The sequence below is a fragment of the Pedobacter sp. KBW06 genome (assembly GCF_003852525.1).
Taxonomy (GTDB): domain Bacteria; phylum Bacteroidota; class Bacteroidia; order Sphingobacteriales; family Sphingobacteriaceae; genus Pedobacter.
Genome location: NZ_QAJL01000002.1, coordinates 574,629 through 632,299 on the forward strand (window position 1 = coordinate 574,629; position 57,671 = coordinate 632,299).

44 protein-coding genes, 1 tRNA gene and 1 pseudogene (1 of these 46 only partly in view) are annotated in these 57,671 nt (G+C 43.0%); 16 read left to right on the top strand and 30 right to left on the bottom strand.

Annotated features, from left to right (window positions below; all coding sequences use genetic code 11):
* The 3 genes and pseudogenes from DBR43_RS12570 to DBR43_RS12580 all read right to left on the bottom strand — a co-directional run.
* Positions 1 to 96: pseudogene (locus tag DBR43_RS12570) on the bottom strand (30S ribosomal protein S12); the annotation flags it as partial.
* 446 nt (positions 97 to 542) lie between these two features.
* Entirely contained in the window at positions 543 to 1,682 is a 1,140-nt protein-coding gene (locus DBR43_RS12575; RefSeq protein WP_124581302.1) for an acyloxyacyl hydrolase, read from the bottom strand.
* Positions 1,683 to 1,713: 31 nt separating this feature from the next.
* Complete coding sequence (locus DBR43_RS12580; RefSeq protein ID WP_124581304.1) at positions 1,714 to 1,935, bottom strand: VF530 family DNA-binding protein; 222 nt, start codon at positions 1,933 to 1,935, stop codon at positions 1,714 to 1,716.
* A 74-nt stretch (positions 1,936 to 2,009) separates the two neighbouring features.
* On the opposite strand from DBR43_RS12580, the gene DBR43_RS12585 reads away from it, so the two are divergent.
* From DBR43_RS12585 to DBR43_RS12595, 3 genes are all read left to right on the top strand, one after another.
* The gene (locus DBR43_RS12585; RefSeq protein ID WP_124581306.1) at positions 2,010 to 2,651 is read left to right on the top strand and encodes a hypothetical protein; all 642 of its coding nucleotides are present in this window, start codon (positions 2,010 to 2,012) and stop codon (positions 2,649 to 2,651) included.
* Positions 2,652 to 2,668: 17 nt separating this feature from the next.
* Entirely contained in the window at positions 2,669 to 3,799 is a 1,131-nt protein-coding gene (locus DBR43_RS12590) for a PQQ-dependent sugar dehydrogenase (protein ID WP_124581308.1), read from the top strand.
* A 72-nt stretch (positions 3,800 to 3,871) separates the two neighbouring features.
* A complete protein-coding gene (locus DBR43_RS12595; RefSeq protein ID WP_124581309.1) occupies positions 3,872 to 5,140 on the top strand; it encodes a mechanosensitive ion channel family protein in 1,269 nt (422 codons plus the stop codon).
* 53 nt (positions 5,141 to 5,193) lie between these two features.
* Here DBR43_RS12595 and DBR43_RS12600 read toward each other — a convergent pair whose 3' ends face one another.
* The 3 genes from DBR43_RS12600 to DBR43_RS12610 form a co-directional block, all read right to left on the bottom strand.
* Complete coding sequence (locus DBR43_RS12600) at positions 5,194 to 7,146, bottom strand: M1 family metallopeptidase (protein ID WP_124581311.1); 1,953 nt, start codon at positions 7,144 to 7,146, stop codon at positions 5,194 to 5,196.
* Between the two features lie 77 nt (positions 7,147 to 7,223).
* The gene (locus DBR43_RS12605) at positions 7,224 to 7,961 is read right to left on the bottom strand and encodes a hypothetical protein (RefSeq protein WP_124581313.1); all 738 of its coding nucleotides are present in this window, start codon (positions 7,959 to 7,961) and stop codon (positions 7,224 to 7,226) included.
* Positions 7,962 to 8,027: 66 nt separating this feature from the next.
* Positions 8,028 to 8,402, bottom strand: coding sequence for an ArsC family reductase (locus DBR43_RS12610; protein WP_233602959.1), 375 nt, complete (start codon positions 8,400 to 8,402; stop codon positions 8,028 to 8,030).
* Between the two features lie 179 nt (positions 8,403 to 8,581).
* On the opposite strand from DBR43_RS12610, the gene DBR43_RS12615 reads away from it, so the two are divergent.
* Genes DBR43_RS12615 through DBR43_RS12625 form a run of 3 tightly spaced genes read left to right on the top strand, consistent with a single transcriptional unit; the run spans position 8,582 to position 14,538 of the window.
* Positions 8,582 to 12,064 carry a response regulator gene (locus DBR43_RS12615; RefSeq protein WP_124581315.1) on the top strand — a complete coding sequence of 1,161 codons (3,483 nt, stop codon included), beginning with the start codon at positions 8,582 to 8,584 and terminating at the stop codon, positions 12,062 to 12,064.
* Position 12,065: 1 nt separating this feature from the next.
* On the top strand, positions 12,066 to 12,890 hold the full coding sequence (locus DBR43_RS12620; RefSeq protein WP_124581317.1) for a CheR family methyltransferase: 825 nt from the start codon (positions 12,066 to 12,068) through the stop codon (positions 12,888 to 12,890).
* A gap of 46 nt (positions 12,891 to 12,936) precedes the next feature.
* Positions 12,937 to 14,538, top strand: coding sequence for a response regulator (locus DBR43_RS12625; RefSeq protein ID WP_124581319.1), 1,602 nt, complete (start codon positions 12,937 to 12,939; stop codon positions 14,536 to 14,538).
* Here DBR43_RS12625 and pth read toward each other — a convergent pair.
* From pth to DBR43_RS12645, 4 genes are all read right to left on the bottom strand, one after another.
* Positions 14,528 to 15,088 carry an aminoacyl-tRNA hydrolase gene (pth, locus tag DBR43_RS12630; RefSeq protein ID WP_124581321.1) on the bottom strand — a complete coding sequence of 187 codons (561 nt, stop codon included), beginning with the start codon at positions 15,086 to 15,088 and terminating at the stop codon, positions 14,528 to 14,530. The genes DBR43_RS12625 and pth overlap by 11 nt on opposite strands.
* Before the next feature lie 109 nt (positions 15,089 to 15,197).
* Positions 15,198 to 15,776, bottom strand: a complete 579-nt coding sequence (locus DBR43_RS12635; RefSeq protein ID WP_124581323.1) for a 50S ribosomal protein L25/general stress protein Ctc — start codon at positions 15,774 to 15,776, stop codon at positions 15,198 to 15,200.
* A 32-nt stretch (positions 15,777 to 15,808) separates the two neighbouring features.
* Entirely contained in the window at positions 15,809 to 16,750 is a 942-nt protein-coding gene (locus tag DBR43_RS12640; protein ID WP_124581325.1) for a ribose-phosphate pyrophosphokinase, read from the bottom strand.
* Between the two features lie 71 nt (positions 16,751 to 16,821).
* Positions 16,822 to 16,892 (bottom strand) — tRNA-Gln (locus DBR43_RS12645).
* Positions 16,893 to 17,307: 415 nt separating this feature from the next.
* On the opposite strand from DBR43_RS12645, the gene DBR43_RS12650 reads away from it, so the two are divergent.
* Positions 17,308 to 20,337, top strand: coding sequence for a DUF2723 domain-containing protein (locus DBR43_RS12650; RefSeq protein WP_124581327.1), 3,030 nt, complete (start codon positions 17,308 to 17,310; stop codon positions 20,335 to 20,337).
* A 67-nt stretch (positions 20,338 to 20,404) separates the two neighbouring features.
* On the opposite strand, the gene DBR43_RS12655 is transcribed toward DBR43_RS12650, so the two are convergent.
* The 15 genes from DBR43_RS12655 to DBR43_RS12725 form a co-directional block, all read right to left on the bottom strand.
* Positions 20,405 to 21,595: a serine hydrolase domain-containing protein gene (locus DBR43_RS12655; RefSeq protein WP_158622492.1), complete on the bottom strand. Its 1,191-nt coding sequence runs from the start codon at positions 21,593 to 21,595 to the stop codon at positions 20,405 to 20,407.
* Between the two features lie 81 nt (positions 21,596 to 21,676).
* Entirely contained in the window at positions 21,677 to 22,639 is a 963-nt protein-coding gene (locus tag DBR43_RS12660; RefSeq protein ID WP_124581331.1) for an acetyl-CoA carboxylase carboxyltransferase subunit alpha, read from the bottom strand.
* Positions 22,640 to 22,667: 28 nt separating this feature from the next.
* Positions 22,668 to 24,203 carry a S10 family peptidase gene (locus tag DBR43_RS12665; protein ID WP_124581333.1) on the bottom strand — a complete coding sequence of 512 codons (1,536 nt, stop codon included), beginning with the start codon at positions 24,201 to 24,203 and terminating at the stop codon, positions 22,668 to 22,670.
* 81 nt (positions 24,204 to 24,284) lie between these two features.
* Positions 24,285 to 26,891 carry an alpha-amylase family glycosyl hydrolase gene (locus DBR43_RS12670; RefSeq protein WP_124581335.1) on the bottom strand — a complete coding sequence of 869 codons (2,607 nt, stop codon included), beginning with the start codon at positions 26,889 to 26,891 and terminating at the stop codon, positions 24,285 to 24,287.
* Positions 26,892 to 26,914: 23 nt separating this feature from the next.
* Complete coding sequence (locus DBR43_RS12675; RefSeq protein WP_124581337.1) at positions 26,915 to 28,258, bottom strand: MFS transporter; 1,344 nt, start codon at positions 28,256 to 28,258, stop codon at positions 26,915 to 26,917.
* Positions 28,259 to 28,270: 12 nt separating this feature from the next.
* A complete protein-coding gene (locus DBR43_RS12680) occupies positions 28,271 to 30,007 on the bottom strand; it encodes an alpha-amylase family glycosyl hydrolase (protein ID WP_124581339.1) in 1,737 nt (578 codons plus the stop codon).
* A complete protein-coding gene (locus DBR43_RS12685; RefSeq protein ID WP_124581341.1) occupies positions 30,004 to 32,319 on the bottom strand; it encodes a glycoside hydrolase family 65 protein in 2,316 nt (771 codons plus the stop codon). The genes DBR43_RS12680 and DBR43_RS12685 overlap by 4 nt, the downstream gene beginning before the upstream one ends.
* A 46-nt stretch (positions 32,320 to 32,365) precedes the next feature.
* A complete protein-coding gene (pgmB, locus tag DBR43_RS12690) occupies positions 32,366 to 33,049 on the bottom strand; it encodes a beta-phosphoglucomutase (RefSeq protein WP_124581343.1) in 684 nt (227 codons plus the stop codon).
* On the bottom strand, positions 33,050 to 34,897 hold the full coding sequence (locus DBR43_RS12695; protein ID WP_124581345.1) for a glycoside hydrolase family 13 protein: 1,848 nt from the start codon (positions 34,895 to 34,897) through the stop codon (positions 33,050 to 33,052). It abuts the gene before it with no gap.
* A 56-nt stretch (positions 34,898 to 34,953) separates the two neighbouring features.
* Complete coding sequence (locus DBR43_RS12700) at positions 34,954 to 36,096, bottom strand: SusE domain-containing protein (RefSeq protein ID WP_124581347.1); 1,143 nt, start codon at positions 36,094 to 36,096, stop codon at positions 34,954 to 34,956.
* Positions 36,097 to 36,105: 9 nt separating this feature from the next.
* Positions 36,106 to 36,888, bottom strand: coding sequence for a hypothetical protein (locus tag DBR43_RS12705; protein ID WP_124581349.1), 783 nt, complete (start codon positions 36,886 to 36,888; stop codon positions 36,106 to 36,108).
* A gap of 11 nt (positions 36,889 to 36,899) precedes the next feature.
* On the bottom strand, positions 36,900 to 37,415 hold the full coding sequence (locus DBR43_RS12710) for a DUF5004 domain-containing protein (RefSeq protein WP_124581351.1): 516 nt from the start codon (positions 37,413 to 37,415) through the stop codon (positions 36,900 to 36,902).
* A 12-nt stretch (positions 37,416 to 37,427) separates the two neighbouring features.
* A complete protein-coding gene (locus tag DBR43_RS12715; protein ID WP_124581353.1) occupies positions 37,428 to 38,843 on the bottom strand; it encodes a RagB/SusD family nutrient uptake outer membrane protein in 1,416 nt (471 codons plus the stop codon).
* 20 nt (positions 38,844 to 38,863) lie between these two features.
* Complete coding sequence (locus DBR43_RS12720; RefSeq protein WP_124581355.1) at positions 38,864 to 41,980, bottom strand: SusC/RagA family TonB-linked outer membrane protein; 3,117 nt, start codon at positions 41,978 to 41,980, stop codon at positions 38,864 to 38,866.
* A 531-nt stretch (positions 41,981 to 42,511) separates the two neighbouring features.
* On the bottom strand, positions 42,512 to 43,525 hold the full coding sequence (locus tag DBR43_RS12725; protein ID WP_124581357.1) for a LacI family DNA-binding transcriptional regulator: 1,014 nt from the start codon (positions 43,523 to 43,525) through the stop codon (positions 42,512 to 42,514).
* Positions 43,526 to 43,710: 185 nt separating this feature from the next.
* Between DBR43_RS12725 and DBR43_RS12730 the strand changes: the two genes are divergently transcribed.
* Positions 43,711 to 44,853: a fatty acid desaturase family protein gene (locus tag DBR43_RS12730; RefSeq protein ID WP_124581359.1), complete on the top strand. Its 1,143-nt coding sequence runs from the start codon at positions 43,711 to 43,713 to the stop codon at positions 44,851 to 44,853.
* On the opposite strand, the gene DBR43_RS12735 is transcribed toward DBR43_RS12730, so the two are convergent.
* The 3 genes from DBR43_RS12735 to DBR43_RS12745 form a co-directional block, all read right to left on the bottom strand.
* Positions 44,832 to 45,212: a hypothetical protein gene (locus DBR43_RS12735; protein WP_124581361.1), complete on the bottom strand. Its 381-nt coding sequence runs from the start codon at positions 45,210 to 45,212 to the stop codon at positions 44,832 to 44,834. The two genes, DBR43_RS12730 and DBR43_RS12735, sit on opposite strands and share 22 nt — an antisense overlap.
* A 64-nt stretch (positions 45,213 to 45,276) precedes the next feature.
* Positions 45,277 to 45,957 carry a GDSL-type esterase/lipase family protein gene (locus DBR43_RS12740; RefSeq protein WP_124581363.1) on the bottom strand — a complete coding sequence of 227 codons (681 nt, stop codon included), beginning with the start codon at positions 45,955 to 45,957 and terminating at the stop codon, positions 45,277 to 45,279.
* A gap of 73 nt (positions 45,958 to 46,030) precedes the next feature.
* Positions 46,031 to 46,942 carry a glycerophosphodiester phosphodiesterase family protein gene (locus tag DBR43_RS12745; protein ID WP_233602960.1) on the bottom strand — a complete coding sequence of 304 codons (912 nt, stop codon included), beginning with the start codon at positions 46,940 to 46,942 and terminating at the stop codon, positions 46,031 to 46,033.
* Positions 46,943 to 47,097: 155 nt separating this feature from the next.
* On the opposite strand from DBR43_RS12745, the gene DBR43_RS12750 reads away from it, so the two are divergent.
* From DBR43_RS12750 to xrtN, 7 genes are all read left to right on the top strand, one after another.
* Positions 47,098 to 47,862 (top strand): DeoR/GlpR family DNA-binding transcription regulator, encoded by a 765-nt coding sequence (locus DBR43_RS12750; RefSeq protein ID WP_124581365.1) that lies wholly within the window; start codon positions 47,098 to 47,100, stop codon positions 47,860 to 47,862.
* A gap of 74 nt (positions 47,863 to 47,936) precedes the next feature.
* Positions 47,937 to 48,578: a DUF47 domain-containing protein gene (locus tag DBR43_RS12755; RefSeq protein ID WP_124581367.1), complete on the top strand. Its 642-nt coding sequence runs from the start codon at positions 47,937 to 47,939 to the stop codon at positions 48,576 to 48,578.
* Positions 48,579 to 48,667: 89 nt separating this feature from the next.
* Complete coding sequence (locus tag DBR43_RS12760) at positions 48,668 to 49,288, top strand: hypothetical protein (protein ID WP_124581369.1); 621 nt, start codon at positions 48,668 to 48,670, stop codon at positions 49,286 to 49,288.
* Positions 49,285 to 49,587 (top strand): winged helix-turn-helix domain-containing protein, encoded by a 303-nt coding sequence (locus DBR43_RS12765; protein ID WP_124581371.1) that lies wholly within the window; start codon positions 49,285 to 49,287, stop codon positions 49,585 to 49,587. Before DBR43_RS12760 ends, DBR43_RS12765 begins: the two co-directional genes overlap by 4 nt.
* A 51-nt stretch (positions 49,588 to 49,638) precedes the next feature.
* Entirely contained in the window at positions 49,639 to 51,006 is a 1,368-nt protein-coding gene (creD, locus tag DBR43_RS12770) for a cell envelope integrity protein CreD (protein ID WP_124581373.1), read from the top strand.
* Positions 51,007 to 51,009: 3 nt separating this feature from the next.
* Positions 51,010 to 53,526, top strand: a complete 2,517-nt coding sequence (locus DBR43_RS12775; RefSeq protein WP_124581375.1) for an XrtN system VIT domain-containing protein — start codon at positions 51,010 to 51,012, stop codon at positions 53,524 to 53,526.
* Positions 53,517 to 54,848, top strand: coding sequence for an exosortase N (gene xrtN, locus DBR43_RS12780; RefSeq protein ID WP_124581377.1), 1,332 nt, complete (start codon positions 53,517 to 53,519; stop codon positions 54,846 to 54,848). Before DBR43_RS12775 ends, xrtN begins: the two co-directional genes overlap by 10 nt.
* Here xrtN and DBR43_RS12785 read toward each other — a convergent pair.
* Positions 54,819 to 56,264: a M28 family peptidase gene (locus tag DBR43_RS12785; protein WP_124581379.1), complete on the bottom strand. Its 1,446-nt coding sequence runs from the start codon at positions 56,262 to 56,264 to the stop codon at positions 54,819 to 54,821. The two genes, xrtN and DBR43_RS12785, sit on opposite strands and share 30 nt — an antisense overlap.
* 89 nt (positions 56,265 to 56,353) lie before the next feature.
* Entirely contained in the window at positions 56,354 to 57,325 is a 972-nt protein-coding gene (locus DBR43_RS12790) for a polyprenyl synthetase family protein (RefSeq protein ID WP_074612060.1), read from the bottom strand.
* A 72-nt stretch (positions 57,326 to 57,397) separates the two neighbouring features.
* Here DBR43_RS12790 and DBR43_RS12795 point away from each other — a divergent pair, with 72 nt between their 5' ends.
* Positions 57,398 to 57,671, top strand: partial view of an alpha/beta hydrolase gene (locus DBR43_RS12795; RefSeq protein ID WP_124581381.1) — the 5' portion only. It continues 719 nt past the right edge of the window; only the first 274 of its 993 coding nucleotides appear in the window; its start codon is at positions 57,398 to 57,400; its stop codon lies beyond the right edge, outside the window.

The window sequence follows — 57,671 nt, forward strand, 5'->3', positions numbered from 1 at the left end:
ACCTCTTCGCTGTGGACAGCTGTCCAACGCTGGAGACTTACTCTTGAACTCCAGTGCTACTCTACCTTTTCTAACTAATTGTTGAATGGTTGGCATTGTTCTTTTTTTGTTTTCTATTAATATTTAAAAACTTTACCCCTATAATAAGGGACTGCAAAGGTAAGACAATACATTTTATAAATCAAGGGGTTAACATAAAAATAATTCGGTGGAAACCTGACATCAGACAGGGCAGATCAGCAATCCCGGATAATCACAGCCTCCTTCGGGAATCCTCCGCGCAATGACTGTTCCGGAGAGGCCGCTGACTGGCAGGACAATGTAAAACGACAATTCAGAAAGAGCCCGAAAAATGTTCCGGATGAAACCCGGATAGAACAGGGACAAAATCCGGGTTTGATCCCTGTTCTATCCGGCCTTGATGCTGAGCTTATCTCCCTCTTTTCCGAAACAGTTTTCAACCCCTTTTTTTCCATCTCCCGCAAAACAGCTCCACACAGAAAATGATTCACTTAAGTAGCTGGCAGATTTTTATTTTGCCGTTATGGACTGACCAATATCCCCAGCCCTAAATAATCCGCTTCGGTTTTATGGAGGTAAACCTTTGTCTGAACAGCAGCCCGGTTCATCACATAATACTTCAACCCCGCCGTCCAGTAAGTTTTAACCTCTTCCGCAGATTTAGAAAAATTATTAAAATGCAGATAATAACCATATTTCGCCATCACCGCCAGCCGGTCCATCCAAAAATCAGGGCCAATGGCCAGTCCCAGCCTCCAGCGGTCTAATGAAGTTGCCAATGACTGGTAAGTCTGAGGAGTATATTGGTAAACGGTATGGTAATAAACCGCATCGATCCCTGAGCTACAGCCCAGCAACTCATTTAACTGATAATTATACCCTGCATAAAGGCCCGTTTTATACAAGCCATCACGACTTCTCGCTACCCCCCTGCAACCAATGTTAACTCCAAAGTCAAACTGGTGCCGGTTAGCTTCCAAACGTTCCTTTCTCGCTGTTGTATCCCGTTTTGGCTGCGCCGAAGAATGCAGAAGCTGTAGTATCCCAAAGCTTACACTGCTGATATTTAAACCATAATTAGGTGTTCTTATCGCAGCATTGGAAAAATGCAGTACATCCATTCCCGCAGATAAGCGGGTATAAGGCGCAACTTTAGCCGCGACTTTCAGCGCCATCCTCGAAGCAAAATTAAGGTGGCTTCCAATCAATATATTCCGGTTTGTGAAATAAGTTTGTCCAAGATACCCGATCCCCAGACCCGGTGCCGCCCATAATTCGGCATACCTGGATTTTAGCAGGCTGAAATTCAATGCAGTCACCATGGCATAAGCATCTCCAAACAAATTAGGCCTTGGGTCTGAAGCCAGCATGACCTTTTCCATGTTCTTATAATTAAACACAAAGTCAATGCTGTTTAAACGAAGCATGCGCATCCATGGCCTCGGACAATCGCTCTTCTGAAGATGATAGGTAAATTCTCCACCGGGAGCAGAGCCACGCAGCTTATTTCCGGCAGTAAAAAGCGCTAAAGAAACCTGTGGAGAAAACTCAAGACTATTCCGGTGGTCCGACTGCTGTCGTCCATAGCCATGGTTCGCCAATATCAGAAAGCTAAAAAATAATATGGCGCAACAACAACGAACACCCCCTATGTAGTTCATTACATAGCATATATAAGAAAAATAAATTTATTTAATGGAAGGTATTCAAATAAAGTTTTTCTACTTTTTTCCTTGCCCAATCCGTCTTACGTAAAAACTTCAAACTGGACTTCAGGCTGGGATTATTCTGAAAGCAGTCGATGCGAATCAATGTACCCAATTCCGGCCAGCCATAATGCCATACCAGTTGTTTAACAATAAACTCCAGTGTTTTACCATGCAATGGGTTATTTGGCTGTTCTGCTTCCGTCATCCGACAAAATTAAAAAGAATTTCCGGCTCTAATGATTAAATTTGTTGTAATCAGTTTTATTTAATCCATAACAGATGCAATTTAAATTAGGAGATTTTGTTCGTTTTGTAGACGAAAACATAGAAGGGTACATCACCAGAATCATAGATAAAGACACCATAGGCGTAACAGATTCCAATGATTTTGAAATTCCTGTTCAGGCCACAAAAGTGACCCTGGTTCATGGAGAAATTCCCGACAACGACGTGGTTTCGAACCGTCCGGCAGTAGTCGTACCTGAAGCACAATTTATTAAAGAAGGAATTTATCTGGGCCTGATCACCGATCAGCACAGCAGTTCCGTAGCCCATTTCCACCTGGTTAATGAAAGCTCCTTCCAGCTCCTGGCCAGCCTGACTACAGAAAAAGGCGACCATTACAAAGGAGAATTTGCGGCAATAGTCCCGGCACATTCGACAAAGAAAATCTATTCTGCCCAACTCGGAGACATTCAGATCTGGCCGAAATTTAAACTGGAGATCTTATTTCATACCCCGGCAAATGTAGAGCCTAAAGATGCCATCATCTATCGTGAACGCATCAAAGGAAAAGATCTTTCCGTGGCTAAAGAAGAAATCGCCCTGCTCAAACAAAAAGGCTGGCTCATTCGTCTTGATGCTGCCGAAGCCTTAATTGACGCTGACAAACTTAAAGAAAGCTTTTTTAAAGCACGATAACACTTAAACCCAACGTAATGAAAAATCTATCCCCCCTTTTCGCGATTCTCTTTTGTATTCCCCTGATGGCGGTCACCTGTAACCGCCCAATGGAAAAAGCCGATGAACCCCGGCTTAAAGACATCAAATTACCTGATGGATTCAAAATAGCGGTTTATGCTAAAGTTGACAATGCCCGTTCTATGGCGCTTGGCAGCAATGGAACCGTATTCGTAGGCAATCGTGATGGCGATAAAGTCTATGCACTGGTAGATGCGGATAAGGATGGGGTAGCAGAAAAAACATACGTTATTGCCCAGGGATTAAAAGACATGCCTAATGGAATTGCCTTTAAAGATGGCAGTTTATATGTGGCTGAGGTGAGCAAAATCTGGCGCTTTGATCAGATAGAAGACCACCTGGCCAATCCGCCAAAACCGGTATTGCTGTACGACAAACTACCAAAGGATACACACCATGGATGGAAATATCTGGGTTTTGGCCCCGACGGGAAGCTTTACTTTCCGATTGGTGCCCCCTGCAATATTTGCGACAATACGGATAAAGACAAGAGGTATGCCTCCATCCTGCGGATGAACCCCGACGGAACAGGTCTGGAAATTTTTGCCAATGGGGTAAGAAATTCTGTTGGTTTCGACTGGAATCCCCTGACCAAAGATTTATGGTTCACCGACAATGGAAGGGACATGCTTGGCGAAGACATCCCCGGAGATGAACTGAACCGTGCCGATAAACCCGGCATGCATTTCGGCTATCCCTTTGTCCATGCCGGAGACATCTTAGATCCGGAATTTGGAAAAGGAAAAGACCCTAAAAATTTTACTGCCCCTCAGAGAAAACTCGATGCACATGTGGCTGCATTGGGCATGAAATTCTATACAGGCGATATGTTTCCGAAAACCTATAAAAATCAGATCTTAATCCCGGAACACGGTTCATGGAACCGCAAAGTCCCATCGGGGTACCGCCTGATGCTGGTTAAACTGGATGGCAATAAAGTATTGAGTTATGAACCATTTGCCACAGGCTGGCTAAAAGGAGGAAAAGCCTGGGGAAGACCGGTAGACATCCTGCAGTTACCTGATGGATCTATCCTCGTCTCCGACGACTTTGCCAATCTGGTTTATAGAATCTCTTATAAAGGCTAATATTTTAGATCAGAATATTGTCTTTCCAATTATTTTTTTGTAATCTGTTGCACTTAGTTAAAATAACGATAAATGAGCGCAACAGATTACGATTTTGACTTTCAGAACATCGGCAAAAAAACACATGACCTCCTGATCAAATGGGGAGTTTCCGAAAGCATTGCCGACTATATTAACCTGCTCGGACTATCACTGGTCCTCGCCATTGCAGTCTACCTGCTGCATTACGTACTCAGGCGACTGTTAAGGATTACCTTAATCCGGATCACCAAACGCACCAAGATTGATTTCTTCCATCATTTACTGGAAAACCGTTTTTCTCATTTTGTAGCACTCAGCACTGCTGTTACACTGGTAAAAAGTTCTATTCCGGTAGTATTTTATTCTTTTCCAAGCCTGATCGCCCCCTTAAACAAACTGACAGAAGTATACCTGGTCATCATTATCATTTGGCTGATCATCTCTCTGATTCGCTCCGGTGCAGACTCCCTGAGAAAAAAATCTGCCTTCAAATCAAAGCCGATTGAAAGCTATATGCAGGTGATCAGAATCATCCTCTTTTTTATAGGGGCTGTGATCATCTTCTCCAACCTGACCGGAAAATCTCCACTTACTTTCTTTACGGCCATGGGTGCAATCTCGGCAGTGCTGCTGCTGATGTTCAAAGATACCATTATGGGTTTTGTGGCCAGCATACAGGTAAGTACCAATGATACGGTCCGCATCGGCGACTGGATTACGATGGCAAAATATGGTGCCGACGGCGATGTCGTAGAAATTAACCTGACCACAGTAAAAGTGCAGAACTTCGATAAAACCATTACCACCATCCCAACCTATTCCTTAATTTCGGATTCTTTCCAAAACTGGCGCGGCATGACCCAATCCGGAGGAAGAAGGATTAAAAGGGCCATCTTCATCAGACAATCCACCATTCGTTTTCTTACCTATGAAGAAGTGGAACAATTCAGAAGAATCCAATCCCTGACCTCTTATATTGATCACCGTCAAAAAGACATTGACAAACATAACGAACGTATTGGGGCAGACAAAAGCTTACTGATTAACGGAAGAAACCTAACCAATGCAGGACTGTACAGAAAATATATCGACAACTACATTTCAAACCATACCGGTTTACATAAAAAGATGACGATGATGGTCAGACAACTGGCCCCAACGCCAAGCGGACTACCACTGGAGATCTATGCTTTTACAGGCACCACTAAATGGGTAGATTACGAATACATCATGGCAGATATATTTGACCACCTGCTGGCCTCTGCCAGTTATTTCGACCTGAAGGTCCATGAAATGGACATCATCGCACCTGGTCAATAAAAAAATCCCCTTGTGCAGATGCACAAGGGGATTTTTTTTATTCGATTTGAAAATTATTTGGTCCAGCTGTTGTTTGCAGCATTGCTGTCAGGAAGGACTTGATTCGGATCCAGTGTCACTGAAATGACTTCCTCTGTAGTCGGATAATTAACCGTCCACTTCGTATTGCGCATCCAGACATCTACCGGAAGTTTAATGATGTCTGTCTTTCCGCTTTTTGTTTTCACTTCAATAATCACCGGCATCGGCATTTTCTCCAGGTTCGCCACAACGATGTCATAACCTGTTCTTTCACCATTTTTTGTCAGCTCCTTAACCTCTGCAATGGCCTGGTCTGTTTTCCAGTTTTCCATAAACCAGCCTCTCCAGAACCAGGAAAGATCCTCTCCTGCCCCATTCTCCATTGCACGGAAAAAGTCGAAAGGGCTCGGGTGTTTATAAGCCCAGTTTTCAATATATTTCTTAAAGGCATAATCAAAACGATCCGCACCTAAAACCTGATTTCTTAATACGTTTAATCCCCATGATGGTTTATAATAGAGGTTGACGCCAATATTGGCTTCCTTCATTGCATCAGGACTTAACATCACGTATTCCAGGGCATCGTTACTTAAATATTTAGCAACCCCCTGCATGTTCTCCGGTTTGCCGCTATATTCGCCGTTGTTGAATGCGGCTTTAGACAAGCCATTGATAAACGTGTTAAAGCCTTCATCCATCCAGCCGAATTTACGCTCATTACTCCCTACAATCATCGGGAACCAGGTATGACCAAATTCATGATCAATTACCCCCCAGGCACTTCCGTTTTTCGCTTTCCAACCGCAAAAAACAATTCCCGGATATTCCATACCACCTACATTACTGGCTACATTTACCGCCATTGGATAAGGGTATTCAAACCATTTATTGGAATAATATTCTATAGAAGATTTCACATACTCTACTCCTCTGCCATAACCATCTTTACCATTGCTCTCCACCGGATGTGCAGAAACTGCGAGCGACTTCTTCCCACTTGGCAGGTTAATCCTTGCGGCATCCAAAACAAATGCTTTTGAGGAAGCCCAGGCCACATCCCTGGTGTTTTTAATTTTAAACTTCCAGGTCAGGGTTCCTTTTGCAGGGCGGGATTTCGGGTCTGTTACTTCCGACTCAGATCGGATGGCAATCGTTTTATCGCTCAGCTTAGCGGCATTCCAGCGCGCCAGCTGCTCTGCAGTAAATACCTCCTGTGGGTTTAACAGTTCCCCTGAGCCCATCACAATGTGACTGGCAGGTGCGGTAACCGAAAAGTCTACATCTCCGTATTCGCAATAAAATTCACCTGCACCCCAATACGGTAACGTGTTCCATCCCAGGATATCGTCATAAACACTCATCCTTGGAAACCATTGTGCAATGGCAAAGATCTCTCCGTTTTTGGTTACCAGGTGCCCCATGCGGTCCGAACCATTGATAGGGATCACAAATGAAAAGTTCATTTTAATCGTGATCGTCTCTCCGTTTGCCGCCAAAGGCTCATTCAAACGGATCTGCATCCTGGTATCTTCCGTCAGGGAGGTAAATTTTACAGGTTTCGCTTTTTGAGAAACACTTAAGCCCTCAATTTTATATCCCCCTTCTACTTTCTCTCCTCTTGCACCGTACCTGCTGCCGGCAGCAATCAGTGAATTTCCTCTTGAATGCTCCGCAAACAGGTTCTGGTCAAGCTGCAACCATAGAAACGGCAGTTTATCGGGACTATTATTTTTATAGGTAATGGTTACCGTTCCCGTAACACTGTTTTTTGCTTCATCCAGGTTTGCGGTAATGTGATAATCTGCACGGTTCTGCCAGTATTTAGCGCCGGGATATCCATTTGCGGACCGGTATTCATTGCCATTTTGCGTATAAAAAAGGGGGTTGAATGCAACATGGGGATCATAGTTCCCTGTGGTCTGTTGCCCCATGGAACTGAAACCGAATGCGCATAACAAGACCAATAGTAAGGTGGGCTTATTCATGATGTTTAGTTGTTGGTTTTAGATTCGAACTAAAGGTATAAAATGAAATGTTATACCTGACCATTGTAACGGTTTTATTAGTTCGCCTTCAATTTAGGCATTGGATAGACCTTTCGCTGTCCGGCAGGGAGTTTAAGCCAGCTATGATAAGCCTTAACAATATAATAGGTATAGTTAAAAGGGCGTTCGTCTTTGATCAGGGCTTCTGTTGGCCGGTATATGGCCATAAAGTCCTTGAGGTCCTCACCCTTGAGCTTCACGAGTTTGGTAATGCTCTCCTCGTTAAAATTCTCCCTGATTTCCGTTTCATAGACATCCCTTTCTTCCAGTCTTCTTTCTTTCTCCCGCTCCCGCTTCATTTTGCCATAGCCCAGGTTAAACATCATCCCTCCGGCCCGGTCATTATTTCCTTTGCCCCTGAGTCCGTCTGCTCCAAACCGCTTTGATTCTTTGGCATTCGGGTCCCGGTACAATACGGAAGGATTTACTTTTGCACTTAAAATCTCCACCTCTTTTAAGGTTTTCGAATTTCCGGGCAGGAAAATGGTCTTTGGCTTCAGGTCAATCAGAAAAAGCGTATCGGTATGATAACCAACAAAAGAAAACTCCAGCAGGTCACCTACTTTTGCGGCCAGTGTAAACTGTCCGGCAGCCTTTGTTCTTGAAAGCTCCTTACTGTTCAGGTTCCTTACAATCACATCCTGAATAGGAAAAGTTTTATTATCGTAATCATACACCGTACCAGACACAGAAGTTTGTGCCCAGACTCCGAAAGGGGCAATACAGATGAACAACAAGAATAAATACTTAGACATATCCAAATGTAACGCTGTTTTTACGCCTTGATTATATTTTAACAAAATTTAACAACAGCATGTCGGTTACTTCAAAAGACTTTGGTAACTGTCTTCCTCAAAACCGATGAGTACCGCTTTCTGATCAAGCTCAACAACAGGCCTCTTGATCGCACTGGTATGCTGCAGCAAAACCTGAACTGCCGAAGCCTGATCAACAACCGCAGCCTGTTGTTCCGGACTTAGTTTTTTCCAGGTGGTTCCTTTTTTATTCAGCACCTTTTCCCAGCCAAAAACTGCACACCACTCATTCAGTTTTTCGGCCGTAATGCCACTCTTCTTGAAGTCGTGGAACTCCGGATTAAATCCATTCTCTGCCAACCAGGTCCTGGCTTTCTTTACTGTATTGCAATTTGGTATTCCGTATATGATCATATCGGCAAAAATAAAATTTATTATCATTAATATTGTTGTTGATTTTATCTCTCTCTGTGGGGGGCGACTTGAAATTGAAAAAGACATAGCCAAAAACGAGGTTCAGGACAGGATAGTACTGAATTTCGGACCTTTTTGTGCAAAACTTTAATTTCAATCTAATTCACAATTTCAGATAAGTTCTTAACATCTAATTGTTCAAGTCTATGTTTAAGCTAACTTTTAAACAACAAGTATTAACAGGTTTCACTGTTTCCTTATTGTTTGTCCTGGTATCGGCCATCACCTCCTACTTCAGTGTGGAGAAACTGACCGATGATACAAAATGGCAAGGCCATACCTATGAGGTCATTGACCTGATCAAGAATGTAGAAACCCAGGTTCTGAATTCAGAAAGTGCTTTACGTGGCTTCATCTTATCGCAGAAAAGTTTGTACCTGAAGCCCTACAATAGAAATGCGCCCCTGATACTCGAGACGGTGCAGGATTTAAAGAAACTGATCAGTGACAATCCGGAACAGGAAGAAAGGGCCGATTCTTTGGATTCCTATGCGCATAAAAAAGTAGCGGAAATGCAGGAAGTGATCCGTATTTACGACAGTAAGGGACAGGCAGCAGCTACCGACCGCGTACTAAACGGAGGCGGACAACATTATAAGGACCAGATGCTGCTCATCAGTAAAAAGATGATTGAGGCTGAATTCCGCCTGCTGGCAGAACGGAAATCGAATACCGCGAGCAGCAGTCAGAGGAGCACCTGGATCATTTTACTAAGTTCTTTAATCATATTCTGTCTGATTCTTTTTCTCTTTACTTACATCCGGAGAACCTTCGACCAGCAGAAATTAACAGAAGCCCGGATCAGGGAGTCCAATCTCCAGCTGGAAGAGCTCTCTGTTGAAAATGAACAGAAAAACTGGTTGTTGTCAGGTGCGACAACGGTGAATGATGCCATGCGCGGAGAACAGGAGATTGAAGAGCTATCGGTCAATATCATTACGAGGATCAGCAATTACATCAATGCGCCTATCGGTGCTTTCTTTCTGATCAACAGCGCTAAAAAGACCTTTAAATTTACCGGAGGATATGCCTATCAGCCTAAGAAAGGAGAAACCAATCAATACCATTTGGGAGAAGGACTGGTGGGTCAGGTTGCGGCAGAAAAACGGGTTAAACTACTCAACAATATCCCTTTGGATTACCTGAAAATCAGTTCTGGTCTGGGAGATACCTTACCGAAGTGTATTTACCTTGTACCTATTGTATTTGAAGATGAAACCCTGGCTGTGATTGAGCTCGGACTTCAGGAGCAGCCTGATGAAAAAACGATCCTGTTCCTGAACAGCATCAGCGAAAGTGTGGGTGTTGCGGTGAACAGCGCAGTGGCAAGGGTGAAACTCAGGGCCTTGTTCGAACAAACCCAGCAGCAGGCAGAAGAACTGGAAAGCCAGCAGGAAGAGTTACGGACAACCAATGAAGAACTGATGTACAAAACAGACCAGCTTCAGTCGTCTGAAGAAGAACTGAGGGTACAACAGGAAGAATTGCGTCAGACCAATGCGGAACTGGAGGAGAAAGCCCAGCAACTGGAAGAACGTAACATCTCCATCAACCAGGCCAGAGAGGCAATTAGTTTAAAAGCTGAAGAACTGGAAATTTCCAGCAAATATAAATCTGAATTTCTGGCCAACATGAGTCATGAATTAAGAACACCTTTAAACAGTATTCTGATTCTGGCAAGAATCTTAAAAGAAAACAGGCCTGACAACCTGAATGAAGATCAGATCAAATATGCCGGTGTCATTCACAATGCAGGAAATGATCTACTCAGCCTCATCAACGACATTCTGGATTTGTCAAAAATAGAATCCGGAAAGGTAGACCTGAGCATAGAGACCGTAAAACCAGATGCCATCAAACATGGAATGGAATCCCTGTTTACCGAGCTTGCCAGAAGTAAGAAGATCCAGTTCAATACCATTGTTGAAGATGGCCTGCCGGATTATATCCTTACCGATCAGACGAGACTGGAGCAGATCGTCAAAAACTTACTCTCCAATGCATTTAAGTTCACACCGGAATACGGTCAGATTACGCTCAGCATCAGCAGGCCATCCAGAGGAGTCCGCTTTTTCTCTGACCGCCTGAAAAATACAGCAGAAGAAATCATCGGCATTACCGTTAAAGATTCGGGCATCGGTATTCCGGAAGACAAGCAAAAACTGATCTTCGAGGCCTTCCAGCAAGCCGACGGCTCTACGAGCAGAAAATTTGGCGGAACAGGACTTGGCCTCTCCATCAGTAAAGAGCTGGCCTATATCCTTGGCGGAGAAATCCAGGTCAGCAGTAAACCTAATGAAGGAAGTACCTTTACTCTATTTGTGCCAAGAAACAATTCCTTCCAGCTTCCCGAGCAGCTGAACCCTCATCAGGTGGAAGAAGCCGTCATCATTCCGTTTGTTCCGGAAATGGCAGTCAGCCCGGTCAAACAAGCCGATGAGCCACAAACTCTGCTGATCATTGAAGACGATGTGGTTTTCGCAGATGTACTCAATGACTATGCCCTGGAAAAAGGCTTCCAGCCGATTCTTGCACACAGTGGTGATACCGGCCTGGAAATGGCCTTCTCTCAGCTACCCGATGCCATCGTTCTGGACATTATGTTACCGGTAATGGACGGCTGGACGATCCTGAAAAAACTGAAGGCTGATCCAAGAACCAAGCATATTCCGGTACATATGATGTCGGCAGGAAATGAAAAAGCCAGCAAAGCCAAAAAAGAAGGTGCTATAGGCTTCCTGAAAAAACCGGTTGAAAAAGAACAGCTGGATGAAGCTTTTAACCTCCTCAGTGCCGCTTACCTGAAATACAATTTCAAAAGCGTACTGGTGATTGAAGATCAGGAATTGCAAAGCAGGGAACTGACGCAACAGCTGACTGAAAAAGGGGTGGATGTGAAACAGGCTTTCACAGGAAAAGAAGCCCTGGACCTCCTGGACGACCAGGTCTTTGATTGCATTATTCTGGACCTGAAGCTTCCTGACATTTCGGGATTTGATTTGCTAGACCAGATCAAGTCGCAGGCCCTTCATGCACATATTCCCGTGATCATTAATACCGCCATGGAGCTGGATCAGGAAAAAATGGCCCATATCATGAAGTATACCGATGCCATGGTGCTGAAATCAAATAAATCCAACGACCGCTTAATTGACGAGGTCAGCCTGTTCATCAATAAACTTAAACAGGATGGCCCATCTGCACCTGCAAAACCAGGAGCAGTGAAAGGCAAAAGCGTTTCCACGATGGAGAAAGTTTTGAAAGACAAAACCATTTTAATTACCGATGATGACATGCGGAACATCTTCGCCCTTTCTAGTGCACTACAGCTTTATGACCTCAAGATCGTCATTGCCAACAATGGCAGGGAAGCCCTGGAGAAACTCGAAGAAGCAGAGCAGATTGACCTGGTGCTGATGGACATCATGATGCCGGAAATGGATGGTTATGAAGCCATGAAAGCCATCAGAACGGAAAAACGTTTCGCAAAACTACCGATCATTGCATTAACGGCAAAAGCCATGAAAAATGATCGTGAAAAATGTATTGAAGCCGGAGCAAATGATTATATTTCTAAGCCGGTTGATATGGATAAACTATTGTCAATGTTAAGGGTGTGGTTAAGTTAGTATGCATAAGGAGGAGGATTACATCAGCTATGATCAATTATCAGAACTAATTGATTTCATTAAAAACATCCATGGCTTTGATTTTAGTGACTACTCTGCAGCCTCTCTGAAAAGAAGGGTGACCAGAATTATGCAATTGCAAAAACTAAGCTTATTTGACTTACGTACCTTACTGACAAACGACCATGACTATTTCGAGTCCTTTTTGATCGAGATCACCGTTAATGTGACAGAAATGTTCCGTGACCCTGCATTTTACAGGTCTGTGAAGGAAAACATCATCCCCTACCTTCGCTCCTATCAAAGGATTAAAGTTTGGAATGCAGGTTGCTCTACAGGAGAAGAACTGTACTCTTATGCGATCATGTTTGCCGAAGAAGAGTTGTATGACCGCAGTTTCTTCTATGGTACCGATATCAATAATGATGTACTGGAGTTTGCCAAAGACGGGATCTATGATTTGCAAAAGATGAAGCAGTATTCAGAAAATTATCAAAAGACAGGAACCATGCATACGCTTTCTGATTTTTATACCGCCCGATATGAGGCGGCATCCATCAACCGTTCTCTCAAAAAAAACCTGTTGTTCTCGGCACATAACCTCGCTTCAGACGGTGTGTTTAATGAATTTCAGGTCATCTCCTGCCGCAATGTACTGATCTATTTTAATACAGATCTGCAAAAGAAAGTGATAGAGTTATTCTATAATAGTTTAGCTAATTTTGGGTTCCTGTGTTTAGGGGCCAAAGAAACTTTAAGAAGTACAGAAACCGGTCGTTTTAAGATTATCGACAAGAAAAATAACATTTACCAAAAAATAGCATAGGGGCCATTCAAAACCATCCCCAAACACTACCTCATACCAGAGACCTATGGAAAAGATTAATATCTTAATCGTTGATGACAGACCTGAAAATATCATTGCCCTCGAGGCATTGCTTCAGCGTGATGACATCAATATTATTACCACCACCAATCCCAATGAAGCGTTAAGAATATCCTGGGAAATGGATATTGCCATTGCCCTGGTGGATGTTCAAATGCCGGAGATGGATGGGTTTGAGCTGGTAGAAATTTTAAAAAGTAACCCCAGAACCAAAGGGATCCTCATCATATTCGTGACTGCAATTTCCAAAGAAACGAAATATGCCGTAAAAGGGTTAAATACAGGCGCGGTAGATTACCTGTACAAACCGCTTGATCCTTATGTCACCTCTGCTAAAGTAGATTCTTTTATCCAGCTGGTGAGAAATGAAAGAGAGATCAAGAAGAAAAATCAGGAACTGGAGGCTTACCAGAAAGAACTGATCAAGGCGAAAGAGCAGGCAGAACAGGGAAAAAGGATTAAGGAGAATTTCCTGGCCAATATGAGTCATGAGATCCGTACCCCGATCAATGGGATCATTGGCCTGGCCAACCTCCTGGGAAGAACGAATTTAACCGCAGAACAGAAAGAGATGATCAACCTTTTAGAGATCTCCTCAGACTCTCTGCTCGGGGTCATCAACGACATTCTGGACCTTTCAAAGATTGAATCCGGGAAGTTTAAAATCAACAGGTCCGGTACTGATATTGTAAAAATCTGCAATTCGGTAGTGAACCTGCTGCGCATCCGTGCCATCGAGAAAGAGCTTGACCTGATCACCGAGTTTGATGCGGAATTGCCAAAGCTGGTCCTGGCAGATTCGCTTCGTCTGAACCAGATCCTGATGAACCTGATTGGAAATGCCATTAAGTTTACCATTCAGGGGAGCGTCACTTTGAAAACGGAAATTATTGATAGAAAAGGAAACAACCTGCAGATCAAATTCTCGGTTATTGATACGGGCATCGGCATTGCCAAAAACAATATTGATAAGATCTTTGAAACCTTTGAACAGGCGGACGAACAAACCACCGTAAAGTTTGGAGGCACGGGACTGGGGCTGTCCATTGTTAAAAACCTGGCAAAATTAAAAGGAGGTGTACTGGAAGTCATCAGTGAAGAAGGCGTAGGCAGCACCTTCTGTTTCACCAATTGGTATGAAGTGTTAAAAGATACTGTAGTCGTTAAAAAAATGAACAAACCACATTTAGGCCCTTTTAAAGGATTAAGGGTGCTTGTTGCAGAAGACAATCCCATCAACAAATTTCTGATTGTAAAAATACTAAAAGACTGGGAAGTGAACCCGGACGTGGTAGAGAACGGTAAGGATGCGCTGGACAAGCTCAGAGATGCAGACTACGACCTCATCCTGATGGACACCTTTATGCCCGTTATGAATGGGCTGGATGCCATTAAACTCATCCGTGAAGGATTTATTAAAGGCAAGGAAAGCATTCCGATCATCACCTTCTCTGCGGCGGTTTTAGAAACAGATAAACAGACGGCCATCGATGCCGGTGCAAATGATGTGGTCAGTAAACCTTTCGAATTAGAAGTCCTTCACGAGAAAATAACAAAGTATTCCGGAATAGCCGATACTACTTATTAAAGGCAGTCATGGTAAGCGCAGGACCTATGGTCACAAAACTTTTGATCAGGTCCACGCTTTTATCAATCAATGCCGGAAGCTCCGGGAGCTCGTCCTTATCAAAGGAACTCAGCACATAATCCGCTTGCCTGCCTTTGGCAAAGTTATCGCTGATCCCAAAACGTAAGCGGGGATATCCCTGTCCGCCACAAAGGCCTTCAATGCTTTTCAGTCCGTTATGCCCGGCACTGCTGCCCTGCATTTTCAGCCTCAGTTTACCCAATGGCAAAGCCAGGTCATCTACAATAACCAGTACATTTTCCAATGGGATTCTCAGCTCCTGCATATAATAGTTGACCGCTTTACCGCTCAGGTTCATATAGGTGGTTGGCTTGATCACATGCAGCTTTTTTCCTTTAAAAGAGACTTCAGCATAATAAGCCAGGCGGACATTCGAAAATGATCCTCCCAGGTCTTTCACCAGTTCATCAGCAATGTTAAAACCGATATTGTGTCGCGTATCCATATATTCAGGACCGATATTCCCTAAACCAACGATTAAGTATTTCATGTGCTGCAAATATAATAGTTTAGATGAGAACAAGCATTTACCCAAAACCTATTCCATAAAAAAAGCAGCACCGTTGTCGATGCTGCTTTTTTGAATAAGCTGCAAGAAATTATTTCTTGTTCGCTTCGTTTTCTGCTTGTTTTAAAGCTCTTGACATTCCTACAGATACGATGGTATCTTCCGGAGTGTTTGTGATCACGTAGTCAGCTTTTGCAAGGTCACGTACGCGGAACAAGTTTCCAACTTCTAATTTAGCAATGCTCACTTCAACTGTCTGAGGCATATCTTTAGGGAATGCTTTAACACGAAGTTTACGTAATTTCTGTACTAATTTACCACCCATTTTAACACCTGGAGAAGTACCGGTTAATTTAACAGGGATTTCCATTAAGATCTCTTTGTCATCAAATAACTGAAGAAAATCTACGTGTAATAAAAGGTCTGTAAGCGGGTGAAATTGTAATTCTTTAATGATCGCTTTAGTTTTAGTACCATTAATGTCAATTTCAACAAAGTTTGCTTCAGGAGTATAAATAGCATCCTTTAATTCGGTTGTAATTACAGCAAAATGTTGTTGCTCTTTACCACCATACAATACTGCAGGAACTTTACCTTCATAGCGAAGCTCTTTAGCATCGCGTTTCCCTACGTTCTCTCTTGGAGAACCGCTAATTGCGATTGTTTTCATTTTTTATTGATTATATATTATGTATTAAAATATTAAACTCTAAAAAGGTCACTGATAGAACCGTGCTCATTTACATTGGCAATTGCTTTTGCAAATAATTCAGCGGTGCTCAATACCCTTATTTTATCACTCTGACGTTTCAGTGGAATGGTATCTGTAACGATCAGTTCTGCCAGCATGGAGTTCTCAATCGTTTCATAAGCGTTCCCCGACAATACCGCGTGTGTACAAACTGCCCTCACGCTTTTTGCTCCTTTTTCCATGATCAGTGCTGCTGCTTTGGACAAAGTTCCTGCGGTGTCACAAATGTCGTCAATTAAAACGATATCCTGACCAACTACATCTCCAATGATCGACATTGATTCGATTTCATTGGCACGTTTACGTCTCTTATCACAAATCACCACCTCTGCATTGAAGAACTTTGCAAAAGTACGTGCGCGGTAAGAACCACCCATATCCGGAGAAGCAATAGTTAGATTCTCCAGGCCTAAGCTTTTGATATAAGGAACGAAGATCACTGAACCATCTAAGTGGTCTACAGGGATATCGAAGAAACCTTGTATCTGAGCAGCGTGAAGGTCCATGGTCATGATCCTGTGGATACCTGCAGACTTTAATAAGTTCGCTACCAATTTTGCTCCGATAGCCACACGTGGTTTATCTTTCCTGTCTTGTCTGGCCAAACCATAATAAGGAACAACAGCAGTAATGTAATGAGCAGATGCGCGTTTTGCGGCATCAATCATTAACAAAAGCTCCATTAAGTTGTCGTTAGGCTGGTAAGTAGAATTGATTAGGAAGACATCACAACCGCGTACTGTTTCATCGTAAGAAGGTTGAAATTCACCGTCACTAAACCGGTTTAAAGTGACGTTGCCTAGAGGCTTGCCGTAGCTTTCGGCAATTTTGATTGCTAATTCTTTTGTACCGGTTCCGGCAAAAAGCTTAACTGGGTTAAACTGCAATGGCATGATTGAAGGTGTATCAATGCTGGTTAAAAAAAATCGGATTGTGAGTAAAACCACAATCCGAATATGTTTTGTTGCCCGACCAGGATTCGAACCTAGACAAACGGTACCAAAAACCGTTGTACTACCTTTATACTATCGGGCAATCTTTCCTTTTTAAAGCGTGATAGGCTTGCTTTGTAAGGGAATGCAAATGTACGCACATTTTTGATTTTTGCAAGGGCTCGCGCAAAAAAAATTAAAATAATTTAAGCACTCCGCTTCACAAGGGAAATAAATTATTTAAAATCAGGAAGTTGTAAATGATCTTTTTTTAAAACTTTTTTTTAAAAAAATTGAAGCAATGCATCCGGGCCTTCAAAAAGGCAAGGTTACTGAACCTGCTCCTCTAAAATAACCAGCGCTCTTTATAGTAACATATAAGTGATATAGTAATAAGTGCCCCCTATAGCACCGTTAAATTTGTTAAACTCCCCATTACTTTGTGCGTTTATCAATCTTATTCTTTATTTTCGGCTGCATTTTATTCGCGCGACTTTAATAACTATTCAATACAAAAAATGAATTATTCAAAAACCAACAACCTTACCGGCTGGATTTGTTTTCTGATCGCTACACTAACGTATGTCCTGACATTAGAACCCTCAGTGAGTTTCTGGGATTGCGGTGAGTTTATCGCTTCTGCCTTAAAAATGCAGGTAGTCCACCAACCGGGAGCCCCTTTGTTCCTGATGATCCAGCGGTTCTTCTCGCTCTTCGCTTTTGGTGATGTCACTAAAGTAGCCTACTTCATGAACGTAGGTTCTGCAATTGCCAGTGGTGCAACGATCTTATTCTTATTCTGGACCATCACCGCACTGGCGAAAAAAGTCCTGGTAAAAGAAAACGAAGAAGTCAGCAAATCTAACCTGATCTCTATTATGGGTGCAGGTATCGTAGGTGCGCTTGCTTATACCTTTTCCGACAGCTTCTGGTTTTCGGCTGTAGAGTCTGAAGTATATGCACTTTCTTCCCTGTTCACCGCCATCGTATTCTGGGGGATCTTAAAATGGGAAGCCAATGCCAATGAACCCCGTGCAGACAGGTGGTTGTTGTTCATCGCTTATATTATGGGTTTATCCATCGGGATTCACTTATTGAACTTATTGACCATTCCGGCAATTGCCTTTGTATATTATTTCAAGAAAACAAAAAACCCAACTACTTCAGGTACCATTAAAGCCGGAATTGTAGGGATTTTGATTCTTGCTGTGATCCAGTATGGAATCATACAATACCTGGTTTCATTTGGTGCCTACTTTGACTTGTTCTTCGTAAACACCCTTGGAATGGGCTTCGGTACCGGTGTGATTTTCTTTGCCATCCTATTGATCGGAGGCCTTACCTGGGGAATCAGGTACTCCATTAAACACGAGAAAAAGATCCTTAACCTGGCTTTACTGTCTACGGTACTGATCATTTTTGGTTATGGCTCATTTGCGATGATCATTATCCGTGCAAAAGCAAATCCTAACCTGAACAACAGTTCTCCTGACAATGCCTTCTCTTTCTTAGGCTATCTGAACAGGGAACAATATGGCGACAGACCTTTATTATTTGGTCCTAACTATAATTCTCAGGGCGTAAACGTAGTAGAAGGAAAAACACTTTATAGAAAAGGTGCTGAAAAATATGAAGTAGCCGGTAAAAAGACCGAGTACGAATATGACAGAACCACTCCATTCCCTCGTATGTACAGCGATGATCCGGGTCACGTTGCGTATTATAAAGACATGATGGGCTTTAGTGATGATCACTTCCCAAGTCTGATCGACAATGTCGGCTTCCTGATGTCTTACCAGATTGGACAGATGTACATGAGGTACTTTATGTGGAACTTTGTCGGCAGACAAAATGACGACCAGGGACAGGGCAGTATCTATGAAGGCCAATGGCTGAGTGGAATCAAGCCTATCGACGGCATCATGCTTGGAGATCAGAAAAACCTGCCTCCTTCCATCACAGAGAGCAATGCTTACAACAGGTTCTTCTTCCTTCCTTTAATTATGGGATTGTTAGGTGCGATATGGCATTTCAAACGCAATCAGAAAGATGCGGGAATTGTTGGCCTTTTATTCTTCTTTACCGGTATTGCCATCGTATTGTACCTGAATCAGAAACCAATGGAACCAAGGGAACGTGATTACGCTTACGCGGGCTCATTCTATGCCTTTGCCATCTGGGTCGGGTTTGGTGTCCTTGCCTTAAGGGAATGGGTCTTTAAGAAAATGACCCCGGCCACCGGAGGGATCCTGGCAACGGTAGCGGGTTTATTTGCTGCGCCGATCATTATGGCTGCCCAGGGATGGGATGACCATGACCGTTCTACGAAAATGGTTGCTCATGATATTGCAGTGGATTACCTGCAGTCCTGCGCGCCGAATGCCATCCTCTTTACTTATGGAGACAACGATACTTATCCCCTATGGTATGCACAGGAAGTGGAAAACATCAGACCGGATATCCGTTTGGTTAACCTGAGCTTATTTGATACCGATTGGTACATCAATGGAATGAAACGCAAACAAAATGAATCTGCGCCACTTCCGATCAGCATGAAAGAATCTCAGTATGTTCAGGGAGAAAGAGACGTGATGTATTATCAGGATAAAGATATCGCAGGAAATGTAGAATTAAAAACCATTGTAGAACTCCTGCTTTCTGAAAATAATGAGGATAAAGTTCCATTGAACGACGGAAGAAAAGTAAACTTCATTCCAACAAAGAACTTTAAACTAACGATCAATAAAGCCGAGGCCATCAAAAACGGTGCGGCAACTGCAGCGGATTCTGCAAGGATCGCCCCTGCATTGGAATGGACTTTCAATAAAGGTTATGTAACCAAAGGAACGTTGGCCATGTTCGACATCCTGGTACATAACGACTGGAAGAGACCAATTTACTTTGCAAGTACTGTTCCTTCTGATCAATACAACGGATTGGATAAATACCTGTATAATGAAGGCCTGGCTTTACGTCTGATGCCTTTCAAACCGGATACTGCGGCTGCTAAAAATGAGCAGCTTAATATTGCGCCACTATACAACAATGTGATGAACAAGTTTGTATGGGGTAATGTTAAAAACGCAAAATACCTGGACACACAATCAGGTGATGACATTTCAATCTTCACGAATGTATTCAACAATACTGTTTCAGGATTACTTAAAGAAGGTAAAACAGAAGATGCTAAAAAGGTAGTGAACCGTTATTTTGAAGTGATGCCGGAGAAATTCTATGGCATGCGTTCTATGATGGGTGCTTATTTTATGGCAGAAAACCTATACCTGCTGAATGATCAGAAAAGAGCAAACGCATTGATTGAAAGGTCAGCTACCTATATTGAAAAAGAACTGACTTACCTTGCCGATGTTTCTCAAAGCAAGAAGAAGTTTGTAGGTGGACAAAACGTTCAGCTGGGCATGTCCTTCCTGAACCAGATGGCAAGAACTGCTGCTGAATACAAGCAAACAAAACTCAGCAAGGACCTGAATGATAAGTTTGCGATGTTAGAAGCGAGATTCTCTGCTTTCTTTCCACCGCAACAATAAGATTTCAACTCCATAAAAAAAGAGCATTCCAATTGGGATGCTCTTTTTTTATGGAATGCTGTTTAGGCTATTCAGGAAAGGTAAAAGGCAATCCTGATAAGTAACGGCTGATCTTACGATAGGGATAATCTCCGGCTCCTCTAAGGGCAAACTGAACGATAATGGTATGTGTTAAGGGATCAACATATAAACGTTGCCCACGCATTCCCTCTGCGGCGAAATCACCATTGACTCCTTCCTGGGGAAGCCACCACAAATAGTTTTGCCGCGTCTTCTGCCAGCCTTTTACCGGAATTGCAGGATCAGACTTTGCATGAACAGATTGTGCTACCCAGTCTTCAGGAACGACCTGATGCCCGTTATACTTCCCCTTATTCAGGTACAACCTCCCGATTTTGGCCAGATCTATGGCTGTTGCCTGAAACCTGCTCGCGGTATTTGCCAATCCATCAACATGGTCCAGTCCCCAGCTTGCCCGGTGTGCGGCTCCGATTTTTTTCCAGATGTGATCCTGAAAGTAAGTGGCGGTCTTTTCCCCGGTTGCCTGCTCCAATGCCCAGCTGAGTAACATGACATCAACGCTTTTATACTTCCAGATCTTTCCCGGAGGATGAGCTGCTTTAAGCTTAGACAGCTCTTTTTTAAGATCCCGGGTATAATAGTATTTGGCCTCATCTGATAAAAAGGCAGCAATCAGTCCACCCTCAATGCCACTGAACTCCAGTCCTGATTTCATTTCCATCAGGTTCCTTAAAGTGATCTGGTCAAATGCAGGGTTCTCTTTCAATTCAGGAATATAGGTCAGCAGATGGTCGTCCAGGCTTTTGATCTTTCCTTCTTCAATTGCCTGTCCCAACATGATCGAGACCATTGACTTGGCTACGGAAAAAAGTGTGGTTAAGCCCGTATCACTATAGCCCGGCTTAAACTTCTGGTAAATCACTGTATCATTCCTGATCACCATAAAAAGGCAGATCTTTCCTGCTTCCAGATAATCTTTAAAAGGCATGCTTTTTTTATCCCGGTCAAAGACCAGGATCGTATCCAGGTCATTCCTCATCCTTTCTGCTTTTACGAAATGAAAAGGGCTATCTGCCGGATTGACGAACGTTTGTGGATATAGCTTATAGGTTTCCGCAGCAGGCGTCTGGTAGCGTAAAACACGGATCAGTTCCGGCCGCCGGATGAAGAGGATACAAAGGACCAGTACAAAAAGGGAGAGCATCCCGGCAAGGCCATATCCGATTTTCTTTATCATACGCATTTATAGAAAGTATTAAAAAGAAAAAGGCCGCAGTGTTGAGTTGCAGCCTTTTTCTTTTGATTTCTTTATAATGATTTATTCGTTTACCACACCCATTGCACAGAATTTATCAATTCTCTTGGTGATCATGGCATCCGTTTTTAATTTTTTAAGTTCTTTCAGGTCTTTTAAGATCTGTTCTTTCACTGTTTCGCCCATTGCCTCAGGATTCTGGTGTGCACCTCCCAGTGGCTCTTTAATGATGCCATCAATCAGTTGATTGTTGTACATATCATCGGAAGTCAGCTTCAGGCATTCTGCTGCTCTTTCTTTGTAATCCCAGCTGCGCCATAAAATAGAAGAGCAGGATTCCGGAGAAATTACAGAGTACCAGGTATGTTCCAACATATAGACACGGTCGCCGATTCCGATTCCCAACGCACCGCCCGAAGCGCCTTCACCTACTACAAAACATAGGATTGGTACTTTTAGCACGGACATCTCCAACAGGTTACGTGCAATTGCTTCTCCCTGTCCGCGTTCTTCCGCTTCCAGTCCGGGATAAGCACCCATCGTATCAATAAAAGAAATAACCGGTTTATTGAACTTCTCAGCAAGGCGCATTAAACGCAATGCTTTTCTATATCCTTCAGGATTGGCCATTCCGAAGTTACGGTACTGGCGTTCTTTCGTGTTTTTACCTTTCTGGTGTCCGATCACCATTACGGTCTGTCCGGCAATGCTTGCAAAACCGCCAATAATGGCTTTATCGTCCTTTACAGTCCTGTCGCCATGCATTTCGATGAAATCATCGCAGATCATGCTGATGTAATCCAGGGTTTGAGGCCTTTCAGGATGACGTGACATCTGAACTTTCTGCCATCCGGTAAGGTGGCTGTAAAGCGTTAACTGAGTCTCAGCTAACTTCTCTTCCAGTTCAGCTAGTGTCGCAGACATATCTACTTTGGTTTTATCGGCAACCTGTTTAACCTTTTCAATTTGCTGCGCCAATTCAGCTAAAGGTTTTTCGAAATCAAATGATGTTTTTATCTGTTCCATAAGTGGGCTGTAAAAATAGACATTTTATTTAAAACTTCGCAGGCACCCCGGGTTTAGGTAAAGATTTTAATATAAATTCACGGATATGGCGGTTTCCTTTAGCGAGATCTTCCTTCCTTAAATACATCATATGGCCGCTTTCATAGCCTTCAAAGCTCAATCTGTCTTTTAATCTGCCTCCCGGATCTAATTGCCACATGCTGTACTTTGCATTAAAATAATCGCATGCACCATCAAAATATCCCGACTGCACCATCACATTCAGATATGGATTTTGTGCCATTGCCTGTCGTAAGTTCTCTCCGGTCCTGTCGTTACTATTGTCCCAGGGCCTTACCGAACCAAACATATTGTACTTCAGGTCCGTTTTATAATTCAGCTCATTTCTAAGGTACATATTGATGGCAGGGGTAAAAGAATGCAACCAGGAAGTCAGCTCCGCATTGTAATCCGGGCGTTCACCCCCATCACTTTTATCGATCCCTTTATACCTGGAATCCAAACGGCCCACGGTAAAACCTTTATCCCGCAGCAGCTCTTTCCAGAAAAAGTTCGTCGACACATCCAGGTTATATTGTAAGATCACCTTTTCCGAAATTCCGGAATAGCGCGCCATCTTTGCCGCAATTTCTTTCTTTTTTTGTTCCGTCAGGAAATTGCCCCTCGCCATTGCCGGCAACAGCTCATTGATGGTAAACTCCTCCACTTCCGGTAGAAATGCCTCCAGTTTTTTCGACTGCAAATCTGCGGGAAGAGCTTTGTGATACCAGGCAGTAGCGGCATAATACGGCCAGCGTAAAGCTGCCTCTACAGGTCCGCTGCGCTCAATCCCCAGTTCTGTAGGAGAGACCAGGATCACACCGTTTAAATACATCCATTGGGAATTCTGAAGCTCCAGTGCCAGTCCCGAAACGCGGGTAGTTCCATAGCTCTCCCCGATCAGGAATTTAGGAGATGCCCATCGGTTGCTCCTCGTCACAAAAGTATTGATCCATTCTGCGAGGTATTTGATATCGGCATTAACCCCAAAAAACTTAGTTCCCGGAACATCTTTATTTGTTGGTCTTGAATACCCCGTATTGACCGGGTCGATGTAAATGATATCTGCAACATCGAGGATGGAGTTCGGATTTTCTTTATACCCATAAGGTTGCACCGGATACCCTTCATCGTCGATCTTTAAGACTACGGGTCCGGTATAGGCGATGTGCATCCATACAGAAGCAGAACCCGGGCCTCCGTTAAAGGAGATCACCAATGGCCTGCTGTCGCGGTTTTGAACATCGGAACGTTCATAATAAGTGTAAAACAGACCTGCAATTGCTTTTCCCTCTTCATCCCATACCGGCAGGGTTCCGGCAGTTGCCTTATAGGCAATGCGCTGTCCGTTGATGGTGGCCTGATGTTGGGTAACGACTGAACTTTCAGGAACGATGGTTCTTGAAGGGCTTACCGGTTCGGTCTTTGCAGTTGGTTCAGCTTTCGTTACGGGAGCTTTTTGTGCATATGAAATGTTAAAACAGCATACACAGGCCAATGCAAGGGTAAATACTTTTGTTCTCATTAGTGGTTTAGGTTGGTTTATGCATATAAATATCAAACTAAACACAATCAATGCATCCTATGCTTTAAAATTGTTACTCTTTTATCTGAGATACAGAGGCTTCCTGCTATATATATGGTATTCGCCGGGGCTCAGTGTTTTTGTATAAGTATTTCCGTTAAGGCTCAGCGTATTTCCTCCCGGCCATTCCTGCCATTGCCCGGGCTGTCCGAAATCAACGCTAAGTATTTGTTCCTTCACATCAAAATTACCAACCACCACTACTGTATTGTCTGCATTCGTTAATTTCAGGTATTTGGCAGGCCCGCTAAGTTGATACGTTGGGATACCCGTTTTGAAAATGGAATTGTTCGTTTTATAATTGATCAGGCTGGCATAGGCTGCCTTCAAAGAGAAACGTGCCGCCTGTCCGAGGTAGTCCCAGTGGATCGGTTTTTCGCCCGTTCTTCCGTTTTGTTCTATGGATACTTCATAACCCAGTTCTCCAAACTGCCACAACATCTTCGGCCCCGGAACAGAAAAGAAAAATGCTGCCGCCATCTCCTGACGCTTCAATGCGGTGGCCAGGTTTTTCACACTATAATTTCCCGAAGCATTGCCATAGCTCAGGTTTTTAAACATGAGCCGCTCTTCATCATGGCTCTCCATATAGCTGACCAGATTCTCCGACCTGCTAAAGCCATGCGTCCCGGAGAAAATGCGGGAGAAATCGGAGTTTTCCTGATAGCCCATCGTTGCCTGATTGAAACTTGCATTCACATTGTTCCAGAACATCATCCCTTCCTCAGAAAGTTCTTTTTCCTCCGCATCTGCAGCAAAATGTTCCAGAATGACATAGAAATTATCCGGATTATTGGTTTTAATAAATGAATTATAGTCTTTCCAGATCGCTACCCTACCCGGATCATAAGCACTCCATGCAGAAACGCCCGCATCCGTAGTTCCGGAGTTCTTTTGAGTGAAGCCTTTGGAAAGGTCAAACCTGAAACCATCGATCTGGTAGGTATCCATCCAGAACTTCAGCACATTTCGGACAAAGCTTTTCGTAGCCGGACTTTCATGGTTAAAGTCGTAACCCACATTAAAAGGATGGGTGGGCGTTGCATTAAACCAGGGGCTATTTGCCGCAGGTTTCCCGGAAGCTTCATCAAAGTACAATTGCACCATCGGCGACTGCCCAAAGGAATGGTTCAGCACCATATCCATGATCACGGCAATCCCCCGCCCATGGCACTCGTCTATGAATTGTTGTAATGCCGTCTTTGTTCCGTAATATTTATCCGGAGCAAAATAGAAGGAAGGGTTATATCCCCAACTGGAATTCCCCTCAAATTCATTGACCGGCATCAGTTCGATTGCATTCACATGGAGCTTACTGAGGTAGTCCAGTGTATCCCTCAGGGTATTGTAATTTGCATTTTTAAGAAAATCGCGAAGGTGGAGTTCGTAGATCACCAGATCGTTCTTTTCCGGTCTTTTAAAGTTTTTGTATTTCCAGGAATAAGCAGGCTGACTGCTCTGCATTACGCTCAGGATGCCCGAAGTCTTTCCCATTGGATAAGGCATGATGGAAGGGTAGCTCGAAGATGGAATTGCCCCATCATACTGAGGATCGATCACTTTTTCTGTATAAGGATCCGCAATTCTTAATTTGCCCTCTACTAAATATTGATAGGCATATTCCTTACCGGGCTGTAAATTATCAATCTGAACCCACCATTTGTTGCCATCGGGTGTCCTTTTCATAAAATAAGGAAGGCCAGACTGCCAGTCGTTAAAATCGCCTATGGCATAAACATATTGTTTGAAAGGGGCATATAAAGTAAGAATCGCCGATTTTCCACCATTGATAAAGACCACTCCTTCCTTTGCCCCTGCCGGCAATTCGGCCGTCTCCACAGCTCCGTTTAAAAGGAAAGTAAAAGATCGTTCTATGGTAGTCGTACCATCTGTTCCGCTCAGTTTCAGCTCGTGTCTTCCCGCAGCGTTCACTTTGACCTTTCCACTGATCTCTTTTGCATTTGTTGCCGAGGCAAAACCAACGCCATCCAGAGAAAGGTTCAATGTAGCTGCTTTTGAGGCAGCGCCGCTAACGCTCAGCTCCTCTCCGATCATTTGAATGCTGATCACCGGAACGGGATTGAAAGTAGGTTCAAATTCAGGAAGCTTAAACCTTATGCCGAGTTGATTGGCTTCATAAATGGGCAGGTATAGATCACTTTGGTCTTTGTTTCGTCCAACAATCTTTCCATCAGCAGTGCGGAACAACATCACCAGCTGGAGGATCTTCTCTCCCATTGGCACACCATAAAAACTCCGGGGACTCAGGCTGATTTGAAATTTCCCATTTCCAATGGCGGTCATTTTTGCCGCCGGGTCCGGGCTGCTGAAAGATGCACTTTTCAGATATTTCCAGTCGGCCGCTCCGGTACTTTTGTCGGTAATAACCCCGGTATAGATATAGATGTCTGCGGAAGTATTTTGTAAAGCAGCATTCCCTTTGGCAGCATCAAAAGTAAGGGTAAAAGTTTCATCCGCTGTGGGGAAATCTGTGGAAGTGGTCAGCAAACCAGTCTGTGAAATGACTACCGGTGCTGTTGTTCCGGGATCTTTACCAATTGGATCCGACTTCCTGCAGGCTGCAGCGAATACCATAAAAATCAATAAAAGGGCATATGTTTTTCTCATGGTATTCGTTTCAGCGTTTAGTTTTACAATTCTTTTTTATTTCGGATATACAGAACGGAGATGGCCCCGAGGAGCATAAATACCCCCGCCATAACGATGGCATAAATGGCCTTTCCATCGTAGAATTTTTCGACAATCAAACCGCCGAAGAAGCCATTGACAATTTGTGGCATCGTGATAAAGAAATTAAAGATTCCCATATAAACGCCCATTTTACGCGCAGGAATAGAACTCGATAAGATGGCATAAGGCATAGACAGGATACTTCCCCAGGCCAGGCCGATGCCGATCATAGAGAAGATCAGGTGTTGCGGATTGCTGATGAAATAAACAGACAGTAAACCTATGCCCCCTGCAGTTAAAGAGAAAGCATGTGCAATTTTCTTGCTCGTTGCTTTGGCTATGGAAGGCAACAGTAAGGCATAGATGGCAGACACCCCATTATAAATTCCGAAGAGGATACCGACCCAGTTTCCTGCATCTGCAAATTTCAGGGAAGAGGTATCAGCTGGAGCGACCTTATAAATGTGTTGAGCGATTGCCGGAGTGGTAAAGACCCACATCGAGAACAGGGCAAACCAGGAAAAAAACTGCACCAGGCCCAGTTGTTTCATCGTCAAAGGCATTTTGGAAAAATCCGTAAAAATAGACATGATCCCTTTATGCTCTTCTTCAACAGATTCTCCATGATAGCGTTCCATTTCTTCCGGCGGATATTCTTTTGTCGTGACTACGGTCCACAGGATGGTCAGTACCAATACCGCTGCCCCTACGTAAAAGGAATAGATCACATTATTCGGGATGTGTCCTTGTGCCGCTACTTTCGATACGCCTAAATATTCGGAAAGAATATAAGGCAGCCAGGAACCGGCGATGGCTCCGGCACCAATCAGAAAAGTCTGCATGGAAAAACCAAAGCTCCTTTGCTCTTCCGGAAGCTTATCTCCCACCAGTGCGCGAAAAGGTTCCATTGCCACATTGATGGAAGCGTCCATGATCATCAGCATCCCTGCCCCAATGATGATCGGCGGCAAAAGGCTCGCCATAGCGGCCGAATTGGGCATCAGAATTAAAGCAAGTGCTGTCAATACCGCGCCGATCAGAAAATAAGGTCTCCTCCTGCCAAACCTGTTCCAGGTCCGGTCGCTGTAATAACCAATAATCGGCTGAACGATCATCCCTGTCAGCGGTGCTGCCAGCCAAAACAGAGAAAGATGTTCTACATCTGCTCCGTAGGTTTGCAGGATTCTGGAGGCATTTCCATTCTGTAAAGCAAATCCAAACTGGATTCCGAAGAATCCGGCGCTCAGGTTAAATATTTGTAACGATGATAGTCTTGGTTTACTTACAGCAATTTTCTTTTCCATCGGGCAATTTTTTTAAAATTCTATGATTTGTGCCGTTCCCGGCAAGACCTTTAAAGATATAGATAGATTGGTATGGGCGTTCTTAGTTCCTGTTAATAAATCAACGGCCTGAGTAATGTTACGTCCATTCAGTAGATTTTCAGGAATATTGATTTCCTGGCTGACCGATTGATCCCGGTCGAAATTGGCCACAACCAGCAAGCGTTGATTTCCGGAATAACGGATAAAGGCGTAAGCCCTTTCTGTTTGCAACGGGACTTCCAGGATCTCTCCTTTCAGCACTGCTTCCGAAGTACCTGAAACTTTCATCAGTTGCTGATAGAAAGTCCTTAATTTCTGCTGTTCCGGACTTAGCAATCCGCCATCAAATGCCCCTTTGTTCATCCATTTCTGATGTTCAGGGACACCCCAGTAATCGAAGATCGTGGTTCTGTTGTCCTCGCCACCAAAACCTTCCAGTCCTTTTCCAGGTTCTCCAACTTCCTGTCCGAAATAAAGCATCACCGGACCTGCGGATAAAGTAGCGGAAACCACCATCGCCGGAATGGCATAAGCAGCATTTCCTGCAAAACCTGCTGAAGCAATTCTTTCTTCATCGTGATTTTCCAGAAAGCGAAGCATCTTATCACCAAAGCCCGCGCTTTCTACCTGCCATACTTTACTGATGTCTTTAATACTTGCTCCGGGTTCATTCCTGATCAGCTTTTTTAAACCATCATATAAACCAACTTTATCATATAAGTAATCAAAATGACCCGTGTACAGGTATTCTTTATACACCGCCGGGTTGTAAGCTTCTCCTATAAAAATCAGGTCAGGGTATTGTTTTTTAACCTCCGGAATCACCCATACCCAAAAGGCTACAGGGACCATTTCGGCCATATCACAGCGAAAACCATCTACGCCCTTTCCGGCCCAGTAAACCAGGATATCGCGCATCTTTGTCCATACCGGAGGAATAGGTTCAAAATATTTCTTTTCTCCGTTTGCGTAATCGACACCATAGTTCAGCTTTACCGTTTCATACCAATCCCCACTTGAAGGGCTTTGAGAAAACACATTGTTTCCCGTTGCCTTAGCAGGATTTTCGTCAAACCGGCCATCTTTCAACGCCGTTAATGGATTTGGCTGACCTTCATTTGCCGGAACAACAAAAGGCTTTCCGGGAACATAATAGTAATCATTTGCAGCGCTGAAGCTTTTACTGACATCATCACGGAAACCGAAGTCTTCCACTCCTGCAGGTTTGACCAGAGAATGGTAATGACGGGCCACATGATTGGGCACAAAATCAATAAGAACTTTAAGGTCCTTCTGATGTGTGCGGGAAATCAGGGCTTCAAACTCAGCCATCCGGTTGTTAACATCTACCGCCAGATCAGGATCTACATCATAATAATCTCTGATGGCATAAGGGGAACCGGCGCGTCCTTTCACCACATCTGCATCATCGGGTTTAATGCCAAAAGCACTATAATCCGTCAGACTGGCATGGGCAACCACCCCGGTATACCAAACGTGGGTAACACTCAATTCTTTCAGTCCGTCCAAAGCTTTAAAGCTGATGTCGTTAAACTTGCCCGTACCATTCTGTTCAATGGTCCCGTAGGCGATGTTATTGCTTTGCTGATTGCCGAATAAACGGGGCAGCAACTGATAAATGATGGGTTTGCTTTGTGCCATGCTCATACCGGAAGATCCTATATACATCAATACGATCAAAGTAATATTTCTGAAACTTTTGTTCATGCCAGCGCTCCTTTATAGGAAATCACTTTTTCTCCATGAGGGACAGCATAAGCCTGATTAAAGACCACGATTTGTAATTCCTGATCTGAATTGTTCCGGATACTGATCTGATCTGCTGTGATGCTCACTTTTAACTGTACCCCTCTAAAGCCGATGCTGAAAGAAAAGCCATTCCAGTTTTTGGGTAAAAACGGTTGAAACACCAGTTGCCCGTTACGCACACGCATCCCGGCAAAACCTTCTACCACACTCATCCAGGTACCTGCCATAGAAGTAATGTGTAAGCCGTCTTCTGTATCGTTATTGTAATCGTCGAGGTCCAGGCGGGCAGTACGCAGATAAAACTCATAGGCTTTCTCTTCATCATTCAGCTTTGCGGCTAAAATGCTGTGAACGCAGGGCGATAATGAACTCTCATGAACCGTTCTGCTTTCATAGAAATTGAAATTCTTACGGAGCGTCTCCAGGTCGTATTCTTCTTCAAAGAAGTACATGCCCTGTAATACATCCGCTTGTTTAATAAAGCAGGAACGAAGGATCCTGTCCCAGCTCCATTTCTGGTTTAGCGGGCGTTCTGCTGCCGGTAAATCTTTGACCAGGATTTGTTCCTTATCCAGGAAGCCGTCCTGCTGCAGGAAAACACCGGTTTTCTCATCAAAAGGATAATACATTTGTTCGGCTACCGAAGTCCAGTCCTGAAACTCCTGCGTTTCCTGAAGACCGGTTTTTTGAAGGATCTCCAGGTATTGCTCCGGAGCCTGTTCTTTAACTTTCGCCGCAGCGGTAATCGTATATTTTAAACACCAGGCCGCCAATTTGTTGGTGTACCAGTTGTTGTTAATGTTGTTCTCGTACTCATTCGGGCCGGTTACACCGAGCATCACAAACTTGTTTTTATCTGCACTCCAGTTCACCCTTTGTTTCCAGAAACGGGCAATGCCGATCAGGACTTCCAGTCCGTATTGTGCCAGGTAACTTTCATCACCGGTATACCTGATATAGTTAAAAATGGCAAAAGCAATGGCTCCGTTTCTATGAATTTCTTCAAAGGTGATTTCCCATTCATTATGGCACTCTTCACCATTCATGGTCACCATTGGATAAAGGGCAGCCCCATCTTTAAATCCTAGTTTAGCTGCATTTTCTATGGCTTTATCCAGGTGTTTATAGCGGTAAACCAATAGGTTTTTAGCCACTTCTTCCGGAGCTACAGACAGGTAAAAAGGAATACAATAGGCTTCCGTATCCCAATAAGTAGAACCTCCGTATTTTTCCCCGGTAAAGCCTTTAGGTCCGATATTTAAACGGGCATCTTTTCCGGTATAGGTTTGGTTCAGCTGAAAAATATTAAAACGGATGGCTTGTTGAGCGGCAACATCACCTTCAATAATGATGTCACCTTCCTCCCATTTCTTTGCCCATGCTTCCGTCTGTTCTTTCCACAATTGTGAGAAACCTTTAGCAGCTGCCATGTCGATCCTCAGCTCTGCTTCGTTTAGCAATTGTTCCTTATCATAATTCTGGGAAGAAAGGTTCGCGACAATTTTATAAAGGTCGATATGCCCGCCTTGTATCAGGTTGACAGTTGCAGTTTGTCCCAGGTGTTTTTCTTTGCTTACCTGTTTCAATTCCTGAGCTGCCCCGTTATTTAAGATACTGGTCCGGCTCACCGTACAAACTTCAAACTCCGTTTTTTTAGTGCGCAATACGAGATAGTCTGTCCCCTTGTCTTGCTGTTGACTTACCTGATCCCAGAACTTTTCATCGTAATTGGAATCCTGATTTTTCACATCTCCATCCAGGAAGGAAGTCAGCTGAACAGCTGCGTCAAAATTGATGGCAGAAAGGCGGTAGTGTAAAGCCCCAACCTCGTCATCGGCAATACTGCAAAAACGGATGGCTTCTACTGATACGATTTTTCCGCTTTTCAGTTCAGCCCTGAAGCTCCGGCTCAGGGTCCCTTCTTTCATGTTCAGGACCCGCTTAAATTCGGTTACCTTACAGGTATTCAGGTCTAAGATCTCTTCTCCAATCCGGATATCAATTCCAATCCAGTTGGTGGCATTCAGGACTTTTGCAAAATACTCCGGATAGCCATTCTTCCACCAGCCCACTCTTGTTTTGTCGGGATAATACACACCGGCAACATAGTTCCCCTGCAAAGTTTCTCCGGAATAGCTTTCCTCAAAATTGGCACGTTGACCCATTCGGCCATTGCCAATACTAAATAAACTCTCTGATATCTTATTCAAATGAGGATCAAAACCTTCCTCAATAATATTCCACTCGTCTGCTTTTATGTAATTCTTCATCTTATATACTGCTCTGGTATTCCGGGGGTGATTAAACCGGTTTACGTTATCCTTTATCTGTACTCAGACTTTTCAGTCTTTCAATTTCTGTTACGGTAATTTCTGATAGGTCTTTGATGACGATATCTGATCCGGGAAGGTTTTCAATTGTCCCTATTCCCACCACTTTCATTCCTGCTGCAATAGCGGCCTGTACTCCCGCAGCGGCATCTTCAAAAACCACGCAATCTTCCTTTGCTGCATTTAACAATTCCGCAGCTTTCAGGAAAACCTCCGGATCTGGCTTGGAGGTTGTCACGGAATTTCCATCTACAATGGCATCAAAGAAATGGGTCAGTGCGGTGCGTTCCAGAATGAGGGAAGAGTTCTTGCTGGCGGATCCCAATGCAATCTTTGCGCCCCTTGATTTAAGCTCCTGCAAAAGCTGCAGCGAACCTGGCAGGACTTCTGCTTCGGTCATTTTGCTGATCATGGCCACATACCATTCGTTTTTTTGAGCTGCCAGCACTTCTTTTTCTTCGGCAGACTGCTCCACTCCTCCCCATTGGAGGATCATGTCCAATGAACGCATCCGGTTTACGCCCTTCAGCTGCTCATTCTGGTGTTCCGTGAAGTCGAAGCCCATGGAATTGGCCAGTTGTTTCCAGGCCTTATAATGATAAACGGCAGTGTCTACCAGTACTCCATCGAGGTCAAATATGCAGGCGATATGTTGTTTGATTTCTTGCATTTAGTTTAATTCAAGTACCAATGTGCCTTTTGCAGGTACAGCAATGGTTTTTAGTGTATTCAATTGTTCTTTTGTAATGATATTGATGGCCGTTGTCGCGCCAGACATCCGTTCAGAAAATCTTGCTGTTTCCAGGCTTTTGACCTGATCATCTCCGTTGACGATGACCATTACAGTCTTGCCCCCTTCAGGCAGATACCTGAAATAAGTATACAGGCCATTTTCAGGTACATATTGCATCATTTTCCCGCTTTGTAATGCAGGACTGTTTTTTCTATAATTTGCGAGGGTCCTGAAATAGTTCCAGGCCTCATTCTCTTGTGGCGTACGCCCCGCCGCAGTAAACTTGTCGGATTTATCACCGGCCCATCCGCCAGGGAAATCGGAACGGACCAGTCCGTCGGGATTGGAATAATTTTTCATCAGAATTTCTGTTCCATAATAGACCTGAGGGATTCCGCGAAGGGTAAGCAGGAGCGCCATTCCTGATTTGTACTTATTCAGGTCTTCGTTGACCATAGAATAAAAGCGGCTCATATCGTGATTGTCCAGGAAGATCACATTGCGGTCTGCATCCTGGTACAGGAAGTCCTGGGCAATGGTCGTGTATAAACGGAATACCCCATCTGTCCAGCCCGACTTGCCATTCAGTGCTTCGTAGATCGCATTCTTCATCACCGCATCGGTAACACCGGGTAATTCGGTATCAAAACCTCTGCTCACCGTATTTCCTCCGGTAAAATAAGCTTGTGCCGCAGCAGAGTTGACCAATGTTTCACCAAAGATGGACAGGGTAGGAAATTCTGCTTTTATTTTGCCCGCCCAGTCTTTCATGTATTCCGGATCATTGTAGGGATAGGTATCCAGTCTTAGTCCGTCAATACCGGCATATTCTACCCACCAAATGTGGTTTTGGGTGATGTAATTCTGTACGTAGGGATTTCTCTGGTTAAAATCCGGCATGGTGGGTACAAACCAGCCATCCAGCATTTTCTTTTGATCTGCTTTTGAAGCATGAGGGTCCATTACGGGCTCATCGCGATAGCTGGTTTGGGTAAAGACCGGCCATTCGTTGACCCAGTTTTTCATTGGCATATCTTTGAAAAACCAATGTTCGGTTCCCATATGGTTATGTACAATGTCCTTTACAATCTTCATTCCCTTTTCATGCAGTTTATCAACCAGCGTTTTGTAGAGGGCTAAGTTGCCGTACCTTGGGTCTATTTTATAATGGTCTGTGGCGGCATATCCATGGTAAGATGCCAGTGACATGTCGTTTTCAATTTCCGGGGTCATCCAAAGGGCGGTTATCCCCAGGTCTTTCAGGTAGTCCAGCTTGTTGATTACGCCCTGCAAATCGCCACCATGACGGTAATACATAGAATCACGGTTCAGCTTCGTTTCTTTCATTCCCTTTACGACGTCGTTCTTCGGATCTCCGTTAGAGAAACGGTCCGGCATCAGTAAATAGATCAGGTCTTTATTGGTTACCGGCTGAATCCTTCTGGTGTTTTGTGTTCTTTCTTTTAATTCGTAGACATTTTCAAATCTTTTCTTTCCATTGAGAAAAAAACCAATGGTCATGTTACCCGCTTTAGCAGTTGCAGAAATCTCAAGATCTGCGAACAGGTAATTTGGATTTTCTACTTTATGCACCTCCAGGAGTTTTACACCAGGATAGTTAATCCGGACCTCATATGCTGCGATTTGAGTTCCATGAATCAGGAGCTGAAGTTTAGGATTGTGCATCCCCACCCACCAGTTCATTGGTTCGATGCGTTCTAATCTGGATTGTGCAAAAACAGTACTGGAAAGAAGTAAAAAGAATAAAAATGAAAATCGTCTCATGCTTAAAAAATTAGGAAGGAATTGAGGAGACCGGATTTACCGGTCTCCGTAACTATTTAGTTTTTTACTACCGTATATTTCTTGTTGACCTCATCGAGGGTAACGGTATACATGGCTGTTTCAGAAATGGAGATATTGTCACCACCAAGGTCAGTACCATTAGGAGAGCCTCCATAATTTACATCCCAGCTTCCTTTCTTAGGGATAAACTTGAACCCTCCACCTTGCGTCAGACGAAGTGTAATCGTCCATTTTCCATCTCCCAAAGCCGTCATTTCAGGAATCGAAGCATTCCCTGCCGAATTGTCCCAGCCTCCCGGTGTGGCATCACCAATCAGGTACATTGTCAGTTTTGTTCCACGCTTAATCACGATGTCATTTGAATAGTCGGCAAACTTTTTAAAAGCTCCTGAATTCGCCTCTACGTTCCATTTCAAACTGTCAAGATGAGTCCGGTCTGTTAATCCTGCCGCTTTCATGGCAACATCAAGATTGCTGTAACTGATAGAAAAAGTACTGTCAGCACCATTGTTGGCTGAAGTAAATTCCATTAAAGGACTATTAAAATCACCCCCATTTTTAATGAACTTCACTTTATAGGTGATGTTACCGGCAGTTTTACCTGCAAAAGATTTCTGCCACTTGAACTTCAAAAATTCAGCTGAGGAAAGAGATTCTACAGAGATCACATCAAATGATGATGCAGGGCTATAGAGTGCGAAGTTAGATGCACCATCTCCAAAACGGGTGATGGAAAGGTTAAATGTTTCTGCAGCGCGAAGACTAACACTTCCGTTCTTTGCAAGAATGGTCCAGACCAAGTCTGTTTTAATCCCTTCTGCAACACCTTTTGCCTTCAATGCGTCGTCCAATGCTTTCTGACTAATGGTCAGTCTATTGGTCAATCCTTTATTGTCTGCAGGAATCTCCAGCAATGGCACATCAAGCGAGCCTGTTTTAAGCGCTGCGATCCAGGTATAGGTTGGCGCGGTATTTACGCCGGGCAGGGCTGCGGTCCAGTCGATCACGACCTGTTGATCAGGTGTGGCAGAATTCAGGATCAGCATGGTATTTTTTTCAGGAGCTTTCAGGCTAAAGTTTCCTAAAGCCTCCCCCTTTATCGTATTGTCAAATTCGTTTCTTTTACAACCTGTAATTGCAATTACGGCAATGATGGCCAGGCTTAGTATTTTCTTCATAATTGCGTGTTATTTAAGATCCAGAAATACAACCTCGGCCTCTTCAGTAGTATAAGGAACCGTTGCGCCATTCACATCCTTTACAGTTCCGGTAAAGCTGTATACTGCTTTATTTACGATTTTCCCTTCGGGAATACCGAACAATATTTCCGGTAAGAAAGTATAGCCAAAAGAGCCGTCCTTTTGTTTAACGATGGGAAGTCCTTTCTTTTCCTGTCCCACAAGCTGTCCGGCAGCATCCAGGATTCGGATATTGATGCTGGTCGGAGAAAAGCGCTGGTTATTCGGACTGGCGGTATAGCGTTGATCCAGGTAAAGGCTCAAAGCATCATACTGACTGGTGCGTAGCGGAAAATTTCTGAACAATGTAGGTACAAACAGAATCGGGGAAAACTTTGTAGGCGTATAATCTTCCGATTGGATTCCTCCGTCTTTTGTTTTCACCAGGAAGCTAAAAGGCTTGCCGATAATGTCTGATGCTCCCTTATTATAAAACGTGGTTCCGACAAATATGTATTTCCATTTATCATCAGCCACTTTAGTGAACTTCGCGATATCCGGAGAACTTGTCCAGCTGGTATTTGTGATGGCATCTCCAGGGCCGAAAGCCCAGATATAAGGTTCCTTTCCTGCAAGGGAAGAACCGGCAAGGTCAATCTCCAGGACCACTTCATCTTCCGGCGTAAATACACCGGGAGTAACCGTATATTTTATCTGCGCCTTCTGCGCCTGCGCAGTAATGCCAATCAAACAGAAAGAGGCAATCAGCGATAATTTGTAAATTCTTTTCATTTTATGACTGTTTAATTGGCTTTTTTGAAATAGTAGTTATTCGATAAAACGAGTGTTCTCTCGCCCTTGCTGCCTACCTGATATTTTTTAACAGTCAGCAACAGCTGCCCCTGATCCAGCAATCCGTATTTCCCGATGGTGATCTGGTCTGTGGTGGTTCCACTGGTCAGCGTCATCGTTTGAGGTGCATCGTTATTGTCTACCGTCCAGTTTCCCTGAGTCAGTTTAAGAAACTTAGGAGAATTACCAAAGGAGATGCTGAACGTGCTCGGCTTATGATCCTCAGTGGTATTCAGGGTTAGCTTGGCTTCACGGTAAGGATATAGATCCGTGAGCTCCACTGTAGTAAATGGAAACTGTTTATCTTTAGCGTATTCATCTACCTGAATTACAGAATTCAGGCTCCAGCTACCTTTCATCGCACTGATCACCTGACGTGCCGGGCCTATGTCTTTCAGCTCATCCTGCTTACATGAGGCAGCGCCTAGAACTACCAGCAGGAAAATGATATATTTTAACTTTTTCATATCTGTATATTTTTAATTACATCCGCCTTCCGGATTTTTAACGAACAAAGGATTCAGGTTAAACTCAGTACCTGGGAACTGAAGGATCATCCCGTTACAATTCCAGACTACACCACGACTGAAAGAAATTTCTCCTTTCGCTCCGATTCTCTTGATCTGTTGCGCACGGTCACCTTCTCCAATCATTTCTTTTTCACGTTGTGTACGTACCTGATCTTTCAACAGAGAGGCACTGGCATTCCCTGGCAGAAGTGTCGCAGTCTCACCATAAGCACGGGATTTGATGTCATTCAGATCTGCAATTCCTATTGGCAGGTTCAATCCGGTTTCGGCTGCTGATTCTGCCCTGATCAGTTTCATTTCTGTGAAATGGATCAAAGTAGTGGTGAAATTCTGTACATCAAATTTTTTCAGCATCTTCCAGTCGGACGATGTTCCGGCAGCATACCAGGCAGCACCTCTTTTGTCGTTCACATCCCCGGCATTCGCTGTATAAAAGCTATTCATCACTTTCATCTCCGGGTTGTTTCCTTCTGATTTGTAAAGATCCCTGTAGCTACCCGAACGTCCGGACAAACCTGGTTCATTCACGACTTCAAAAATAGATTCCTTAGAACCGGCCACTGAGAAACGGTCAGCATAGGGCAATTCTTTATAACCGATCTGCGCATAACTTTGTCCCCTCACACTTTGACCATTTGTCAATACATCATTTGCATAAGCATAGGCTTCGGTGAATTTATTCATCTGAAAATAAACGCGCGCCAGTAAAGCTTTCGCAGCCCATTTTGTAGGATAAACCCCGTTTTGAGAAGGGAGTTTGGCTTCTGCATCTTTAAGGTCCAGAATAATCTGATCGTAAACCTGTTTTACCGTAGCCCTGGCGACTGCACTTTCTACACTTACCGTCAATTGTAAAATAATTCCCGGATGCGCATTGTCAGTGTTGGTATTGTAAGGCTGTGCAAATAATTTCACCAGGTCAAAATGTCCCAATGCTCTTGCAAATTTAGCCTGTCCTTCGGCATTGTCTTTAAATCCGGCAGAAACGATACCGATGTTATCCAATACCTGATTGGAACGCTGAATGGCATAATAAGGTTCTTTATGAAGCGCCTTAATATCGTCGTTAAAAACGCTGGTGTTGCGGTTATAGATTTCTCCTTTGGTAGAACCCAGCTGTGCACCAAAAAATTCATCACCCAACAAATCGTTGAATTGCTGAACCCTTCCGTTGGACCATTTATCTGAGCCAATAACGGTGTAGATAGAGTTCAGTAAAGATTTGATGTTCGCTTCAGAACTGAAGACTTCTTCTTTCTCAATTCCACCTAATGGATCTAATTCCAGTGCTTTTTCACATCCCTGGAAACCCAGCACTGCTGTAGCGGTCAGAAAGGTGAATATATATCTGTTTAATGTTTTCATCTCTAGTTGTGCTTAAAAATTTAGAAATTAAGATTTACACCCAATATGAATGATTTCTGCTGTGGCGGGGTAAGGTAAGTGACATTTGCACTCAGGTTACGGTCGGTCGCATTTTCATAATCACGGGCTACCTCAGGATCTCCCCCCGGATATTTTGTAAATGTCAGCAGGTTGACTCCTGTCAGATAAAACTTCACATTGCTCAGCTTCAACTTCCTCATTGCCTCCGCAGGAAGGGTATAAGCAATCGTTGCCTGTTTAAGTTTGATGTAAGAACCATCGTACAGGAACATATTAGAGTTGAATAAGTACTGGGCAGTCACACCCGGGTACCCATTGGCAGTATTGTAATAAGAACGTGGATATTTAGCAATATCTCCGGGTTTACGCCAGCGGTCAAAGAAATCTTCCCTCACTACCCAGTTTTGAGTAGAAGCACCCTGGAACTGGAACTTCGCAGAGTTGTCCCATAAATCCTGTCCTTTTACAAAGGTGAATAAGGTAGAGAATTCAAAACCTTTATAGTTAAAAGTATTGGTTAATCCACCGGAGAAATCAGGGGTAACTTTACCTGCTGCAACACGGTTGTCCGGGCTATAGGTCTTGGTCTGATTGCCGTTTTTATCCAGCCAGATCGGGTTTCCATCAGCCGGATCAACACCAACATAACGAACCAGGAAGTTTGTTCCGATAGGATAACCAACAATCACACGGGTATCGTTTGTTCCACCCTGAATGGCTTCAGAAGGCAGACCACCAACATCAAGAATTTTGTTGTTATTGGTAGCAATATTGAAATTTGTAGTCCAGCTAAAGTCTTTGCCAACGATGTTTCTGGTATTTAAACTCAGCTCAAAACCCTGGTTTCTGATCTTACCCAGGTTTCTGTACTGACTTTCATACCCCACATGATCCGGCAGGTTAACACTTAGCAAAGCGTCTGTGGTCTTTTTGTTATAATAAGAAATTTCACCGGTAATCCTGTTGTTTAAGAATCCATATTCCAGGGCCAGGTCAATGCTGCGGATGTCTTCCCATTTCAAGTCCGGGTTAGCCAGCTGAGAAGGATAAATGATGGGCTCATTTCCATATTTACCTTCATCTACTTTGTAATAAGACCTCCATTTGTCGGAAGGGATGTTTGCATTTCCGGTAATTCCATAACCTGCGCGTAATTTCAACAGGGAAACCCATTCCAGAGATTTAACAAAATCTTCCTGACTGGCAATCCACGCTCCGGAAATGGCAGGAAAGAAACCGTATTTATTGTTCGGGCCGAAGCGGGAAGAACCATCTGTACGTGCCAATGCCTGAATGACAAACTTGTCGTTATAGGTATAGTTTAACCTCGCAAATACGGAAGCAAATGCCCAACGTCCGTCCGGAGCGATTAAGCCATTTTTATCATTTACATAAAATTTAGTGGCCTGATCCAATAAATCAGGGTTCTTATAGAAAACTCCGGTTGCATTCGGGCCAAATAATTCAATGCGACTGTATTGTTTGGTCACGGACCTTTGATATTCAACCCCAGCCAATGCGGTGAATTTATGTTTGTCAGTAAATTTAAAATTGTAAGTTGCCGTTGCATTGGTATTGTAATTGGTTACCCATACCGGAAAGCGAAGCGATTGTCCGTTTACTGGCTTTGCTCCGTCAATAAGGTATTTACTTTGATAACGGTCCTGCTGAGTATCGTTATAATCCAGGGAACCACCAACACGAATGGTCAGGTCTTTAATCGGGGTATAATTCAGGTAAACATTGGAAATCCAGCGGGTATCCAATGTTCTCCAATCTGTATTTTCTTCAGATCTTACCGGGTTTGCCCCGTTGAAGAAGTATGGATTTCCGTCGTTGGTTGCCGGATCTTTATAGACCGGGAAAATAGGCAAAGCGGAAGACATGGCATCTCCGATCCCTCCTGCCCAGGCAGCCAATACACGTTGGTTATCACCCTGTGCCCAGCTGGACGACAGGTTGACGCTTAGTTTATCATTAAAAGTATAATCAAGATTTCCTCTTGTACTCAGTCTTTTATAACTGTTGCCTACAATATAGGAAGGGTTATCATTCCAGGCTCCGCTTAAAAATGTTTTCAGCTTCTTTCCTCCTCCGCTTACAGAAAGACTGTAATCCTGAGAAACGGCATCTCTGGTCGTCAGGTCCCACCAGTCGGTATTGGTTTTTTTGGCATCTTCCCAGGTAATGTTTGCAGGTAAAGGGGCCAATCCGGTATTGCCATCATTTTCCCATGCTTCCTGACGAAGCTGCAGCCATTGCTCGCTATTGGTATAGTGAGGTCTGTTGGAGGCACTTGACAATCCCACTTTCGAAGAGAAACTAAATTGCGGTGCTCCTGTCTTACCACGTTTTGTGGTGATTAGAATTACCCCATTTGCTCCTCTGGACCCGTAAATACCCGCTGCACCGGCATCTTTCAGGATGTCTACAGATTCAATGTCGTTCGGATTCAGGGTAGCCAGGGGATTCTGATTAAAACCAGCGCGTACCCTGGAGTCGCCGTTTGCACCTGCGCCCGAGAAGATATCGGAGGTCATTGGAATTCCATCAATCACATATAATGGCTCACCACCACCGGAGATGGAACCAATTCCACGGATTCTGATTTGCGCCGAAGAACCGGCTATCCCGGATCCTGTGGTCACCTGTACACCGGCAGCCCTACCTGCCAAAGCAGATTCAAATGAAGGTGCAGGGGTTGAGGCAATCTGATCGCCTGTAACTTTAGCAATAGAACCGGTAATTTCTCTTCTGGTTTGCGTACCATAACCAACTACGACTACCTCATTAAGGCTTTCCGCACTTGGCTTTAAACTGAAATTAACATTGGTGTTGCCTTTGATGCTGACTTCCTGGCTATGTGACTGGTAGCCAATATAGCTCACGGTTACTGTTACAGTGCCGTTGCTCAGTCCGCCTAACTGGTAGGCACCATCGCCTGTAGTGGTGGTACTTTTCTGGAGATTTTTGATCTGAACAGATGCTCCGGGCAGAGGTTGTCCGGTCTCGTCAAGTACCTTTCCAGCTAAGGAACTGGTTTGCGCATTTGCCGTCAATGTGATTAGCGCTAACCACACCAAAAGACTATGCTTCATCAGGTAAAATACTTTCATATTTGGGCTCTTTTTTAATGTAAATATTTGGTTAATGTTAAGTGTATGTAACACTTATGGTAAATTTACAAGCCCACCTGAGAAATCAAAATTTTATATTATATTTTTTTTTAACACCATATTTTATACTTCAAAAGGTAAAAAATCTGGATATAAATTTGCAAGTCCATTTTTTATAAAATTGGGACTAAATAATTTTAAACATTCATTATCAGACAATTACAAACATTTTCAAGCATTATTAGTGTATTTTTTACACTTATGATATTTTGAGTGTTTTCCCGGGAACGATACCGGGAACGTTCCCGTAATTATCCGCACATTTTTCAAAGCGCAGTTTAAAATCCCGGCTGAATTCTGCGTGAAATCGGAAAATCCCAATTATTTTTTTCAAAAAACAGGGATTTTGGGCAGCCCAAAAAGCAGCCCTTCAGCAGGAAGAAAAGGGAAGAAAAATCAGCGCGGATTTCTTTGTTTTTCCAGGGCTTTTTGAAAGTTGAAAAAAGGGAAGATCCGGTAAAGAAATGAAGCTTAACTCCGATCGGTAGACCTTCTTTTAATCAATTTAGAATTCAGTATAATTTTTTCGCTGGGATTAACTGCTCCCGGTGTTTCCAACATTTTAAATAAAAGATTGGCAGCTGCGATTCCTATTTTGGTAGCGGGCTGTGTAACCGTTGTTAAAGATGGATTCAATAGAGGTGCGATCTCCAGACTAGAGAAACCGATTACCTTCAAGTCATCAGGAATAGAGATGTTAAGGTCATAACAGGCGTAATAAGTCGCAAATGCCAGCCTTTCCACTGAAGTAAAGACCCCATCGGGCTTGATGTCCAGCAATAAACGTTTTAAGATGGCATCGTTCTTGGCGTAACTATTCGTACAATCTACAACCAGGCGATCGTCAAAAGGAATGCGGTGTTTTTCCAGGGCATCAAGGTAGCCCTGCATCCTAAACTTCCCTATAGACAGATTTTTGTTGATCACCAGGTAAGCAATTTCCTTACACCCTTGCTTGATCAGGTGTTGTGTAGCAGCAAAACTGCTGTCATAATCATTGGTGATCACCCTGGGGGTAACAATATCTTCGTAAACCCGGTCAAAGAACACCAGGGGAAGCCGGTTCTGGCTCAGCTCATTCAGATAAGTATGGTCATTGGCTTCTCCCGATACCGACATAATGATGCCATCGGCACGTCCGTTATGCAGGTGTCTGATAAAGGACACTTCTTTTTCATAATCATCCTCCGTCGCATAAATCAGGATGTGATAACCTTTATCTCTGGCAATGCGTTCGATCCCGCGAATGGCCTGTGAGAAAAAATTGTTGGCCAGCTCGGGAACAATTACGGCAATGGTTTTACTTTTTTGCTCTCTCAGGTTACTTGCGTAATGATTGGGCTGATAATTTAATTCCTTTGCTTTGGAAAGTATTTTTTCCTTCGTTTCCTTACTGATGTCACTGTTATCTCTGAAAGCCCTGGATACCGTTGAAGTGGATAAATTCAGTGCTTTAGCTAATTGCTTGATATTTACGCTCTCCATCTATGTTTCAATAATGATTGATATAGAACCATTAATTTATGGTAAATATAGATGAAAATCTAAACTGCCGGCATTTTCGTAACTAAATAATAATATAAGAAAGCATAATCTACCTATTTAATTATAGTACATTAGCCAAAATTACACGGGGAGCAAGCGATTCATTTTTAGGGGAAAACACATTTATGACGAGGAAAGTCAAATTCACTAATGCCAATAAGTCAACATTTTATAATACAGTACGGAAGCGGGTTGATGCCTACTTTATTGAAAATAACATTTCAACGCATGCCAATGCTGCCATGTGGTTTAAGGTTTTTTTCTTTATTACCGGACTAACAGGTATTTATCTCCTGCTGCTGCTGGGAAACCTAAGTTTGCCCATTATGCTTTTACTGGCCATTCTTCTGGGAATGTTTGGTGCTTTTGTAGGCTTCAATGTTTGCCATGATGCCATTCACAAAGCGCTATCTCCCAATCCTACGGTCAACAAAATATTCAGCTTTGTATTTAACCTGATTGGTGCCAGTCCTTATGTCTGGAACATTTGCCACAACATCGTTCACCATACCTATACGAATATTGCCGGACATGATGAAGACATTGATGTTGCCCCCGGCCTGATCCGCTTCTCTACATCTGAAACCGTCAACAGGGTACAACAATATCAGCATTTTTATGCTTTTGCATTATATAGCCTGGCCATGCTTTCCTGGGTATTCAGAAAAGATTATAAAAAGTTCTTTCAGAAAAAGATCGGCGAGCATGTATTGAGCCATCCTAAAATTGAATATTTTAACCTCTTTTTTTACAAGGCAATTTATTACTTCCTGTTTATTGTGCTTCCCCTTTTGGTCATGAACATCAGCTGGTGGGAATTCATCATCGGCTTTCTGGTGATGCAATTTGCACAGGGTTTAGTCCTTGGTCTGGTATTTCAGCTTGCCCACGTGGTAGAATCCACAGAATTTCCTTTTCCTAACGAAGCCGGCAATATCGAAGAAGCCTGGGCAGCACATCAGCTTCAGACAACAGCCAACTTTGCAGTAGAGAGTCAATTGGCCGCCTTTTTATGCGGAGGGTTAAACAGACAGGTAGAACACCATCTCTTTCCTAAAATCTGCCATATCCATTACCCTGCTATTGGAGCGATTGTTAAACAAACAGCAGCAGAATTTGACCTGCCTTATAATGAGTGTATCACCTTTGGGGATGCCTTAAAATCTCATTACCGGATGCTTCGGAAATTAGGTAAGGAGACCTATAAAGAGAACAGGTATGTCAACAGAGAAACGGAACTGACCATTTACACAGCACCCATTTCCTGATTGAGATCTGTTTTACGCTGAATCAGCGCCTTATTGAAATTGATTAAGGTATTAAATTCTTTCAGCAGGGTATCACACTTCATCAACTGGTAAAATTCATCATCTGTCAGGTCTTTCTTCATTTTCAGGGAGACCTTTAAACGGATGACTATATCTGCCAATCTGCAGGATTCCGACAAATGAAACTCACAGACCTCGATCGTATCTTCCAGTTGCTGGTAAGGCAGCTTTTCCAGTTCCGACTTAATCCGCTTAAATTCCTTTTGCAAAAAACTCCCCTTTAAACCATGGTCTCTTCCCACCATACCAGCGCTCAGATTCCCGATTAAGCGCGCTAAAACTACCAATTGATTTTCCATTAAAAAGCCCCCGATTCCTGATTATAATCTAATGTGATAAACGTTATAAATAGTCAAACAGATTCTATTTTAAATAATTACCCGCCTTAAGCAGTTTTGCCCATTCCTGATACCCCGCAGCATTCAGATGTAAACCATCAGAACTGAGGTTTTCTTTAAGCCTGTTTTCCGCATCAATAAAATGAGGATAGAGATCAATAACGGTCACTCTTTTACTTTTCAACTTTCTGATTTCCTGATTTAACCAGGTAATGTGTTCACTCCTTTCCCGTTGTTTATCACCGGCATAATTAACCGGTAAGAGGGTATTAAAGTAGATTTTCGACTTTGAGCCTTTTTCAATACGGCCAATCATCCGTTTATAATTCCGTAAGATAAGACTGTCAGGGATTCCTTTGGATATGTCGTTGATTCCGATGAGTATAAATATTTTGCGGGGGTTAGCCTCAATGATTTCGGACAGGCGGTCCAGCACACCAAAAGTGATATCGCCGGAAATCCCTCTGTTCTTTGCCAGGGGCAAATCCAGTAACTCTGCCCAATTGGCTCCGGCAGTAATGCTGTTCCCCAGAAATACAAAGTCCTGCTCCGAAATCGGATCGGATTTAAATTTCAACAGCTTTTCTGCATAATACTTCGCTCTGGAAGTGGTATCCCATTTTGCGGTCTGGGCGTTTAACTTAAAAGAGGCTAAAAGAAAGATCAGGCAAGTTCCTGTGATCAGGTAGCAGCATACTTTTTTCATACAGAACTAAACTACGACTTTAGCTGATCTTTCTATAAGGTCTATGCACAAAACTCATTAACAAATATGTTACCTAATGAACCAGTAGATCAGGATAATCGGAGATGATTCCATCCACATTCAAAGCTTTGAGCTCTGCTATTTCCTTAGCCGTATTCACTGTCCACGGGATCACTTTAATCTGCTGTTCATGGCATTTTTTAACAAGCTCCACATTTACCATCTGATACATCGGGCTCAGGATAAATGGATTAAAGCCGAGGTCAGCAATGTTTTCTTCAAAGCTCTTTTTATTGGCCACCAGATAAGAGGTCTTCACTTTTGGATATTTCTTGTGTAACACCTGCAAAGTCCTCTTATCAAAAGACTGGATGACAACAAATGGTTGAATTCCTTTTTTCTCAATTACCTCCATCAACAGTTTTACAAAAGTTTCGGGATCCGGATTCAGCAAGCCATCTCCTTCCGGACTGCATTTCGTTTCTATATTATAAAAAACCTGCTTTTTACCCGTTTCCTTTAAATATTGCTGAACAGCTTCTATCAATTCTCCCAGGCGGGGAATATAGCTTTTCATCTTTTTCTGCTGAGGAAATGTTTCATAATATTTAGACCCCAGGTCGAATTGTTTCAGTGCGGCATAATCCATTTGAAAAACAGCATATTTCCGGGCATCGGATTTCGGGATTTCCAAACCCTGTGGATCAAGCATGAAAGCAGGGCTCAGGTAATCATCATGGGTAACAACCACTTCCTGATCTTTGGTAATATGTGTATCCATTTCCAGTGTAGTTACCCCGATGTCTATGGCATGCTGCATTGCAGGAATCGTGTTTTCCGGCATTAAACCCCGCCCACCCCGGTGACCTTCATTACTAAAAGCAGGAAATTGAGCAGTTGTAGTCATAGGCTGTTGCATGGTCTTACACGAAGATAAGCCGATTGCGGCGATACAGAGTAGGAACGTAGCATTTTTCATGGTCATGTCTTGATGATTTAGGACAAATGTCCCGGTTTCCTTATTAAGGAGGTATTATAGATCTGTTAAACTAAAAAACAAATGGAATAATTTATTTTTCACTTAAGTTTGTTGCATCTTTAATTTGAAACCAGGTACCCGAACCACAATCAAGACCTTCGATGATCAATATAGCAGAAAGACACCAATATATTCTCCATAAAATTCAGACTGACGGATCAGTAGATGTTCAGGCTTTATGTAAAGAGCTGGATGTTTCCTCTGTAACGATCAGAAAAGACCTGAAACTACTCGAAGATAAAAATCTTTTGTTCAGAACCCATGGAGGGGCAACATTAAACAATCCGTACACCGTAGATAAGCCGGTAAATGAAAAAGAACAGTTGCAATCTACCGAAAAGATGAGAATTGGTGCACTCGCTGCAGATCTGGTAGAAGATAACGACTCCATCATCATTGCATCGGGTACGACTGTGCTTGCGCTAGCCAGGTGTATCAGGCCCAAAGGCAACCTTACGGTCATTACTTCCGCATTAAATGTAGCTCTGGAACTCGTTCACCATAGCAATATTGAGGTGATTCAGTTGGGTGGATTACTTAGAAAAAGTTCGTCTTCTGTAACCGGCCCCTATTCCGACAATATCCTGGGTAATGTTTTTTGCAGCAAACTCTTTCTCGGAGTCGATGGCATAGACCTTGAGTTCGGCTTAACCACTACCAATGCGTTTGAAGCCCACCTCAACCGTCAAATGATCGATTCCTCACAAAAAATAATCGTCCTCGCTGATTCTACGAAATTCGGAAAAAGAGGATTTGGCAAGATCTGTGGTATCGATGAAGTAGACCATATCATTACAGATAGCGGTATTTCCCCGCAAACGATAAAAAATCTGGAGAGTATGGGCATCAAAGTATCCATCATCTGATAGCCATCAGATAGCAAAAACTTCATCCTGTGTTAATATTACGATCGATATTTTTGAGTTATATCATCTGTAATATGAACAGCTTTTTCAAAGTCTTTAGCCCTAAGGATAAAAAATTCCAGCCGCTCTTCGAGGAATGTGGTGGAAATCTAGTCAGTATCTCAGAAGCACTCCTGCTTACTTTGAGTACGACCGATATAGAAAAACGAAAAATATACATCAAGGAAATTGAGCGCATGGAACATGTGGGCGAACTCATCCGGACCAGGGTTTTCCTGAAGCTGAGCACCAGTCTCATCACCCCATTCAGCAGAGAAGATATCCATTCTTTGATCAGCTCATTATATGACATTGCCGACCATATGCATACTGCTGCCATCAACATTGACCTGTACCATGTGGTCGAGCTCAACAAGCCGATGATTAAAATGGCACAGCTGCTGATTGAAATGTGTAAAGACCTGGAAATCGCACTTAAAGAGTTAAAGACTTTTAAAAACACCGGACTCATCAGTGATGTCTGTCTGAGGATCTACAAAGGTGAAAGCAAGGCAGATTCGCTTTGTAACCATGCCCTGGCTGGCTTATTCGAGTCGGAAACCAATGCTATTGAACTCATCAAACAAAAAGAAATTCTTCAAACACTGGAAATGGCTACAGACAAATGTGACGATGTCGCTAATGTATTGGAAAGCATTCTGGTGAAAAACGCCTAATACAATCCTCCCCTTTTTTTTATTGAATTTGCAATACACTATTGCAAGTTCAATTTTTAATACTTTACTTTGCAACACAAAGTACTTTTATGGAAGAGAAAGAAATTTATACCGAACTCAATTCTATCAGGAACCTGATGGAACGTTCTGCCAAATTCATATCCTTAAGCGGATTGTCAGGAATTATGGCTGGAGTTTATGCACTGATTGGTGCAGGTTATGCTTACTATCTTGTATATGGTCCCTATGGTGGTCTTCAATACAGAGACTATTACATCACTGATCAACAGGTACTTTGGAAATTATTTTTCATTGCACTGATCGTATTGATCCTTTCCCTGGGAACAGGGATATTATTGACGCTCAGAAAAGCAGCGAAGAAAAATCAGAATGTATGGAACCCAAGCAGCAGAAAGCTGATGGTCAACATGGCCATTCCTTTGCTGACCGGGGGCTTGTTTATCCTGATTTTAATTGCAAGGGGTCATTATGCTGTTGTTGCCCCTGCCAGCTTGATATTTTATGGCCTGGCACTTGTTGCCGCAAGTCATTATACTTTTGAAGATGTAAAATGGCTGGGTATCCTGGAAATTATTCTTGGTTTATTTGCTACTTTGCTACCCGGATATGGCCTTATTTTCTGGTCTGTAGGTTTCGGGCTACTTCACATCATTTACGGTTCTATCATGCATTTTAAATACGACAGGTGAGATCAGCATTAGAACATTTCGATAAAGCCTTTGAGAACAGGATCCGTCTGCAGGTCATGAGCATCCTCGTGGCCAATGAGAATTACGACTTTAATTCCCTGAAGGAATTACTGGAGGTAACTGATGGTAACCTGGCTTCTCACCTTAAGGCATTGGAAAAAGAAGAATATATCATCATTTATAAGTCCTTTCTGGGCAGAAAACCCAATACCAGCTATGCAGCTTCTGAAAAAGGAAGAGCTGCTTTTCTGAAACACCTGCAATCCCTTGAAAATTTAATTAAACAACAAAAACGTTAATTTTTTTTATCCAACTACTTTGAAATACAAAGTACTTTTAAACATCAAACTATGGAACCATTTCAATTGCCCCCACAAAAATCATTCTTCGCTCAGCTACAGGAATCTGTAGGTGCCAAACTTTTCTTAATTGGCATGCTTACCGTATTGCTGCTGCTCCCCTCCTCCTGGATTCAGTCGCTCATCACAGAACGCGAACAACGTCAGAATGAAGCGATCGTAGAAATTGCAGAAAAATGGTCGGGTAAGCAACTGATTGAAAGCCCTGTGATGCAGCTGCCTTACAAAACCTTCGTCAAAGTGACAGATGCAGCGGGCAAAACGAGCTTGAAAGACGGGCTTTCCGTAATATATATCCTGCCGGAAGACCTGAACATTCAAAGCAAGGTAAGTCCTGAAATTTTGCACCGCGGGATCTTTGATGCCGTCGTATATAACACAAAACTGAAAATTCAAGGTCGATTCAGCGAACTGGAATTAAAAAAATCAGGCATCAATCCAGAGCTCATCTTATGGGATAAAGTCAAAGTGATTGCCGGATTAAGTGATTTAAAAGGGTTAAAAAATAACCCAATCATAAAACTTGAGGACCTGGCCTATACCGCAGAACCTGATTTCTCCCCGGAAAACCTGTTCAACAATAGTCTCGCGGTACAGGCCAACCTTAGTACTGGTAAAAGCACAGCCATTCGTTTTAACTACGACATTGACCTTCGCGGGAGCGGAGAATTAGATTTCCTGCACCTGGGCAAAAGCACTTCTGTGAGCGTCACAGGAAATTGGAGCAACCCAAGCTTTACAGGCAACTACCTACCCGAAACCAGGTCAATCACGGATAAACAATTTAACAGTAACTGGAAAATGTCCAATTTCAACCGACCTTTCCCACAGCAATGGATGGGTAGTAATGATGCGCTAAGCGAGCAAAATAAAGCTAAAGCGACTTTCGGTGTCAAGTTTCTTCTTCCTGTGGATCAGTACCAGAAAACCACACGCTCAGCAAAATATTCGGTACTGATCATCCTATTGAGCTTTATCTCTCTTTTCTTTATTGAACTGCTCAATAAAATAAAGGTTAACCTGCTTCAATATGTATTGATTGGCGCGGCAATGATCATCTACTATAGCCTGTTGCTGTCTTTCACAGAACAGATTGGCTTTGCCCCCGCTTATTTGATTGCTTCCATCGCCACCATTGTCCTGGTGAGCGTCTTTATCGGAACATTTTTGAGAAACAAAAAAGCAGCATTTGTATTTGCTGCTATTCTGAGCATATTTTATAGTTTCATCTATGTGATCATTCAATTGCAGGACATGGCGCTCCTTTTCGGAAGTATCGGTTTATTTATCACGGTTGCCTGTCTGATGTATTTCTCTGTTAAAATCAACTGGAATAAAAATCAACCTGTTATTGCTTAAATCATGAAAAGCATAAAATCCATTCTTTTAGAAGACAAATTCCGCCTGAGCGGAATTGTCTCTATTCTTATTTCGGCAACAATATTTGTGATTTCAGGGTTTCTCAGCGAGGACGCCGCATTTTTTCTCTTTATCCTTTGCTATGGATTCTCGGCCATCTTTGCGCTGCTCTTTTTATACAAAATCGTTTTCTTGTACAAAAGAAAAGCGGGTCAGGCTAAAATAGAATATACCGCATTGATACTTGTCCTTTGGTTTATCAGTGCATTTTCTCTGAACAGAGTCATGAACATTTTTAACAATTCCAGCACCTGGCTCTCCGTATACATCTGTATCGCATGCCTGGCCATAGTATTGAGTACAATACAAGAGGTATTCGGCCTGTTCATTAAACATATACTGACCTTCATATTGGCCGCCTCAAGCCTGTTGTTCATCTATTACGCCATTTATTTGATTCCATTTTATGCCCTTAGTGCCTTGGCAGCTATACTTTTAGGGTTATCTGTTCATTCTTTTATTCCGCTATTTCTGGCCATCATTTCCATTTCGTTTCTGGTGAAATTTGTTAAAAAAATCCCTGAGCTAAAATATTCCATTTCTGCCGGCGCTCTGATTCCGCTACTCATTACCGCCTGGTTTACCTTTGAGTGGAGTCGGCTGAATAAAAGTGTCAGTTTATCTCAAAATCACAATTCACTAAATGAAAGTCCGCTTCCGGAATGGGCAGTCATTGCAGCACAACTTCCAAAATCGCTGATTACGGAAAAATACCTGAAAGCCGATCTGGTATACACCACTCCAAATGAAAACAGAAATTGGTTCTGGGGGGATGTCAGATCTTCCTTTGCAGAACCTAAAAAACACGATCCTCTGATTGTGTTTGCCAGTCTGTGGTCGGGTAAACCTAACCTGAGTGACGAAAACCGGATTAAAATCCTCAAATCTATTTATGACTCCAGACACCTCGCCGAGGAAAGGCTTTGGTCTGGCGATGATCTGGAAACACAAAGTGTAACCAGCAATATCAAAGTGTATCCCGAGTACAGGATGGCATACACAGAAAAAACACTAAGCATTCGCAACAATAACCAAAGACCATGGAGCATGAACCAGGAGGCCATCTATACCTTTCACCTCCCTGAAGGGTCGGTCATCAGTTCACTTTCTTTATGGATCAACGGGATAGAGGAAAAGGCACGACTGACGACAAAAGGGAAAGCAGATTCTGCCTACAAAACGATTGTCGGAGTCGAATCCCGCGATCCTTCCGTGGTTCACTGGCAGGAAGGCAATACGGTAAGTGTTCGCGTCTTTCCATGTACCAGCGAAGAAAACAGGAAATTTAAAATCGGCATCAGCAGTCCTCTCAAAAAAGAGAGCAATCAGCTCATTTATGAAAACACCTGGTTTGATGGTCCTACGGCAAAAAATGCGGAAGAAAGCGTTCAGCTGGATTTTTCGGTTCCTCCAGCGGAACTCGATACCGACCTCCAGCTTCAGAAAAACGGGAAGTACACTACAGACCGCCAGTACAAAGACAAATGGACATTAAGCCTTGGTAAGGCCGAGTTATCTGCTCAGCTCTTTTCATTTGGAGGCAACAGCTATCAGTTGAAAGAAGCCGCCCCCATCTCTGTAGCATTCAAACCAAAAGCCATTTACCTGGACCTCAATCGCTCCTGGTCGGAACAAGAATTAAAAAAACTCTGGCCAAAAATAAGTCAGCAAAACGTATATGTTTTTAAGGAAAAGCTGATCAAAGTAACTGCAGAGAATTTAAATTCAGTTTACCAGAATTTTAGCGACCTTAACTTTAGCCTGTTTCCGTTCTATGAAATCTCAGACCCTGAAAACGCCCTGGTTATTAGTAAAAGTAACGGAAATGAACCTAACCTTAGAGATCTGGAAAATAGTAAATTTCAGAAAAAGACAAGCACTTTCTTTGCTAAGGCCCGGCCATTTCATTTATATCAACTGGGCGAACAAAGCAGCCCTTACCTAAAAACATTAAAGGAATTTGGTCTCTTCACCTATAATGAAGGAGATCTGGACCTGCTCATTAGCCGGTTGCAGACAAATCAATTCAGGAGTTTCGAAGAGCAGGAAAATTCCCTGATGATTCCCAATGCTGAAATGAAAGTAGAAAAGATAAAAGGCAGTGTAAATACGAATGCTCCTGATCATTTACTTCGTTTGTTTGCTTACAATGACATTCTTAAAAAAGTAGGAGCTACCTATTTTGAGAAAAACTATGTTCAGGATGATTTGCTGGCCACGGCCGACCAGGCCTTTATCGTCTCTCCTGTGTCCAGTATGATCATTTTGGAAAGCCAGAAGGACTATGATCGCTTTGGGATAGAAGAGAGTAAGGACAGCCTTAAAAACGCCTCTATTCAATCTTCGGGCGCTGCTCCCGAACCACATGAATGGATGCTCATCATACTGTGTGCAGCCGTCATGATTTATTTCAGTTACCAGTCCGGACATTTTAACAGGCTTAGCCAATTATGGAAATAGCAGGATTAAGAAAGCCGCTAACCGCTCTTTTACCAGTCATGATGTGTCTGTGCTATGCATTGATCTCCTTTAGGTTGCTTTCAGGATACCTGATCCGGGACCTCACTTTATACATCGGAATCGCCATTATTCCTTATGTATGCCGCATAGAAAGTAAAAGCCGGTCTTTGCGCTTTCTTATTCCTGCCTTACTTTTTACTTTGCTCGCCATTTTTATACCTGCAAAATCAACCCTGTTTTTTACACTGGTATTTACGATGTTGTTGCTATTTGAAAATTTCATGGGGAAAATTAGCCTGAACTTCTTCTTCGTTCTGGTGTTGCTGTCCCCTCTTTTTAAATTCTTTAGCGATACGCTCAGCTTCCCCCTTCGGTTATGGTTAAGCGATACAGTTGCTAAGACCATAACCCTGACAGGGATTCATGCCAGAGCAGCCGGAAACATCATTACCATTGATGGTTACGATTTCTATATTGATCAGGCCTGTGCCGGATTAAATATGCTCAGTATTTCTTTGCTGATCTGCCTTTTTATCCTCAGTTTCCACCAGAAGAAAAATGAAAGATCTCTTTCATTTTATAGCCTGGCGACAGTGCTGATTCTGACGTTCCTCCTTAACATTGTTTCCAACTTTTTCAGGATCATGATGATTGTCATTTTCAAGATCATGCCCGCAACAGCAATGCATGACCTCGTTGGGATGTGTACTCTGATTGTTTACGTCATTCTTCCCTTGATGGCACTCAGTGGTCCTTTCGTACAGCGCTTTGGTAAAATAAACCTGGAAAAGGAAGATCAGGCAACAGCACATTTATTGAGGTATCCGGTCTTACACCTGATGTTCTTTGGTGTGATCATTTTTATCTCCATCCGTTCAGCTGAAAATGTACAGGGAGCACACAGTAACGGCAAGCACATCACATTGAAAGGATATCAGAAAACCTTTCTTCAAAACAACGTATTAAAGTTTGAGAACAAAGAAGCATTGATCTACATGAAGTCTACTTCTTTCTACGCACCGGAACACAATCCCATGATCTGCTGGACGGGAAGTGGTTATGAGTTTCAATTGATAAAGAAAGAAATGATCAACGGAACAGAAATCTATACGGGTACCCTGGTTAAAGGAAAGGATAAAATCTACGCCTCCTGGTGGTTTGACAATGGAAACATGAAAACCATTAACCAGCTCCAGTGGAGGTGGAACGCGGCCAGGGGGGATCAGGAATTTTACCTTATCAACGTAAATGCCACTAAAAGCGAAGATCTTAAAAGAATTACCGCTGCACTCCTACCATCTCCATTCGCCGGCAATCCTTAACGGAACTTCCAGTTCATTGTCCTGAAGGAAGACTTTCAAAGCTTCTTCAGTTTGTTTAACAACAGGGATGCTCGGCGTATTGGCAAGTGCATAAGCAAGCATGGCACTGTACCTGACGGTATTTTTTAAGCCTTGCTCATCTACCAGTTTAAACACATCTCCATCAGAGTGGTAGTAAGGCCCGGAATTGTTAGGTAATTTACCTCCTGCACCACCACCTGTAGGCACACCTTGCAATAAGAATGGCTGATGGTCACTATGCAATCCTGCACCGGAATAAAAAACATTTTTAAAACCTGTATCGAGTTTACTGATCTGCCCGCCCCATTCGGTAAATAAAGTTTTCATTTCTTTTCTGCTGGTAGAAAATCCTTTAGGATCATTGGTCATATCATAATTTAACATGAACCGCAGCTGATTCAATGTATTTTCTTTTTTTGCTGCATCCACATAAGCTTTAGATCCCAACAAGCCTTGTTCTTCGCCCATAAACAGGATGAATTCCAAAGTACGGTCTGTGCTTAAGTTCAATTTTTTAAAAGTACGTGCCATATCCATAATCGCAAAGGATCCGATTCCATTGTCTATCGCACCTGTAGCCAGATCCCAGCTGTCCAAATGTCCGCCTACCACAATCTTTTCTTCCGGATGTGTTTTTCCTTTTATAGTCGCAATGACATTGCGGGCTTTAATCATTCCCGAAAAATTGGTCATGTTTAAACTCGCGAATTGTTTTTTCGTTTTTAAAGCTTCTTTCAGGCGCATTCCGTTTTCCAGTCCGATGCAAACAGCAGGAATAGGGATCAGTTTTCCGGTTACAGAAGCGGTCCCCGTAAGCAATACACCACCTTTAACCCCATTGATGATGATGATTCCACTTGCTCCGTATTTAGTCGCAATTGCGGCCTTCTCTGAACGGTGTAATGAGGGCGTATTTGCAGGAGATCCGGGTAAAACCCCCAGATAAACCAAAGCTATCTTTCCTTTTACCTTACCCGCATCTTTCTGATAATCTTCTTCCAGTCCATTTCCCAGGTCTACCATTTCCCCAACAACCGTTGCCTTAACCGGTGAATGTGCTAAAGTCACAGAACTGATTTTTTTCAATTCATTTTCAGCATCCCCTATTTTAGTTTCATTGGTCAGACGGCTCCAGCTTTCTACTTCGAAAGGCTGATATTTTACGTCATAACCATAAGATTTTAAAAGATTGAAAGCATATTCTTCGGCCTTAGCTCCGTTGGCGGAACCCGTCAGGCGATGCCCGATGCTTTCCGTAGCAAACTTCAAATTTCCATAAGCGTTGGAATTGGCCTGTACCTCTTTGCTGATTTTCTCAAAAACGGGAGTGAAATTGTCTTGCGACTGCGCGGAAAGGGCCATACCACAAATGAGCAAACTAAAGAAAGCTTTCATAAAGATGTTTTTTTGATGAAAATAAGAATTTTGACTGCGATGTCCTACGTTCTTTCTTTTTTGTTCTGCAACAAATCTATTGCGAAAGACTATTTCTTACGTTCCGTCGTATAACGAACCAATTGCTCCAGACCTGTTCTTGCCTCCCCAGGTTCAAAGCTGTGAAGGATTTCGAAAGCTTCCTGCTGATATTGTACCATTTTCTCATTGGCATAGCGAACCCCTTCTTTGGCATTCACAAAATCAATGATCTCCTGTATTTTTGCAGGCTCATCCTGATGGTTTTTCACCAGATTGATAATTCTCTTTTTCTCTGCTTTTTCTGATCGGTTTAGAGCATAAATCAAAGGAAGGGTCACTTTCTTTTCTTTAATATCGATTCCTAAAGGTTTTCCAACATCGTCAGTTCCGAAATCAAAAGTATCGTCTTTGATCTGGAAGGCGATGCCCACCTTTTCACCGAACAGTCTCATTTTTTCTATCGTCTCTTCATCCGCACCGGCTGAGGCAGCACCACAGGCACAGCAGGAAGCAATTAAGGAAGCAGTCTTCTGACGGATCACATCGAAGTAAAGTTCTTCGCTGATGTCCATTTTCCGTACTTTCTCAATTTGCAATAATTCCCCTTCACTCATTTGCTTCACCGCTTCAGAAACGATTTGCAGCAATCGGAATTCTCCGTTATTCACAGAAAGCAATAAGCCCTTGGCCAATAAATAGTCACCTACCAGAACAGCAATCTTATTTTTCCATAAAGCATTGATGGAAAAGAAACCTCTTCTTTCGTAGGCATTATCTACTACATCATCATGAACCAGCGTTGCGGTATGTAAAAGCTCTACTAATGCAGCACCTCTGTGAGTGGATTCAATGATTCCGCCACAAAGTTTTGCAGCAAAGAAGACGAACATCGGGCGAATCTGCTTACCCTTTCTTTTAACAATATAATGGGTAATCCGATCGAGCAATGGTGCGTCACTATGCATCGAGGCCTTGAATTTTTCTTCGAAGGCAGCTATGTCGGCGGCTATGGGGAGTTTTATCTGATTTATTCCTGGCATTCAGGTAAAAAAATATGTGTGCAAACATAAATTAAATATCTTTAAAAGCGTACTTTTAGTAAAAAGTTTAAAGTGAAAATAACATTTAAAGTACTTATCGCCGTTATTTTGGTGGCTACCGTGGTATATTTCATGGGCCCCAAGCCTAAGCATCCGGAATATAATACAGAGATTCCCCCTGTTCCGGACCTCAATCAGCTGGAAGACTATGTAAAAAAGATCGAATCCCAGCATAAAGTAAAACCGGGTAACGAGGCCGAAATTGTCTGGGCAGACTCCGCTTTAAAAAGCCAATCGGAATATGCAGTAGTCTATTTACACGGTTATTCTGCATCCAAAGAAGAGG

Bases quoted from the DNA above. Each gene is read 5' to 3' on its own strand.
- DBR43_RS12730 (WP_124581359.1), top strand. From the start codon at position 43,711: ATGACGAGGAAAGTCAAATTCACTAATGCCAATAAGTCAACATTTTAT.
- DBR43_RS12680 (WP_124581339.1), bottom strand. From the start codon at position 30,007: ATGAACAAAAGTTTCAGAAATATTACTTTGATCGTATTGATGTATATA.
- DBR43_RS12650 (WP_124581327.1), top strand. From the start codon at position 17,308: ATGAATTATTCAAAAACCAACAACCTTACCGGCTGGATTTGTTTTCTG.
- DBR43_RS12745 (WP_233602960.1), bottom strand. From the start codon at position 46,942: ATGACCATGAAAAATGCTACGTTCCTACTCTGTATCGCCGCAATCGGC.
- DBR43_RS12785 (WP_124581379.1), bottom strand. From the start codon at position 56,264: ATGAAAGCTTTCTTTAGTTTGCTCATTTGTGGTATGGCCCTTTCCGCG.
- creD (WP_124581373.1), top strand. From the start codon at position 49,639: ATGGAACCATTTCAATTGCCCCCACAAAAATCATTCTTCGCTCAGCTA.
- pth (WP_124581321.1), bottom strand. From the start codon at position 15,088: ATGAAATACTTAATCGTTGGTTTAGGGAATATCGGTCCTGAATATATG.
- DBR43_RS12605 (WP_124581313.1), bottom strand. From the start codon at position 7,961: ATGTCTAAGTATTTATTCTTGTTGTTCATCTGTATTGCCCCTTTCGGA.
- DBR43_RS12790 (WP_074612060.1), bottom strand. From the start codon at position 57,325: ATGCCAGGAATAAATCAGATAAAACTCCCCATAGCCGCCGACATAGCT.
- DBR43_RS12640 (WP_124581325.1), bottom strand. From the start codon at position 16,750: ATGCCATTGCAGTTTAACCCAGTTAAGCTTTTTGCCGGAACCGGTACA.
- xrtN (WP_124581377.1), top strand. From the start codon at position 53,517: ATGGAAATAGCAGGATTAAGAAAGCCGCTAACCGCTCTTTTACCAGTC.
- DBR43_RS12720 (WP_124581355.1), bottom strand. From the start codon at position 41,980: ATGAAAGTATTTTACCTGATGAAGCATAGTCTTTTGGTGTGGTTAGCG.
- pgmB (WP_124581343.1), bottom strand. From the start codon at position 33,049: ATGCAAGAAATCAAACAACATATCGCCTGCATATTTGACCTCGATGGA.
- DBR43_RS12710 (WP_124581351.1), bottom strand. From the start codon at position 37,415: ATGAAAAAGTTAAAATATATCATTTTCCTGCTGGTAGTTCTAGGCGCT.
- DBR43_RS12625 (WP_124581319.1), top strand. From the start codon at position 12,937: ATGGAAAAGATTAATATCTTAATCGTTGATGACAGACCTGAAAATATC.
- DBR43_RS12670 (WP_124581335.1), bottom strand. From the start codon at position 26,891: ATGAGAAAAACATATGCCCTTTTATTGATTTTTATGGTATTCGCTGCA.
- DBR43_RS12590 (WP_124581308.1), top strand. From the start codon at position 2,669: ATGAAAAATCTATCCCCCCTTTTCGCGATTCTCTTTTGTATTCCCCTG.
- DBR43_RS12750 (WP_124581365.1), top strand. From the start codon at position 47,098: ATGATCAATATAGCAGAAAGACACCAATATATTCTCCATAAAATTCAG.
- DBR43_RS12695 (WP_124581345.1), bottom strand. From the start codon at position 34,897: ATGAGACGATTTTCATTTTTATTCTTTTTACTTCTTTCCAGTACTGTT.
- DBR43_RS12600 (WP_124581311.1), bottom strand. From the start codon at position 7,146: ATGAATAAGCCCACCTTACTATTGGTCTTGTTATGCGCATTCGGTTTC.
- DBR43_RS12665 (WP_124581333.1), bottom strand. From the start codon at position 24,203: ATGAGAACAAAAGTATTTACCCTTGCATTGGCCTGTGTATGCTGTTTT.
- DBR43_RS12775 (WP_124581375.1), top strand. From the start codon at position 51,010: ATGAAAAGCATAAAATCCATTCTTTTAGAAGACAAATTCCGCCTGAGC.
- DBR43_RS12755 (WP_124581367.1), top strand. From the start codon at position 47,937: ATGAACAGCTTTTTCAAAGTCTTTAGCCCTAAGGATAAAAAATTCCAG.
- DBR43_RS12715 (WP_124581353.1), bottom strand. From the start codon at position 38,843: ATGAAAACATTAAACAGATATATATTCACCTTTCTGACCGCTACAGCA.
- DBR43_RS12615 (WP_124581315.1), top strand. From the start codon at position 8,582: ATGTTTAAGCTAACTTTTAAACAACAAGTATTAACAGGTTTCACTGTT.
- DBR43_RS12585 (WP_124581306.1), top strand. From the start codon at position 2,010: ATGCAATTTAAATTAGGAGATTTTGTTCGTTTTGTAGACGAAAACATA.
- DBR43_RS12580 (WP_124581304.1), bottom strand. From the start codon at position 1,935: ATGACGGAAGCAGAACAGCCAAATAACCCATTGCATGGTAAAACACTG.
- DBR43_RS12760 (WP_124581369.1), top strand. From the start codon at position 48,668: ATGGAAGAGAAAGAAATTTATACCGAACTCAATTCTATCAGGAACCTG.
- DBR43_RS12655 (WP_158622492.1), bottom strand. From the start codon at position 21,595: ATGATAAAGAAAATCGGATATGGCCTTGCCGGGATGCTCTCCCTTTTT.
- DBR43_RS12660 (WP_124581331.1), bottom strand. From the start codon at position 22,639: ATGGAACAGATAAAAACATCATTTGATTTCGAAAAACCTTTAGCTGAA.
- DBR43_RS12575 (WP_124581302.1), bottom strand. From the start codon at position 1,682: ATGAACTACATAGGGGGTGTTCGTTGTTGTTGCGCCATATTATTTTTT.
- DBR43_RS12620 (WP_124581317.1), top strand. From the start codon at position 12,066: ATGCATAAGGAGGAGGATTACATCAGCTATGATCAATTATCAGAACTA.
- DBR43_RS12735 (WP_124581361.1), bottom strand. From the start codon at position 45,212: ATGGAAAATCAATTGGTAGTTTTAGCGCGCTTAATCGGGAATCTGAGC.
- DBR43_RS12685 (WP_124581341.1), bottom strand. From the start codon at position 32,319: ATGAAGAATTACATAAAAGCAGACGAGTGGAATATTATTGAGGAAGGT.
- DBR43_RS12705 (WP_124581349.1), bottom strand. From the start codon at position 36,888: ATGAAAAGAATTTACAAATTATCGCTGATTGCCTCTTTCTGTTTGATT.
- DBR43_RS12595 (WP_124581309.1), top strand. From the start codon at position 3,872: ATGAGCGCAACAGATTACGATTTTGACTTTCAGAACATCGGCAAAAAA.
- DBR43_RS12635 (WP_124581323.1), bottom strand. From the start codon at position 15,776: ATGAAAACAATCGCAATTAGCGGTTCTCCAAGAGAGAACGTAGGGAAA.
- DBR43_RS12675 (WP_124581337.1), bottom strand. From the start codon at position 28,258: ATGGAAAAGAAAATTGCTGTAAGTAAACCAAGACTATCATCGTTACAA.
- DBR43_RS12700 (WP_124581347.1), bottom strand. From the start codon at position 36,096: ATGAAGAAAATACTAAGCCTGGCCATCATTGCCGTAATTGCAATTACA.
- DBR43_RS12610 (WP_233602959.1), bottom strand. From the start codon at position 8,402: ATGATAATAAATTTTATTTTTGCCGATATGATCATATACGGAATACCA.
- DBR43_RS12725 (WP_124581357.1), bottom strand. From the start codon at position 43,525: ATGGAGAGCGTAAATATCAAGCAATTAGCTAAAGCACTGAATTTATCC.
- DBR43_RS12740 (WP_124581363.1), bottom strand. From the start codon at position 45,957: ATGAAAAAAGTATGCTGCTACCTGATCACAGGAACTTGCCTGATCTTT.